The 52499-nt window shown below is 46.2% G+C and carries 48 protein-coding genes and 1 tRNA gene (1 of these 49 running past the window's edge); 25 read left to right on the forward strand and 24 right to left on the reverse strand.

The genetic code is table 11. From position 1 onward, the window contains the following. From QT973_RS09195 to QT973_RS09210, 4 genes are all read right to left on the reverse strand, one after another. On the reverse strand, window positions 1-1275 hold the beginning of the coding sequence (locus tag QT973_RS09195) for a right-handed parallel beta-helix repeat-containing protein (RefSeq protein WP_333391204.1). 1413 nt of this gene lie to the left of the window's left edge; the window shows 1275 of its 2688 coding nt (coding positions 1-1275); it begins with the start codon at window positions 1273-1275; its stop codon lies beyond the left edge, outside the window. 186 nt (window positions 1276-1461) lie between these two features. Continuing rightward, a complete protein-coding gene (locus tag QT973_RS09200; RefSeq protein WP_333055808.1) occupies window positions 1462-2637 on the reverse strand; it encodes an ATP-grasp domain-containing protein in 1176 nt (391 codons plus the stop codon). A 22-nt stretch (window positions 2638-2659) separates the two neighbouring features. Continuing rightward, entirely contained in the window at window positions 2660-3721 is a 1062-nt protein-coding gene (locus QT973_RS09205) for a DMT family transporter (RefSeq protein WP_333391206.1), read from the reverse strand. Window positions 3722-3951: 230 nt separating this feature from the next. Beyond that, window positions 3952-4452: a thioesterase family protein gene (locus QT973_RS09210; RefSeq protein WP_333055810.1), complete on the reverse strand. Its 501-nt coding sequence runs from the start codon at window positions 4450-4452 to the stop codon at window positions 3952-3954. 144 nt (window positions 4453-4596) lie between these two features. Here QT973_RS09210 and QT973_RS09215 point away from each other — a divergent pair, with 144 nt between their 5' ends. Beyond that, window positions 4597-5448, forward strand: coding sequence for a universal stress protein (locus QT973_RS09215; RefSeq protein ID WP_333055811.1), 852 nt, complete (start codon window positions 4597-4599; stop codon window positions 5446-5448). Window positions 5449-5708: 260 nt separating this feature from the next. On the opposite strand, the gene psbM is transcribed toward QT973_RS09215, so the two are convergent. The 9 genes from psbM to QT973_RS09260 all read right to left on the reverse strand — a co-directional run bounded on the left by psbM (window position 5709) and on the right by QT973_RS09260 (window position 12675). Then, window positions 5709-5822, reverse strand: a complete 114-nt coding sequence (gene psbM / locus QT973_RS09220; protein WP_015177760.1) for a photosystem II reaction center protein PsbM — start codon at window positions 5820-5822, stop codon at window positions 5709-5711. 281 nt (window positions 5823-6103) lie between these two features. After that, window positions 6104-6400 (reverse strand): 2Fe-2S iron-sulfur cluster-binding protein, encoded by a 297-nt coding sequence (locus QT973_RS09225; RefSeq protein ID WP_333055813.1) that lies wholly within the window; start codon window positions 6398-6400, stop codon window positions 6104-6106. Window positions 6401-6518: 118 nt separating this feature from the next. Then, window positions 6519-8363, reverse strand: a complete 1845-nt coding sequence (locus QT973_RS09230; protein ID WP_333055814.1) for a TolC family protein — start codon at window positions 8361-8363, stop codon at window positions 6519-6521. A 141-nt stretch (window positions 8364-8504) separates the two neighbouring features. Continuing rightward, window positions 8505-9959, reverse strand: a complete 1455-nt coding sequence (locus QT973_RS09235; protein ID WP_333210792.1) for a DUF512 domain-containing protein — start codon at window positions 9957-9959, stop codon at window positions 8505-8507. A 170-nt stretch (window positions 9960-10129) separates the two neighbouring features. Further along, entirely contained in the window at window positions 10130-10456 is a 327-nt protein-coding gene (locus tag QT973_RS09240) for a hypothetical protein (protein WP_333055816.1), read from the reverse strand. A gap of 16 nt (window positions 10457-10472) precedes the next feature. After that, window positions 10473-10826, reverse strand: coding sequence for a DUF5615 family PIN-like protein (locus tag QT973_RS09245; protein WP_333055817.1), 354 nt, complete (start codon window positions 10824-10826; stop codon window positions 10473-10475). 6 nt (window positions 10827-10832) lie between these two features. Beyond that, window positions 10833-11165 (reverse strand): DUF433 domain-containing protein, encoded by a 333-nt coding sequence (locus QT973_RS09250; protein ID WP_333055818.1) that lies wholly within the window; start codon window positions 11163-11165, stop codon window positions 10833-10835. A gap of 260 nt (window positions 11166-11425) precedes the next feature. Next, the gene (locus tag QT973_RS09255) at window positions 11426-11587 is read right to left on the reverse strand and encodes a hypothetical protein (protein WP_333055819.1); all 162 of its coding nucleotides are present in this window, start codon (window positions 11585-11587) and stop codon (window positions 11426-11428) included. A 185-nt stretch (window positions 11588-11772) separates the two neighbouring features. Next, window positions 11773-12675 (reverse strand): undecaprenyl-diphosphate phosphatase, encoded by a 903-nt coding sequence (locus QT973_RS09260; RefSeq protein ID WP_333263089.1) that lies wholly within the window; start codon window positions 12673-12675, stop codon window positions 11773-11775. A 322-nt stretch (window positions 12676-12997) separates the two neighbouring features. Here QT973_RS09260 and QT973_RS09265 point away from each other — a divergent pair, with 322 nt between their 5' ends. From QT973_RS09265 to QT973_RS09275, 3 genes are all read left to right on the forward strand, one after another. Further along, window positions 12998-13609: a thylakoid membrane photosystem I accumulation factor gene (locus tag QT973_RS09265; protein ID WP_333055821.1), complete on the forward strand. Its 612-nt coding sequence runs from the start codon at window positions 12998-13000 to the stop codon at window positions 13607-13609. A gap of 250 nt (window positions 13610-13859) precedes the next feature. After that, a complete protein-coding gene (locus QT973_RS09270) occupies window positions 13860-14921 on the forward strand; it encodes a mannose-1-phosphate guanylyltransferase (RefSeq protein ID WP_333055822.1) in 1062 nt (353 codons plus the stop codon). A gap of 242 nt (window positions 14922-15163) precedes the next feature. After that, a complete protein-coding gene (locus QT973_RS09275) occupies window positions 15164-16210 on the forward strand; it encodes a site-specific DNA-methyltransferase (RefSeq protein ID WP_333055823.1) in 1047 nt (348 codons plus the stop codon). On the opposite strand, the gene QT973_RS09280 is transcribed toward QT973_RS09275, so the two are convergent. Beyond that, window positions 16174-17211 (reverse strand): BstXI family restriction endonuclease, encoded by a 1038-nt coding sequence (locus tag QT973_RS09280; protein ID WP_333055824.1) that lies wholly within the window; start codon window positions 17209-17211, stop codon window positions 16174-16176. The two genes, QT973_RS09275 and QT973_RS09280, sit on opposite strands and share 37 nt — an antisense overlap. Continuing rightward, window positions 17208-17480, reverse strand: coding sequence for a helix-turn-helix transcriptional regulator (locus tag QT973_RS09285; RefSeq protein WP_333055825.1), 273 nt, complete (start codon window positions 17478-17480; stop codon window positions 17208-17210). The genes QT973_RS09280 and QT973_RS09285 overlap by 4 nt, the downstream gene beginning before the upstream one ends. 285 nt (window positions 17481-17765) lie before the next feature. On the opposite strand from QT973_RS09285, the gene QT973_RS09290 reads away from it, so the two are divergent. Both QT973_RS09290 and uvsE read left to right on the forward strand, forming a co-directional pair. Beyond that, a complete protein-coding gene (locus tag QT973_RS09290) occupies window positions 17766-19418 on the forward strand; it encodes an AarF/ABC1/UbiB kinase family protein (protein WP_333055826.1) in 1653 nt (550 codons plus the stop codon). Window positions 19419-19762: 344 nt separating this feature from the next. Beyond that, window positions 19763-20707 carry a UV DNA damage repair endonuclease UvsE gene (uvsE, locus tag QT973_RS09295; RefSeq protein ID WP_333391207.1) on the forward strand — a complete coding sequence of 315 codons (945 nt, stop codon included), beginning with the start codon at window positions 19763-19765 and terminating at the stop codon, window positions 20705-20707. Window positions 20708-20777: 70 nt separating this feature from the next. Here uvsE and QT973_RS09300 read toward each other — a convergent pair whose 3' ends face one another. After that, window positions 20778-21170, reverse strand: coding sequence for a hypothetical protein (locus QT973_RS09300; RefSeq protein ID WP_333055828.1), 393 nt, complete (start codon window positions 21168-21170; stop codon window positions 20778-20780). Between the two features lie 126 nt (window positions 21171-21296). Here QT973_RS09300 and QT973_RS09305 point away from each other — a divergent pair, with 126 nt between their 5' ends. Together QT973_RS09305 and QT973_RS09310 are read left to right on the forward strand one after the other, a co-directional pair. After that, complete coding sequence (locus QT973_RS09305; protein WP_333055829.1) at window positions 21297-21968, forward strand: SOS response-associated peptidase; 672 nt, start codon at window positions 21297-21299, stop codon at window positions 21966-21968. 149 nt (window positions 21969-22117) lie between these two features. After that, window positions 22118-22504 (forward strand): VOC family protein, encoded by a 387-nt coding sequence (locus tag QT973_RS09310; protein ID WP_333055830.1) that lies wholly within the window; start codon window positions 22118-22120, stop codon window positions 22502-22504. Window positions 22505-22525: 21 nt separating this feature from the next. Here the strand turns inward: QT973_RS09310 and QT973_RS09315 are convergent, their stop codons facing one another. Both QT973_RS09315 and QT973_RS09320 read right to left on the reverse strand, forming a co-directional pair. Continuing rightward, window positions 22526-23713, reverse strand: coding sequence for an RNA-guided endonuclease TnpB family protein (locus QT973_RS09315; protein WP_333055831.1), 1188 nt, complete (start codon window positions 23711-23713; stop codon window positions 22526-22528). Between the two features lie 242 nt (window positions 23714-23955). Further along, window positions 23956-24573: a CP12 domain-containing protein gene (locus QT973_RS09320; protein WP_333055870.1), complete on the reverse strand. Its 618-nt coding sequence runs from the start codon at window positions 24571-24573 to the stop codon at window positions 23956-23958. A gap of 514 nt (window positions 24574-25087) precedes the next feature. On the opposite strand from QT973_RS09320, the gene glpX reads away from it, so the two are divergent. From glpX to QT973_RS09335, 3 genes are all read left to right on the forward strand, one after another. Continuing rightward, window positions 25088-26125 carry a class II fructose-bisphosphatase gene (gene glpX / locus QT973_RS09325; protein WP_333055832.1) on the forward strand — a complete coding sequence of 346 codons (1038 nt, stop codon included), beginning with the start codon at window positions 25088-25090 and terminating at the stop codon, window positions 26123-26125. Between the two features lie 145 nt (window positions 26126-26270). Beyond that, entirely contained in the window at window positions 26271-27563 is a 1293-nt protein-coding gene (locus tag QT973_RS09330) for a glutamyl-tRNA reductase (protein ID WP_333055833.1), read from the forward strand. A gap of 359 nt (window positions 27564-27922) precedes the next feature. Next, entirely contained in the window at window positions 27923-30943 is a 3021-nt protein-coding gene (locus QT973_RS09335) for a UPF0182 family protein (RefSeq protein ID WP_333210802.1), read from the forward strand. A 215-nt stretch (window positions 30944-31158) separates the two neighbouring features. On the opposite strand, the gene QT973_RS09340 is transcribed toward QT973_RS09335, so the two are convergent. The 3 genes from QT973_RS09340 to QT973_RS09350 all read right to left on the reverse strand — a co-directional run bounded on the left by QT973_RS09340 (window position 31159) and on the right by QT973_RS09350 (window position 34863). Next, window positions 31159-31815: a hypothetical protein gene (locus QT973_RS09340; protein ID WP_333055835.1), complete on the reverse strand. Its 657-nt coding sequence runs from the start codon at window positions 31813-31815 to the stop codon at window positions 31159-31161. Between the two features lie 228 nt (window positions 31816-32043). After that, entirely contained in the window at window positions 32044-32994 is a 951-nt protein-coding gene (locus QT973_RS09345) for a PIN domain-containing protein (protein WP_333055836.1), read from the reverse strand. Between the two features lie 240 nt (window positions 32995-33234). Continuing rightward, window positions 33235-34863 (reverse strand): site-2 protease family protein, encoded by a 1629-nt coding sequence (locus tag QT973_RS09350; RefSeq protein WP_333055838.1) that lies wholly within the window; start codon window positions 34861-34863, stop codon window positions 33235-33237. 239 nt (window positions 34864-35102) lie between these two features. Here QT973_RS09350 and QT973_RS09355 point away from each other — a divergent pair, with 239 nt between their 5' ends. The 10 genes from QT973_RS09355 to QT973_RS09400 all read left to right on the forward strand — a co-directional run bounded on the left by QT973_RS09355 (window position 35103) and on the right by QT973_RS09400 (window position 43920). Further along, window positions 35103-35258 (forward strand): hypothetical protein, encoded by a 156-nt coding sequence (locus tag QT973_RS09355; protein ID WP_333055840.1) that lies wholly within the window; start codon window positions 35103-35105, stop codon window positions 35256-35258. A 347-nt stretch (window positions 35259-35605) separates the two neighbouring features. After that, window positions 35606-37039: a hypothetical protein gene (locus QT973_RS09360; RefSeq protein ID WP_333210808.1), complete on the forward strand. Its 1434-nt coding sequence runs from the start codon at window positions 35606-35608 to the stop codon at window positions 37037-37039. A 230-nt stretch (window positions 37040-37269) separates the two neighbouring features. Then, window positions 37270-37962: a hypothetical protein gene (locus tag QT973_RS09365; RefSeq protein ID WP_333272040.1), complete on the forward strand. Its 693-nt coding sequence runs from the start codon at window positions 37270-37272 to the stop codon at window positions 37960-37962. Then, window positions 37959-38468 carry a hypothetical protein gene (locus tag QT973_RS09370; protein WP_333055847.1) on the forward strand — a complete coding sequence of 170 codons (510 nt, stop codon included), beginning with the start codon at window positions 37959-37961 and terminating at the stop codon, window positions 38466-38468. Before QT973_RS09365 ends, QT973_RS09370 begins: the two co-directional genes overlap by 4 nt. Next, window positions 38468-38689: a hypothetical protein gene (locus QT973_RS09375; protein ID WP_333055848.1), complete on the forward strand. Its 222-nt coding sequence runs from the start codon at window positions 38468-38470 to the stop codon at window positions 38687-38689. Before QT973_RS09370 ends, QT973_RS09375 begins: the two co-directional genes overlap by 1 nt. Next, on the forward strand, window positions 38689-38952 hold the full coding sequence (locus QT973_RS09380; RefSeq protein ID WP_333055849.1) for a hypothetical protein: 264 nt from the start codon (window positions 38689-38691) through the stop codon (window positions 38950-38952). The genes QT973_RS09375 and QT973_RS09380 overlap by 1 nt, the downstream gene beginning before the upstream one ends. Further along, window positions 38943-39524, forward strand: a complete 582-nt coding sequence (locus QT973_RS09385; protein ID WP_333055851.1) for a hypothetical protein — start codon at window positions 38943-38945, stop codon at window positions 39522-39524. Before QT973_RS09380 ends, QT973_RS09385 begins: the two co-directional genes overlap by 10 nt. A gap of 610 nt (window positions 39525-40134) precedes the next feature. Continuing rightward, window positions 40135-43149, forward strand: coding sequence for a DUF5906 domain-containing protein (locus tag QT973_RS09390; RefSeq protein ID WP_333055852.1), 3015 nt, complete (start codon window positions 40135-40137; stop codon window positions 43147-43149). Between the two features lie 139 nt (window positions 43150-43288). Beyond that, window positions 43289-43609: a hypothetical protein gene (locus tag QT973_RS09395; RefSeq protein WP_333055853.1), complete on the forward strand. Its 321-nt coding sequence runs from the start codon at window positions 43289-43291 to the stop codon at window positions 43607-43609. 32 nt (window positions 43610-43641) lie between these two features. Continuing rightward, window positions 43642-43920: a flagellar alpha dynein gene (locus tag QT973_RS09400; protein ID WP_333055854.1), complete on the forward strand. Its 279-nt coding sequence runs from the start codon at window positions 43642-43644 to the stop codon at window positions 43918-43920. Between the two features lie 83 nt (window positions 43921-44003). On the opposite strand, the gene QT973_RS09405 is transcribed toward QT973_RS09400, so the two are convergent. After that, window positions 44004-44077, reverse strand: a tRNA-Arg gene (locus QT973_RS09405). A 1344-nt stretch (window positions 44078-45421) separates the two neighbouring features. On the opposite strand from QT973_RS09405, the gene QT973_RS09410 reads away from it, so the two are divergent. The 3 genes from QT973_RS09410 (at window position 45422) to QT973_RS09420 (ending at window position 48854) form a co-directional block, all read left to right on the forward strand. Further along, entirely contained in the window at window positions 45422-46096 is a 675-nt protein-coding gene (locus QT973_RS09410; RefSeq protein ID WP_333055855.1) for an Npun_F0813 family protein, read from the forward strand. Window positions 46097-46654: 558 nt separating this feature from the next. After that, window positions 46655-47725, forward strand: coding sequence for a hypothetical protein (locus QT973_RS09415; RefSeq protein WP_333055856.1), 1071 nt, complete (start codon window positions 46655-46657; stop codon window positions 47723-47725). Between the two features lie 154 nt (window positions 47726-47879). Further along, window positions 47880-48854, forward strand: coding sequence for a hypothetical protein (locus QT973_RS09420; RefSeq protein WP_333233020.1), 975 nt, complete (start codon window positions 47880-47882; stop codon window positions 48852-48854). 14 nt (window positions 48855-48868) lie between these two features. Here the strand turns inward: QT973_RS09420 and QT973_RS09425 are convergent, their stop codons facing one another. Next, window positions 48869-49144, reverse strand: a complete 276-nt coding sequence (locus QT973_RS09425) for a LapA family protein (RefSeq protein ID WP_333055858.1) — start codon at window positions 49142-49144, stop codon at window positions 48869-48871. A 493-nt stretch (window positions 49145-49637) separates the two neighbouring features. Beyond that, the gene (locus tag QT973_RS09430; RefSeq protein ID WP_333264204.1) at window positions 49638-51071 is read right to left on the reverse strand and encodes a phosphoglucomutase/phosphomannomutase family protein; all 1434 of its coding nucleotides are present in this window, start codon (window positions 51069-51071) and stop codon (window positions 49638-49640) included. A gap of 1017 nt (window positions 51072-52088) precedes the next feature. On the opposite strand from QT973_RS09430, the gene QT973_RS09435 reads away from it, so the two are divergent. After that, entirely contained in the window at window positions 52089-52430 is a 342-nt protein-coding gene (locus tag QT973_RS09435) for a hypothetical protein (RefSeq protein WP_333391210.1), read from the forward strand. Window positions 52431-52499 lie beyond the last annotated feature (69 nt).

Raw genomic sequence — 52499 nt, forward strand, 5'->3', positions numbered from 1 at the left:
TTGATTTTGATTCTGGTTTGCTGTCTCGGCTTGACTTTGAATTTCCGAGAGTTGAGAATAAAGTTGCGAGCGTTCGGTGTTAGCAGTTTCTAGCTGAACTTCTAATTCAGAGCGAGTTTGATGCAGGCTATTTAGCTGATTTTCTAAGTCCGATACTTGAGATTGAAGTTGAGTAGGGATCTGGTTTGCTGTCTCGATTTGACTTTGCAATTGGGACAGTTGAGAATAAAGGTGGGAGCGTTCTGTGTTAGCAGTTTCTAATTCAGCTTGCAGTTCTGATAACTGAGACTGGAGTTGCGAGCTATCTTCCTCCTTGCGCTGTATCTGAGACTCCAATTCTGACAACTCAGACAGCAGTCTCTCTCGCTCTACAACAACCATTTCGGATTGAAGTTGTACTTCATGAAGTTGAGAGTTTAACTGCATTTTCTCCAGATTAGCTGCTTCTAACTGTCTTTGCAGTTCTAATAATTCCAATGGAGGTTGCTTTGCTTGTTGGCGAGCGGTTTGCAATTGAGAGTTGAGTGTTTTGCGTTCTTGCTCTGCACTCTCCAATTGAGCTTGTAGCTCTGACAATTCCGAAGTAAATTGCGATCGCTCTGCTTCGACTAATTGCAGTTGCTCTTGCAAACCAGATAGTTGAGACTGAAGTTGCTCGCGCTCTTGAATCGAGCGATCGAACTTAATTTGAGTTTCCGACAACTGGTACTGTACCTGCAATCTGCTTTGGCTAGCCGTTTCCAACTGACTTTCAAATTCCGACAGCAGAGCGTGAAATTGAGAACGTTCTGCATCAACCGCCTCTAACTCTGCTTGCATTTCCAGCAATTGAGCGTTAAGTTGCGATCGCTCCTGATCCGCAACTTCTAACTGCTCTTGAAGTTCTGCCACTTCTGCTAACTGAGACTCAGCTTGTTGAGCATTTTCTAGCTGAAACTGCAAATCAGCAATCAGAGTATCAATTTGCGATCGATCCTGGGCAATTCCTGCCAAAAATTCTTCCATTTCCGACACTTGATTTTTTAACACTTCTTGCTCGCGAGTCACAGTTTCCAACCGACTTTGTAACTGAGACAATTCAGAATTTAGCTGATTTTCATTCTGCACCTTTTGCCGCAATTCCGAAGTTCTGGCATCCAACTGAGCAGCCAAATTCGATATCGCCTCCTGCGAACCCTGCATCCGTACCAAATTGCGTGAATTTCGCTTATTCAAAATTAGCCAGCAGACTAATGCCCCGCCTCCAAATCCTATTAATAAAAGTAATGCTTCCATGTGTTTTATCTAATTAATATAAATTGAGGGATTTTGATTATGACCAAAAAAGGGACATCCACAAATCGCGATCTTACTCAAAGCTATCACAACTTGCCAGCCTGTGTTGACTTTTCTCGACAATTTATATTTCTTTACAAATCCCTTTTGTTTACAGGTAAGGTGCAGCCCGCCCTGCAAGTCCGATTAATGCAGCAAATCCACAATATGAGGAATAATTTCGATATGCTGAGTCAACAAATAATCCAACCTATCCGCCAATAAACTAAAAATTAAATCGTTATAACTCATCCCGTATTCCGCCAAACCTAAAGCTACCAAACTCGTCACATTTTCCCCTGGATGTTTCAGATCCGGTTTGGGATTTGCTTCCAAAACATAAAGCGTTCCATCAGCATCACTGCGGACATCAATCCGCACCAAACTGTTCAAACTAAACTCCCAATAAATTTTTCTAGCTAACTCAATTAACTCTTGTTTGAGTTCAGGTTCCTCACCGCCCATCAACCGTCCTCGATCTGCCGTAATCGCTTTTTTGTCCATAGAAGTAAAGATAAGTTCGTCAGGCTCAAGCACGCGCTCCACCGTCGAAAAAGCAAAAGGTTTTGTATCTTTACCAAAACCGCCTTTAGCATATTTAACATAGCCACAAACCGCCACACAAAATTCTCGTCCCGGCAAATACTTTTCAATTAAAGCAGTATTGTGAGTGGCTCGGTGAACTTCCGAAACCGCCTCAGACAAACCCTCAATTTTGTCTACAAAATGAACGTGCAGCGAAGCGCGACCGGATACTGGTTTAACAACAAACGGCCCTTGATAGTCACCAAAAGCAATGGCAAAACGCTGATGCAAATTAGGATGCAAAATCCCTTGAGAAGGATGCCAAGTAATAAACGGAGCGGTTTGTATTCCGACTGATTGCAGTTCCCGTTTAAAAGCGTGTTTGTTATCTAAAGTTGAACTATTTAAAGGATTGTGACCGACATAAGGCATTCCCAACATTTCCAACAATGCGGGAGTGTGACAAACAGGATTGTATCCCTGGACTCCGCCAGTATTCAGCCACACTAAATGGATATTTTTTTGTTTTAGTTGTTCCGGTAAGTTCATGTCGTCAGGCATGACAAAGACTTGCTGAAAGCCAATTTCTGCTAATGCTGTAGCAATTTCGCGGGCGACGATTTCGTAACTCTTCCAAGCGCGGGGATTGTGAGTTTTGTAAATCACTGAGCCGGGGCGATCGCAGTCCCCGCCGAACACCACAGCAATCCGCAATTTAGCAAACAGCACCTCCAAATATTGACGCAGCAAACTAAAGTCATAATGCCAGCGATTCAGGCTAATTGATGTTGCAACCATTTAAGTTTATTTCCTGTGTGTTTTATTTTTTATCTGCCGAACTGCTAGATTTTGCCAAATATATTCCCGCCAAAACTACGGAGAATGCAAACCAATTAAACAAGCTCAAACTTTCCGCAAACAGCACCCCGGCAATAATCGCAGTAATCACGGGTTCTAGCAGCAGAAAAAGAGCGACAAATCCCGACGACAAACGACCGAGACTGTGGATGAGCAGTCCCTGGCCGAAAGCTTGACAAATCACCGCCAAACCAATTACAGCCAGCCATCCCTGCCAAGAATAAGGGAAAACTCGATCGCCCGCCAGCAGAACCAGTGGCAAAACCAAGATACTACCAATAAAACAGCGCCACATCAATATAGTTGTCGCCGGAAACTTCGTTCGCAAATGTTCTGAAAGTAGCAGATTTCCTGCATAAAACATCGCCGATAAAAGAGCAGCAATGTCGCCGACTAGATTGTCTCCCGCCGTTTGCAAATCGTCCATTCCGATCGCAATTGCGCCGGATAAAGCCACCGCCAGTCCCACCAAAAACCTGTTGTCAAAGCGCCGCCCCAACAGCAGCCATCCCCCCAAAGTAGTAAATAAAGGAGTTAAGTTTCGCAGTACAGTAGAATTAGCGACATTAGTCTGACTCAGTGACCAGGCCCAGAAACCCAAAGAAGCAGAAGAAACCACGCCTACGGCTGTTAACAGCATCACATCCTGCAGAGTGTAGCTCGATCGCTCTTCAACTTTTGCCCCAGACATTCGGCGGCGTGCAGCATCAGCACCATTCCATACTCCAAATACCACAGTTGCTATCCACAAACGGTTAAAAACAGTAGCATTCGGGCTGATTTCCCGTTCGCTAAACCTAATAAAAATCGCCGCCAGCGACACCGCTAGCAGCGCCGCAGACAGCGAAACGATCGCCCAAATTTTGCCTTGACTGTCAGCTAATTCACCGTTTTTTAAACTGTCTGACTTTCCCGAAACAAGAGTTTTGTCTTCAGTTTTTAAGGCAGAGTTTAACTCGGTTTTTTCCAAAATATTGCGCCGAAGTTCAATATTTTGCTCTGGCAATTCCAGTTTTTTTGACATTATTAAAAGTTCCAATGAAGGCAAAAAACAGAAAGCAGAAGGTATAATTATAAATTATACAAATCCTCAAAACTCATGCAACAGTATCGCTCCGGGTGCGTCGCCACCCTTAAATATTAAATAATATCCACAATCTTTGAGCGACGCACCGGTGCATACAGTCTTTCAGTAAACAAACCCACACTCATCATTCTTGCTTTCTGGAGGCGAGAATTGGTATTAACAGCAGCTTAGGTTGAAGGTTTAACAGAAAGCCTTGTCAAAGCCTCCTTTAGCGCCGGCGGCAATTGCCGGATAATCTTGTTCTTGTCGCGATCGACACCCACCAAAGTTACCTGTGCTGTCACATATAACTCCTGAGTCTCAGCCGATCGAATTTCGTAATCCCAAAGCAGCCGCACACCCTCGCTAGCAGCCATCCGCGTTCTGACTGCCACAGATTGACCCATTTGTACAGCCCGGTGGTAGCGCAGCGAAAGTTCCACCACAGGCAATTCCAAACCCTGCGCCACCCAGTCTGCATACTCGATGCCAAGAGATCGCAAACTTTCCACCCTAGCTTCCTCCATCCAAGCAATATAAGTCCCGTGCCAAACCACACCGCTGTAGTCAGTATGGTGAGGGTAAACTCGCACCAAATATTCAAACCAGCCCTCAGAGTCGATCCCGCGGCGATTTTGAATAGCACCAGCCGGTGCGAGTTCAGGTTGAGTTCGATCGTTCTCTAACACTTTACAAATCGTTCCAAAACGCTACATTTCTACAAATCATAAGACAAACTTCAGGCTTATGCTTGACTGTAAGCAACTAGAGTACCAACGCCCTAGTTTAACGTCGCACAAGAAAACTCAACTGTTTTTACCGCCAAAAAAACCATGATAGAAAAAATTTTAGTAGCCGTCGCCGGTCGCGGCTTGTGCGAAGAGATGTTTAATATGTTGATGGACATCCCTTCCTTGCAACAAACCTCTGTCACCGTCTTGCACGTCGTGCCGCCCCAAGTAACCTCCGATGGCATGGCCGAGAAACTGGAAGAAGGAGGCAAGATTTTAGCACAAGCAGTCCAGTCTTTGAAAATAGATCCCAGCAAAGTCAACCCCAGGCTCAAACAGGGAGACCCGAAAACCACAGTTTGCCAAGTCGCAGAAGAAGAACAATCCGACTTAGTAATTATGGGTTCCCGCGGACTCGGACGGCTGCAATCGATTTTGGAAAACTCAGTCAGCCAGTACGTTTTCCAGCTAACATCCCGACCGATGTTGTTAGTAAAAGACGACATCTATGTCAAAAAAATCAAGCGCGTCATGGTGGCGGTAGACAAATCAGAAGCTGCCAAACAGTCATTAGAGCTGGCGCTATCTTTGGTCAAAGAAGTCAGTGGCCCAGAGATAATTTTAGTACACGTCACCAAAGATTTGACGGGAAAATCCAGCACAGATTTAACAACAAGTGCTGAAAAAGACGCTGTATTGGCCCCAGCAGTAGCACTAACCAAACAAATGGGAGTTAGCTACCGCTGCGTGAGTGCTACAGGCAAGCCAGGGGAAGAAATTTGTCGGATTGCAGACGAGTTGAATGCCGACTTGTTAGTAATCGGTTCCCCGGATCGGCGACCCAGCGTTGCCAAAAACTTTGTGGATATCGATCGACTCCTAGGAAATTCGCTATCAGACTACGTGCGAGTTTATGCCAACTGTCCCGTCTTGCTAGCCCGCACAGTCGGCTAGAATCTCATCGTTAACACTTAGGATCGCGAATTAAATAATTTACACTCTTGAAAGTGCGGAGTAGGGGTTGGGCTTATAGCCCGCCCTTTCTGGACGGGCGGGACGCCCATCTCACAAAAACCATCACGCATTGTAAGTTATTTAATTCTCATTCCTTAGCAGCTAACACTCAACAGTTAATAAAAAAAGCGCCTCAGCAAAAAGCTGTTGGCGCTTTTTTTTTGCAAGCAGCTTGCGCCTGACAGAAATAACAGCAGTTGCTAATCTTTTCTACCTTGACGGCTAGCTGTTTGAATGTACAGAATGATTAGAAAAACACTGGGAACCAATACAAACAGAATGGTTGCCACAAACCCTAAATCGTTAACTTCCATGAAGACGCTCGCCTCTATCGGAAAATAGAAAAACACACACAACTAGGATATCACTCAAAGGCAAAAGGCAAACTCGAAGACAGAAGAAGAGCTGACGGACAAGCGTCGAAACCCGCTTTCTGCCTGGATGCCTCCCTACCCAATCTCTTATTTGTCCTAGAAACCAAGTTTCTTTTCCTAGGCGAGCAAAAGGCGTGATTATACAGTGAAATAGGAAAAAAAACACAATTTTTGCATTCTGCATTTTTCTTTCTGTTAATCAACCTTCTGCCTTCTGAGAGTCACGGTTTAGTCTTGACGCTCACCGGGCCATTGACCATAGCTTGACAAGCCAACCGATAGTTTTCGGGCTTTTTCTTGAGCTTGCGGTTCTCAAAGTCAGTGCGGGGCGACAGATTTTCACTGCCCTCGACAATTTCCACAATGCAGGTGCCGCATTGACCGTAGCCCCCGCAATTCATCATCTTTCCCGAAAATGTGTACAAATCGATGCGGTTTTCTAGAGCTTTGAGTCTCAAATTGGCTCCGTCTGCTGCGATGACTTCCTGATTTTCCTTCACAAACTTGATATTGGCCATTGCCGATTCCTTAACGCAGTTGACATGGAACTCTATTACAAAATATTAACTAATGTGTCGGACGTTTAATACAGGATGTCCAATTGATCTGGTAATTAAAGCTCGCCCCAACCCAATCTCAAGGAGCATCCGAGAGGTTATTAGTCGGAAGATTGCTCACAGCCCGCTGGAGAGACGAAAGTCCCAGGTTGTAGGTGACAATTGCCGACAATCGGTTTCTCTCAGCCCTAGTCAAATCAGTTTCCGCCTGAATCACATCCGTCTGAGTACCCACACCAGCTTGAAACCGCAGTCTCGCCAGACGCAAAGCTTCCCTCGACTGCAAAACCCCCGCCTCAGAAGTTTCGATATTCTCAAAACTCGACTCTAAGCCAAAATAAGCTTGTTCCACTTCCCGGCGCACCTGGTTGCGGAGTTGGTCAAATCGACTTTCGGCGATCGCAATATCAGCATCCCGCTGTCTCACCCTCGCGTTCGCCGCGCCCCCGTCGAAGATACTCCAAGTCAGACTCGCCCGGATCGAATAACCATCCGCCCACCCGCGAGTAGCAAACGGGTTGGGGTCGTCAGGGTCTTGTCCCAGCACGTTGTAACTACCCCCAACACTCAGTTGAGGCAAACGCCCCGCCTGAATCGATCGCCTCTGCTGCTTGCTGATATCCCTCTGCACCAACTGCTGTTCCAACTCGGGGCGATTCCTAAAAGCCTGCACGATACTCTCTTCCAAAGACAGCCTCCAAGAGCCCGCTTGCTCTACCGGATCGGCCGCCGTCAAGTTCGCCGACTGGCTGACATTCAAAATCTCAGCCAGACGCCGCTGGGCAACTCGCTGATCGCGACGAGCAACTGACAGTTGTTGCACTTCGTTAGCCAAATTTGCCTGAGCCTGCAATACAGCAAACCGGGTTCCCACCCCTGCCCGTTCCAGGGCTTCGGCATCCCGCAAACTTTGCTGAGCATTTCTGACTGAAGCTTGGCGGATGGCAACTTGTCCGTCCGCGTTTTGCAAGGTGTAGTAAGCCTCAGCAGTGTCGAAGCGGAGTTCCTCGGCTTGGCGTTCCACATCCAATTCCCGAAGGCGCAACTGTTCCTCGGCCGCGCGGATGTTAGCCCGCCGTCTTCCGAACAAATCGATGTCATAGCTCAACTGCAAAGTGTTGTTGAGACTGTTGCTGCCTAAATTTTGCCGGGCTTGCTCGGCGGGCTGCCCGGTTCCGTTAGCCCGAGAGTTGTTGAAGCGCTGCTGAGCCCGGACTCCGAGTTCTCCGCCTGCAGTCACAGAGCGGCTGGCGTCCATTTGAAAATTCAGGTCTGGATAAAGAGCAGCTTGCTGTTCGCGCAAAGCGGCTCTGCTTTGTTCCACTTGCTGTCCGGCGATTTGCAAAACTTGGCTGTTGCGGCGGGCGAGGTCGATCGCCTGCTGCAAGGTAATTGACTCAGTTTGCTCGATCCTGACATCCTCCGGGTTTGTCGGAAACTGCAGGGGATTCGGGTTGGGTTCCAGGGAAGCCGGAGGCTTGGTGTCTAAAATACCCCTCGGAGGGACAGGGGGGAAACTTTCGTTCGGAGTGCCCCGGAGGATGGGTACCGGGGAACTCGGCACAGGAACATTGTTGGGAGGGTTCGGGGAAGGCTGCTGAGTCTGTGTCGGTTCCAACCCTCTTAGAGGCGTTGCACCGGCCTGAGACAGAGTTGATGGGGAAGCCGGAGCAGCCTGTTGAGGCTTTGATGCTTGCTCGCTTCCAGTTGGGGGATTAAGGGCGATCGACTGTTCGGCCTGTGACGCTGATTCTGCAGCTGTGTTCGAGGTCGATCGAACCTTCTGCCCTAATTCGAGCTGATTGAAGCGGGCCAAACTGTCCTGAGATTGAGTCGGAGACTGTGCTGAAGCACTCTGTGGGGCGTTGCCCAAAGTAATTGCAGCGCCCACTCCGACTACGATGATTTGACGAAAAACACGCATAATTTTTTAATTACTCTGCAATCCTAGAGACAATTTTAGAGCAAGATTGAGGTCTCAAATTTCTAGTCTGTAGCCTGAACTCGACGGTTGCAAGTCACAATTACCCTACTCATCTTAACTTTTGAATGTTCGATTCAAAATTTAGAATTTAACTTCAGCATTTGCCAGACCGATCGCCGTCGAGATTAGTTCCTCTACTCCGCTCACCGGCAAAATCCGGGTTTTTAGCGAGCTGGCGAGCTGTTCGAGGGTCATGTCGTCGAGAAAACGCGGTTCCCCCTGTTTTAGCATCACCGACGGCAGCAGAATGCCATCTCCCAAGTCTCGCCCCTGCAAAGCTTCCAGCAAATCTTGCCCGGTGAGCAAACCCGTGACAGTGATAGTTTGTCCCCAGTAGTTGCTGCACAGTGCGGCCATGTTGACGGACAAGCCGGGAATTTGGTTTAGTTGTTGTACGATCGGCTCAAAAGCTTTTTCGACAGCATTCCCCACCACCCAAACTAACTTGCGCGCAGGCTCGACTGGCATCGGTTGCAGCTTCTCAAAAGCCGTTTCAAACTGCTGGATAAACTGGCGGATAGAACCCACACCATTACCAATTTGCGGATAATCTTCGTAATCAGCAGCCGACGGCAAATCTAAACCAGCGATTAAAAACCACTCGTCAGCCAGCCAAATACAGCGAGATTTTGACTTTCCTAACAAGCCATTTAAATCTTCTCCCCCCCTTGCTAAGGGGGGGTTGGGGGGGGTATATTTTGAATTCTTCCTTTTCGGCTTTCCGCCACCTTTTCCTGTACTCAAAAGCCCTTGAATTTTCTGCACTTGCTCGATTACTTCTCGCGCTTTTTGGGCAGTTACTGCGATTAGTTCATCTTCGGCCGGGCGAAAGCGAGTTAAACCCACCGGCACTACAGCCACCGATGCTACAGCCGGAATACTTCCAGTATGAAACTTTGCCAAATCTAACAAAGTGCGTTCTAAATGTTCGCCATCATTAATACCGGGACAAACAACTACTTGAGCGTGAATTTGCAAGCGGCGTTCTTGAAACCATTTGATTTGTTCTAAAATCTTCCCCGCGCGGAGATTTTTTAGCAACCGAATTCGCACTTCCGGTTCCGTAGCGTGTACCGAAACATAGAGAGGAGAAAGCCGCATTTGTTCGATTCTGTCCCACTCTTTTTCAGTCAGATTTGTGAGAGTGAGATAGCTACCGTAAAGAAAACTAAGTCGGTAGTCATCATCTTTGAGATACAAAGTTTCGCGCTTTCCCGGAGGCTGCTGGTCAATAAAGCAAAAAGGACAGCGATTGTTGCACTGAATTAGTCCGTCAAAAAGAGCAGTTTCAAATTCCACTCCCAAGTCTTCGTCATACTCTTTTTCTATTTCTAATTTGTGAGTTTTGCCTTTAGTGTCTAATACTTCTAATTCTAGAAATTCATCGGCGCACAGGAATTGATAGTCAATCAAGTCGCGGGGTTTTTGACCGTTGACGGCGACGATTGAGTCTCCGGGTTCAAATCCCATTTCGGCGCAGATGCTGTCGGGGATAACTTTGGTGATTAGGGCGGGCCGGATTGATATGTCGCTCATGGTTATTAGTTATTAGTTATTTGTTATTTGTTAGCGGAGAATGTTTACAGTTTAACTTGTCTAGGCTGACAGAAGCGATCGGGCGATCGCTTCTGCCAGTCTAGGCGAGTGAATTGTCTTTAACGTCTTTAACAGAATTGACTTGTCGGGTTGCTAAATATACAGCATTATTATATTTTTTCCATAAACAGTTCTGCAATCCGCACCTCAAAAGTTATTCCGGGTAGCTGAGGCTGCCATCCGAGTCGCACCGCTTGCCGTATCCATTGTGTTGCATCACAGGGTGTTACTGGTTTCACTTCGTTAGTACCCCAACATTGAGGATGAGGTCGATCGGTGATGATAACTAACACCGAACCCCGTTTTTGGGCGTGTTCGATCGCAACATGAAGATTTCCGGAGTATTCTTGCGTATAAGTAGCTTGTCTTCGGATTAGCCAGATAAAAGGCTCCCCATCAACAATTATTTTTCTGGCTCCTTTTTTCGGTATTGACATAGTTTGCTTAAACTCGTTAGCGTAAAGGTAAAAATCGCACTTGTCCTTCCCATTCTCCTTCCAGACTGCACTCAGCTATTAGCAAAATTTCCTCGATCGCCAAACCTACAGAAACACGGCGGCTGACTTCAAATAACCCTGGCATCGCAAGACCTGCTTGCATTCGTTCGTAGGCAAAGTTTGTCATAGTTGCTACATCGTGAGTTAGTACCACGCGCCCTTGCTGCGCGGCCCATTCTAAAACAGTTGGGTCGTCTGCTTCGATCAAGCCCATATCTTGAACGCGGACAATATCAACGTCGGGATTTCGCCGCAGAATACCTCGAACAATCTGATTGTTAAAGTTCTCGTCTGCCAATAATCGCAGCATATAACACTACCCTTTTTGGTTGCGTCTGGCTAATAAGCGATCGCGTATTCCAACTGGGTTAAAACGCCTTTCTGCTTCCTGCTGAACTTCTGTGGCAAGACGTTGACGTTCCATCAGATAAGCGTCAACTTCGGATTGGTGTCGCAAGTAGTAGCCGATCGCAAAATAAATATCGGAAAGTTGAAGAGACGGGTACTGTTCCCGGATTTCTTCTGCTGTGCCTCCTTCAAGAAAAGCTGTAATGACTGTATCTAGGGTAATTCGGGTTTGGCTAACCCGGATAACACCGTTTGCATCAGCCACAAGCGGAATTGGTTCAGCCGTAGGAACAAATAGCATTTTAAGATTGATGGCAGTATTAGTTTTCTCTTTTCAGCATAGCAGTCTCCTAGGCTCGATCGCCTTTAGAATCAGAATAACTTCTGGGTTGTGAATTTAGCTTGGCTGTGAGAGGATGTATCAAAAATATGTATTTATGAAACTCAAAATTTTGACGGGGTTCCTGACAGGCTTAGTTGTTTCTGCCAGCACAACAGCGCTCTTTTGTCAACCCAGCCTTGCGCCAAATAATCCCTTTTTTTGCGAGACTATTCCATATATTAGCACTGGGATTCTGAACGGAGAACCTGTTTTAAATCTGATACTATTGTTCCCACAATTCCGGGAGAGATAAAGAAGGACATCGCTACACCAATGCTAGCACCATGAACCAGCATAATTAGCGTTAATTTTTCATTTTGGCGCTCGCTATCTTCAGGCATTCTATATCCTTCACGGCGACGCTCACTTTGAGTTAAAAGCTAACAGCTTGTCAGCTATTAATAAGCTTTTTATGAACGGGCAAGATGCCCGTCCCACAAGAAAATTTACTCTTTGTGGAACAGGCATCTTGCCTGTTCTTGTTTTGTGGAACAGGCATCTTGCCTGTCCTTTTAATTATAACAACCTACGCATTTTTCACTGCCCCACCTGCGATCGCCGTTAAAATGGCCACGCCAAAAGCTAGCCGATACAACACAAATATCCACGTCTTTTGAGTTTGCAGGAACTTCATTAGCCACGCGATCGACAAATAAGAAAACACAAATGATGAAATCGTTCCCACTATCAAAGCTGCAACTCCCGCATCGCTGATTCCTTGTCCCAAATCACCCCTTAATTCCACTAATCCAGCCAGAGTAATTGCCGGAATTCCCAATAAAAAAGAAAACCGCGCGGCGGCGGGTCTTTCCAATCCCATGAACAATCCTGCTGTTAGAGTGGAACCCGATCGCGAACACCCCGGAATCAAGGCGATTGCTTGAGCTAATCCCATCAAAATACCGTCTAAGACAGTTAACTTTTCATAAGTGCGATTGCGCTTGCCAATTTTTTCTGCTATTGCTAACAGTAGCGACATGACGATCGAAGCAATGGCGATACTGGCCAAACTTCTAAGTGGCGAGTTGTCAAAATCTGGAACCAATGCCTTGATTAGCAGCCCAAAAAAGACTATAGGTATTGTTCCCAAAACCAGTGCTACCGCCATTTGAAACTCATGGGATTTGTAGTTGCGCTGCACCAGGGCTTCGACTGCACCAACAGCTATATTTGTCAAGTCTTTCCAGAAATACCAAAGCACTGCGACAATGCTGCCCAACTGAATAACAGCAGTATAAGCAACTCCGGGATCGCCCCATCCCAGGGCGATCGGCACTACCTTCAAATGAGCGCTGCTGCTGATAGGCAAAAACTCTGTTAATCCTTGTACAATTCCTAAAACAAGGGCCTGCGCCAGATTGATTTGAGCCGGCCCGGAAACATCAGCAGCCGGCGTTTGGGCGAGGAGTGCGTCAAGCAAAGCTATCATTAGTTGTAAATTCCCAGTTTTCAGTTTCTAGTTATCACTTGGATTTAACATCTTGCATTATTTTCAGAAGCTACAAGCCCATGCCACCACAAATAAATTTTATTGTGGCGCGGACACTTCCAGCCCGCCCCTAAAAAGCCGATCGCAAATAGTGATCTTGGGCCTGTAGAATCGCCTTGTCGATCGCCACTATCAGCAATTTACGATCGTCGAGCCGAAACTACTTTAACCTACTCAACAACATTTGCCTACATTTTGCTGATAAACTTAGGAAAGTTTTTGCATCTGATTTCGGTTTCCTTACAGCAACTGCCCACAACCTATGATATTTACTGAGAAAAAAAAATCACTTGTTACTGCTGCTTCTGGCATCCGCTGGCTGAGGCGAATCTTGTCAGCCAGTCTTGTAACAGTGGCGATCGCACTTAGCTTCATACTGCTAAGCGGCACGGCCCCAGCCTTGGCAACTCTTACGGACGATCGCTTTGACGGTACAATATTTGCCCTCTACGCCGGCAACGGTTCCCTAGTTCCTCCTAAAGTCAAGATTACAGATTCTTTCAAACGCCATAAACCCGTACTGTTGGTTTTTTACACTGACGACAGCAGCGACTCCAAGCAATACGCGATCGTCGTCTCTCAACTCCAGGAATTTTACGGGCGCGAAGCCGATTTTATGCCCATAACAATTGACTCTTTGCCTCCGCAACCGTCACCCGAAATCACCGAACCAAGCCATTATTACGAAGGTTTCGTACCTCAAACTGTCATCCTAGACCAATCGGGAAAAGTAGTTTTCAATGAAAAAGGACAAATACCATTTGAACAGGTAGATGACGCTTTTCGGAAAGTATTTGACTTGCTGCCTAGAGAAAAATCAATTCCGCTCAAACGCCGTGTTGTGAACGAACTCAATATCGAATTGTCGAAGTAATAGGTAATGGCTAATTCCTAGTGGCTATAGCAATCTTCAATGATTCCTCAACCAGAGTTTTTCGGTCTTATATTGAATAAGGTATGCTGGGGCGCACCTTACATTGATCGTGATACTAATTGGATTGAAAAAGTGACAGGCAGAAGATAGAAGGTAGAATTAAAAATTAAGCTACGGGTAAAGACACGGCATTGCCGTGTCCCTACCAGTATCAAGGCAAAATAGATGTGAACAGTTTAAACTTTAAACAATGAGTAGAACCTTAATTCCTGTGATTCTGGCCGGCGGTAAAGGCGAACGTTTCTGGCCACTAAGTCGCAAACAGCGGCCCAAGCAGTTTTTGAGTCTCGACGGTAGCGGCAAGAGTTTGCTGCAGGCTACTGCGGAAAGACTTTTGGAATTAGGTAACGGTTGGGACGATTTGTGGGTGGTAACGTCGGAAATGTTGGCGGAGGGGGTTCGGGAACAGTTGCCGCTGTTACCGCCGGAGAATTTACTGGCGGAACCGGAGGGCCGGGATACTGCGCCGGCGGTGGCCTGGACTGCTATAGAAACTGCGAAGCGTTACGGTGAGGATGCGGTTGTTGGTTTTTTCCCGGCGGATCACTGGATTGGGGAACCACAGGAGTTTATCAAGACTTTGGAGGCGGCGGCGGAGTTGGCGAAAAATCAGGATGCGATCGCCACTTTGGGAGTCAAGCCGAGTTATGCTTCTACCGGTTACGGCTACATCGAACAAGGCGAGGAAATCGGCAGTTTTGGGGGTTTTCCGGCCTATCGAGTGGCGAGGTTTACGGAAAAGCCCGATCGTACAACTGCGGAAGAATTTGTAGCCAGCGGCAAGTTTAGCTGGAACGGCGGAATTTTTGTATTTCGAGTCGGAACAGTCTTGACAGAACTGCGAAATCATGTACCTGAAATGATGGCAGCTTTGGAAGCAAAAGGGGCGCAGGCGTACTCGGAATTACCCAAAATTAGTATCGATTACGCGCTGATGGAGAAGACGCAAAAGGCTTGTGTTCTGCCCGTAGGCTTTAGCTGGGACGATTTGGGAGATTGGAATGCGATCGGTCGTTTGCTGCAAGGAGATAAGCCGAATTTGGAGTTAGCCAAACACGTCGGAATTGATACGAAAGGTGGCATTTTTTATGCAGCCGATGAGAATGAGGTGATTGTCACCATTGGTTTAGAAGATGTGGTAGTTGTCAGAGATGGCAATGTAACTTTGATTGTAAAAAAGGACAGGACGCAGGAGATTAAACAGGTAATTAAGGTGTTGGGAGAAGATGATAAATTGAAAGATTTATTGTGATAGAAATAGGGCGATTATCAATCGCCCTTTGGAATTACAATAAATCCCGGAAAAAGCGAATTACAAAAAATTATAAAACAGGCTATTTTTCCCGAAGCTGTTAAAGATGTTGAACCGGGCGAGCGTAAAACCCATCATTTAATTGTCTTACAGACTAGACTGAGGTTCGGTTTCCCATATATAATAACTTAAATTATGGAATCGAGCGGTTGAGTACAGAGCGCTATAGAGAAAATAAGCCAATGAACACCTACTTTCAATCCCCTGCGGTCACTCTCTACCAAGGTGACTGCTTAGATGTATTAAAGTCACTGCCTAATAATTGTGTCAATCTAATTCTGACAGACCCCCCCTATCATTCTACTAAAAAAGATAACATTACGGGCGACAAAAGATTTAAAAATGATCCAGAGTACCTTCACTGGTTAGACACTATAGCCGAGCAATGGCAGCGGGTATTAGCTCCCAATGGCTCTCTCTACTGTTTTGCCTCTAATAAAATGGCAGCCAAAATTGAGGTAATGTTAGGTGAAAGATTTAATGTCCTAGCTTCAATTACTTGGACAAAACCCAATGAACCAGGCTATGATGGATGGAAGCAAAAGGCAAAAAAAGAAAGTTTAAGGAGTTGGTATCTTCATTCGGAACGGATTATTTTTGCTGAATCAGCCTCAGCGGAAAACAACAAACAATCAGCTTTTGGTAGCTTGCTCAGAAAAACCCGCGAAGCTGCAGGGATCTCAACTATTCAGCTAACAGAAGCTATTGGTGAGTATGGGAGTGTCAATCACGGTGGTGCAGTATCGAATTGGGAGACCGGCAGAAACATCCCCAGTCCCGAACAATATCAAAAACTGAAATCGGTGTTGTCTAAATTTAGCCCCCAAGTCCCAGAATTACCTGATTATCAAGAAATAATCAGACCTTTTTCTGTAACTGCCGATATACCATACACCGATATTTGGGATTTCCCAACAGTTAGACCTTACCGGGGTAAACACCCAGCAGAAAAGCCATTAGATATGATTACTCATATTATTGAAGCCAGTTCTTATTCGGGTGATATGGTGCTGGATTGCTTTGCAGGTTCAGGTGTTGTTGGACAAGCAGCCCAAATGTTAGGTCGTAAAGCTATGCTGATTGAGATTGAAGAAAGTCTGTGTCACAAAATAACTTTACGGTGTTCTGATATATCACAGCCATTACCAAAGTCTAAAACATCAGAATTTGACTGGAAAAAGGAATTTTTGTTTCAAAACTTATTAAATAATGTGTCTTCGGAAAAATAATTAATTATTTTTCCGTTATTTGTGAGGACTTCTTCCATCCATTTTAATGTGCGTTTAACTCCCCAGTCTCTAGCTGCTGCATTACAGTGATGATGTCCCCATCCCAAATTGTAACGACAGTGATTATATACTCCGGCTTTGAGTTCCTTAACATGAAATAAATTTGCTGTGGTAACTGTCAAATCAGGTACATTTCGACCTTCAGCTTGTTCCACGCGGGACGCCAGCTCTTGAGCTAGGATAGGCTTCAAGCAAAGAGGGCAAACGGTACGCTGTTGGCTATCTATTATCCTGTTTTGCTGAAGTAGCGTAAGATCGCTCAGTCCCATGTCCTGACATTTAGCTTCGATTATTGCCTTGCATTCTTCAGGATTCAGTGTCCCTTCTTCTCGCGCCATATCAATAATTCCCTCGGTTTGCCACACAAGGAAAGATAACTGATATCTAGTAGCTTCTATTTCTGTTTTTGAAGCATACTCATAAATCCTAATTCCTGCCCCTTGACCGCCAGTTTTGCTATCTATGTACCCATGCCTTTCAAGAGAGTCTCCAGGACGGGTAGTATCTGGTACGCGGGCAAGGTATTGACCTCCTAGTGGTGGAATTCGAGAATGGGCGGGATGCCAACCATACTGACTTGGAGGGTAGCGCATCCATTGAGGTCTAGTTTCATAAAATACTAATAAATCTTTTCCTAGCTGTAAGTCTTTTGGTAAATCTAATTTAGAGGTTGGAGGAGTGTCCGAAAAGTATTCCTCTGGATGGGCAAGAACTATGTAACCATTTTCAAATCCTTCGGGTGGTGGGACAACCCCAACTTTCCACGAACTCAGCGGTATTAGGACTGTACTAGATCGGAGGACGCGGTTTTGATAAACAGTATCTTTCTCTGCACCTCTGGTTTGACCTGTCTTTTCAACTTTTCTCGCTATTGCTGCTGGCAGACCAAGTTTATAGCTCAACCGAGTATTTTTAGCTTTAGCATTTTTTTTAGCTGTCACTCTTCTACCTCTATACCATAGTTAGCAAAGAGCTCAGAAATAGATATATCCAGGGCTTTTGTTAGATTGTCAATATTTTCCAAAGATGGATTGCGCTGACCTCTTTCTATGCTCGAAATGTAAGTACGATGAAGTCCTGAAATTTCGGCTAGGTGTTCTTGTGATAGATCGAGTTCTCGCCGACGCCGCCTTATGGCTTTTCCAAAACGCTTTTTGATATCTATTTCACTTTTTTGCTTCAAGGTACAATTATCAAAAAATGTAGACAATAAATCTACAGACTATAAATAAACTTTTATAGACAATAAGTCTACAGATTATAAGTCAATTAATGAATACTATAAGTAACAAAACGGTCTGAAAATGTTTCCGAGACGAGGAAATTCTCAACAGCAATTCTGCTACCCAAAATACGCGCGTGCGAAGCTATCCCGTAGGGAATCGCGCCCCATTCGCACCACCCCCAAGTTATTCCCCAAGACACTGGTCAGCTTGGTCAACAGCGCTATCCTAGTAGTTATATAGCCCTTAAACCCGATCGACCCGGAGGCCCCTTGTTTAGCCTAGTTCAAAACAATTCTCGCAAAGGAGAAATTCTAGAGGTCGTCTTCCGCAACGGTTGGGACTACATGAAAAGCCTCCTAACCGGCCGCAAAACCGACGCACCCAGTCTCCCAACTCCAGCAGTTCTCCGCAATATCCTCGTCGAATTAGGCCCAGTATTTGTCAAATTGGGTCAATTGCTGAGCACCCGTCCTGACCTTTTACCCGCCAGCTACATCGAAACTCTCTCCACGCTACAAGCGGAAGTGCCGCCCGTACCGTGGTCGCAAGTAGAAGCAATCGTCCGCCAGGAACTCACACAATCTCTCGAAAATACCTTCGCCAAATTTAACACCGAAGCCATCGCAGCAGGTTCGATCGCCCAAACCCACAAAGCTACCTTAAAAGACGGCCGCGAAGTCGCCCTCAAAGTTCAGCGCCCCGGTATTGATATTGTCATCGAACAAGACATCGCCGTACTGCGAGGTTTGGCAGAACTTGTCATGCTCACAGACTTCGGTCAACAATACGATATTGTCGCCTTAGCAGAAGAATTTGCGATCGCCCTGCGTGCAGAACTAGACTTCATTCAAGAAGCCAGCTACACAGACGAACTGCGCCGCAATTTATCTAAAAGTAAATGGTTTGACCCCACACAAGTGGTCTTACCAGAAATTAACTGGGAGTTAACTACAAAAAAACTCTTAGTCATGGAGTGGCTGAACGGAGTCCCGATTTTGTTAGGCGATTTGCAAGGAATTCGCCACAAAGGAGATATAAATGCCGAACGCGAAGAAATTACAACGCTACTTTGCCGCGTTTTCTTCCAGCAGTTATATATCGACGGATTCTTTCACGCAGACCCGCATCCCGGCAATTTATTTTATCTCAAAGACGGCCGCATAGCTTTGCTAGACTGCGGCATGGTCGGCAGATTAGACCCGCGCACTCAGCAGAATTTGACAGAAATGTTGCTGGCAATTGTCGATTTAGACGCTCAGCGCTGCGCTCAATTAACTTTGGAAATGGCCGAATTTGCTCAGCCGACAAGTTTAGTTAATCTAGAGAACGATTTGGCTCGAATGCTACGCAAGTATTACAATGTTAGCTTGTCGCAAATGAACTTGTCGGAAATTTTTTATGAGGTGCTGGAAATCACCCGCAAAAATAAAATTCGGCTGCCCAGCAATCTCGGTTTGTATGCAAAAACTCTAGCGAATTTGGAGGGACTGGCGCGCTCTTTTAATCCCCGATTTAATATTGTAGAGCAGGTTAAACCGCTGATGACCGATATGTTTCGGCGTCAGTTATTAGGAGACGATCCGATCCAAGCTCTGCTGAGAACTGCCCTGGATCTGAAAAGCTTATCTTTGCAATCTCCGCGACAGGTGGAAGTGCTTTTAGACCGAGTTACTTCGGAAACTTTGAAGTGGAACTTGACACTAAAAGAACTCGATCCGCTACGCCGCACTCTGGGGGATTCTGCGAACCGACTTTCTTTTAGTATTGTCGTGGGTTCGCTGATTGTGGGGGCGGCAATTATTTCTTCTAACGCACAAACTTCTCAGCTATCTTTTCTGAGCACTGGTTTGTTTGGGGCGGCGAGTTTTTTGGGTTTTTGGTTGATTATTAGCATTCTCAGGTCAGGGCGTTTGCGAAGTTGATTGAAAACGGGAAATGGGGAAAGTCAGGAGATATAGCAATTCTTTCGGGAAACACGAAACTGAGTTTTTTTGTGAAGGAACCGCGAAGACTCTCTTGACGCGAATGTTGAGAAGAGAAGAGAAAAATTTCACAATTTATGCCAGGAGTGCTATGGCATCCTCAACTATTAAGCAACATCTCTGACTTAAGATAGGCGATCGCCCGCAGCCGCTGAGTCTAAGCTAGAAATTATAGTTAGATCGAGTTTTGAGGGAGTAAAGTCTCTCAAAACTTGATAACTAAGGACTTCAGTCCTTATTACAAACCTATTTTGCGATCGAAATAGAGCTAGGTGTTATTTTAAATGAGCAATATTAACCAAGTATTGGAAAAAGACAAATTGCCGGAATTGGGATTAGTCTGTATTACAACATCCAATGAAGTTCGCTTTCGCACAGTCACGCGGAAGCGACTTTTACAGCTTTCGGAAACTGAACAAGAAACGGTATTGCGCGAGCTTTATACAGACAACTTAAAGCGGCTTGACAAAGCGATCGACTTCTGTTCCGTTAATCAGATTAAGCTCTACCGCATGACTTCTGCACTGTTCCCTTTTGCAGATACAGATTTGGGGGAAGCAGTGCTACACTCCATGACTGAAGAATTGCGGACTACGGGCGATCGCGCTCTTTCTTTAGGCATCCGCTTGGTACTCCACCCGGATCAATTTGTCGTCCTCAGTTCCGACAAGGTTTCTGTGGTTGAAAACAGCATTAAAATTCTCGCGACTCATGCTTTAATTTTAGATATGTTGGGACAGCCCCGATCGCCCCTGGCACTGATGAACATTCACGGCGGCAAGAGCGATCGCACTTCGCAGCTCAAGTCTGTCATCCGCGATTTACCCGAATCAATTCGATCGCGCTTAACCTTTGAAAATGACGAATACGCTTACAGTTCCTCGGAAATTTTAGAAGTTTGTCTCGATACCGGCGTACCAATGGTTTTTGACGCCCACCACCACGTCATTCACGAACATTTAGAAACTTACGACGATCCCAGCGTTGCCGAAATGCTCGCAGCCGCCCGCACAACTTGGTCTGTTCCTGAATGGCAATTAGTGCATATATCGAATGGCAGAGAATTTTTTGCCGATCCGCGCCACAGCGATTTAATTACAGAAATGCCTAATTGCTATTATCAAGCTCCTTGGATTGAAGTAGAAGCTAAATTCAAAGAATTAGCTATTGACAAGTTGCGCGCCGAATGGTTGTCGGCGAAGGTTCCACAATTTAGCAATGTCTCTTAGGGTGGGGTTTTACCAACAATAATTGCCTAAAACAAATCATCTCGAAAATTCACCCCCACTTAACGGTAAATCACAAGAACAGGCAAGATGCCTGTTCCACAAAGAATGAATTTTCTTGTGGGGTATCCCGCAAGAACATGCAGGATGCCTGTTTCACAAAGAATGAATTTTCTTGTGGGGTATCCCGCAAGAACAGGCAAGATGCCTGTTTCACAAAGAATGAATTTTCTTGTGGGGTATCCCGCAAGAACAGGCAAGATGCCTGTTCCACAAAGAATGAATTTTCTTGTGGGGTGTCCCGCAAGAACAGGCAAGATGCCTGTTCCACAAAGAATGAATTTTCTTGTGGGGTGGGCGTCTCGCCCGCCCGGTTTAGTCCGACAATCCGACAGGGGTTTTTAACCCCTGTCTCATAGTTAAAGTCCTCTAAAAGAGGACTAAAATAGATAGATATTGAGCTCATATTTCCAGTCGGTTTTAACCGACTTTAGCTTTGAGGCAGGGGTTTCAACCCATGCCGGACTGCCGGATTACCCGACTGTCGAACTGCCGGAATCGGTAAAAACCGCGTTAATACAACTATAAAATTATGTGCGGAAGATTCACTTTAACTACTTCAGGTCAAATCATCGCCGAATTATTCAAACTGTCGGGAGTTCCAGACATCAAACCGCGATACAATATCGCCCCAACTCAATCAGTTGCCACAGTCACAGTTGAACCAGAAAAAATGCAGCGACATTTTCAATTTATGCGCTGGGGTCTGATTCCAAGTTGGGCAAAAGACATGAAAATAGGCAGTCGCATGATTAATGCGCGATCGGAAACTGTAGCCGAAAAACCTGCTTTTCGCAGCGCCATCAAGCACAGGCGATGTTTGATAGTGGCTGACGGTTTCTACGAATGGCAGCAGCAGGGAAAGAACAAACAGCCTTACTATTTTCAAAAGGCAGATGGCGAACCTTTTGCTTTTGCCGGTTTGTGGGAAAATTGGGAATCTCCTGAAAAAGAAAACATTGTATCTTGCAGTATAATTACTACCGCTGCTAACGAAACAGTGCAGCCGCTGCACGATCGAATGCCCGTGATTCTCCCCGACAGCGATTGGGAACAGTGGCTCGATCCTGCTGTTAAAAATGCTCGGGAAGTTTTGCCCTTGTTAAAGCCCTATGCTTCCGAAGCGATGAAAGCAAAGGCCGTAAGTGCGATCGTCAATAGTCCAACTAGAGACAGTCCCGAATGTATTAGCGATCGACAATAAATCATTGCAGCCGACAAAACCGAGATAGTTTGAGTTATGATGTAAAATGATGTTTGAGTTGTAGCTTGGGTTTTCTCAAGATCAGTTTAACTCTGTTGTTATTTGCTCAAACACTTTTAAATCTTAACATCAGTTAGAAGACAAAAAATATGATCGGATATGTTACACTCGGTACCAACGATATTGAAACGGCAGCCAAGTTTTATGATGCTTTGCTGGCTGAAATTGGCGCTCGACGATTCATGGAATTCGACGGATTTATCGCATGGAGCGTTTCTCCAGAGGAACCAGCACTTGCTATTATAAAACCCTATGATGGTAACACAGCAACTGTTGGCAATGGAGTCATGATAGCTCTTCAGGTTGACAGTCCAGAAAAAGTTAACTTAGTTTATAACAAAGCGATCGAACTTGGGGCTAAGGATGAAGGGCCAGCAGGACCAAGAGGCGCGTTACCGGGGTTTTATGCGGGATATTTTCGCGATCTTGATGGGAATAAGCTGAACGTGTTTTGTTTGACATCCACCCCGCCGTAGAACGGCGAGGATTCCCAAACCTCAAGATTTAGGTTTCTGCTTCTGTCCCTTACGGGGTTTCGCACCTGCCTTAACAGATTTACTCTGTTCGGGTCTTACAGTCGCTCCACAGACTGCCACGGCAAGCCCTGCCGCCAAAATATTCTTTGCCGCGTTGATGTCTCGGTCATGGTGTGTCCCGCAATTAGGACAATCCCATTCCCGGATATTCAACGGCATCTTGTCAACGATGTGTCCGCAATTGCCACACCGTTTTGAACTCGGAAACCATCGGTCAATCTTAATTAAAGTACGACCGTACCACTTACACTTGTATTCAAGTTGCCTGACCAATTCGCCCCAACTTGCATCACTTATGGCCAGGGCAAGGTTGGGATTTTTAATCATGTTCTTCACAGCCAAATTCTCGACGGCGATGGTTTGGTTTTCGCGCACCAACCGCGTTGTTAACTTGTGAAGGTTATCTTTTCTTGCATCAGCAATTTCTTGATGTACTTTCGCTACTTTGAGTCGTGCTTTGTAACGGTTGTTTGACCCTTTCTGTTTCCGGCTTAAAGCTTTCTGCGCTCTTCTAAGTTTGCGATATTTTGCCTTGAATCCTTTGGGATTGGCAATCTTTTCACCAGTGCTAAGAGCGAGTAAACTTGTAATGCCCAAGTCAATACCAACTTGACTGCCTGACTGAGGTAATGCTTCAATTTCAACATTCACCAACAGGGAAACTGACCACCTACCAGAGGGTGAAAGCTTCACCGTAATGGTTGATGGTCGGCAACCGACAGGTAGCATCCGGCTCCAACGAATTGGCAACGGGTCGGCACACTTTGCTAAGTAAACTTGTCCATCCTTAAACTTGAAAGCAGATTTGGTAAACTCTGCGCTACCACCATTGCGTTTTTTCTTGAAGTTGGGATATTTCGCCCGCCCATCAAAAAAATTGGTGTAAGCCGTTTGTAAATGTCGCAAGCATTGCTGTAACGGTACGCAGCTAACTTCCGACAGAAAATCTAACTCTTCTGTTTTCTTCCATTCGGTTAGCATTGAAGAGGTTTCAGCATACCCTACCCGTTTTTGGTCTTTGTACCATGCCTCGGTTCTTACGGCTAAGGCACGGTTGTATACTAAACGAGCGCAACCCATTGTCCGTCGCAACAAACTCTCTTGTTCCGGAGTTGGGTAGAATCGATAGCTGAAGGCTTTGAGCGTCATGCTCACAGTCTAACACTTCGATTGTGATATTGTGCTAGACTCAATGTAAAATCTTTGTAAAGCCGTCAAACGAAGGACGGGGTTTCAAACCCAAATTTCTGATGACAGGGCCAAACACTTAAGATTTTTATCTTTCGTGAGGCGAGCCGAAAAAAAGCTATTTCCGATTGTTAGTTATTAGTTATCAATCCATAAATAAGAGTTGATAACTAATAACTAATAGTTAATGACTAATAACTAGATTAACTGTCGTATATCCGCGCTTCAGCAGCCTCTGGATTTTCCTCGCAATACTGGTCAAAAGCCGTTTTTTCCAGCTTCATCGATCGCTGGTGAGAAGCCTCAGCCTGCATTTCTTCTACAATATCCCAGGCTACCGCGCACTCTCTAGAGGTAGCGCCTTTTTCGGCACAGATACTTCTGGCATCCGCGATCGCCTGTTCGATTTCTTCGTCAAATAAAACACTCTTCGGCTTCTCAAGAAAATCGCTTTTTGTCAATATATCCGTGACCGAAATAATGCCCACTAGCTCGTCCTTAATCACCGGCGCCCGGCGGATGCGGGTATTCGCGAACAACCTAGCCACATATTCCACCCCCAAGTCAGGATTGACCGTAATGCAAGGTTTGGTCATAATCTCGAAGACGCGGACTTTTTTCGGGTCTACTCCGTAGGCTGCTACTTTATAGACAATATCCGTTTCTGTCACAATGCCATAGGCATCTTGTTCGTGGCGACGTTCCACAATCAACGCGCGCAAACACAAATCGTTCATCATCGCCACCGCTTCAGCTACCGTTGCTGAACCGCGAATGGTAACAACATCTGTGGTCATAATATCTTGGGCTTTCATCATCATTGTTTTTTGCTTACGGCTCATAAAGTCTACTGCGTCGCGATTTGGGGCTGTCCATTTGATTTGCGATCGTCATTAGGACTTACCCTCACAAACCCGGTTTCTACCAAAATTTTGGGTTTAGTAACGATAAATTCCGGGTTAGCAACCGGGTTTCTGAGAAATCGTGCATCGCAAACTAATCATAAAACCTTTAACGGCACTCGGAATGACAACTTGCCTGAAACAGCCCGTCGCAGCCCCGGAACCTCTGGAGTCCGCGATTTAGCGTTCAGACGGCAGGGCTGTTTCATTCTCTTGTAGGGGCCGTGCTACCCCTACTCCCCGTGCCGGCCCTCTTGGTCGGATCTTTGAGCTTGTTGGACTCAGATTTTCCAGCCCCAGTCTCAAAGAAGCAAAAGTTAACACAAACTAAGCAACTGCTTGCGCTCGCACAGATCCCCGCCTCTGATAAACTTGATGGCTGGGAGTGCAAAAGAGCACAAGGCACGCATCAGCAGTTGGGAGGATCTAGTTCGTGGACAATGTAATCGGTTTAGAGATTATCGAAGTAGTTGAGCAGGCAGCCATCGCTTCCGCTCGCTTGATGGGCAAAGGCGAAAAAGATGAAGCCGACAGAGTGGCTGTAGAAGCCATGCGGGAGCGCATGAACAAAATTCATATGCGCGGCCGCATCGTGATCGGCGAAGGCGAGCGCGATGACGCACCCATGCTTTACATCGGTGAACAAGTAGGTATTTGTACCCGCGAAGATGCCAAAGATGTCTGCAACATAGATGAATTGATCGAAATTGACATCGCTGTTGACCCCTGCGAAGGTACTAACCTGGTTGCTTACGGTCAAAACGGTTCGATGGCAGTTTTGGCAATCTCTGAAAAAGGTGGTTTGTTTGCGGCACCGGATTTCTACATGAACAAATTGGCTGCTCCTGCGGCTGCTAAGAATCATGTAGATATTCGCAAAACGCCCACTCAAAACCTCAAAATTATCTCTGATTGTCTCAGCCGCAGTATTGAAGATTTGGTGGTGGTGGTCATGGATCGCCCCCGACACAAAGATTTAATTAATGAAATTCGGCAAGCGGGTGCAAGAGTTCGGCTGATCAGCGACGGCGACGTTTCGGCAGCGATTTCTTGCGCGTTTTCTGGTTCCAACATCCACGCACTTATGGGTATTGGCGCAGCACCCGAAGGCGTGATTTCTGCAGCGGCAATGCGCTGCTTGGGCGGTCACTTCCAAGGGCAGTTAATTTACGATCCGGCTGTTGTAAAAACTGGTTTGATCGGTGAAAGCAAAGAGAGCAATATCGCCCGCCTGAAAGAGATGGGCATCACAGACCCAGACAAGATTTACAATGCTGAAGAGCTGGCATCTGGAGAAACAGTTCTGTTTGCAGCTTGCGGGATTACTCCCGGAACGCTGATGAATGGAGTTCGCTTCTTTGGCGGCGGCGCTCGCACTGAAAGTTTGGTAATTTCTTCTCAGTCGAAAACGGCTCGATTTGTGGATACAATCCATATGTTTGACCAGCCGAAATCTCTGCAATTGAATTAGTGATTAGTTAGTGGTTAACAGTTAAATGTTAACAATTAACAGTTAACGGTGAACAGTCACCAGTGATTAGCAATTAGCGATAAACTAAGAACTAATAACAGGTGACTGTTAACAACTAAGAAAGAAATAGTGACAAATCACAGATATGAATATTGCAGTCGTAGGTCTCAGCCACAAAACAGCGCCGGTAGAAGTTCGCGAAAAACTGAGCATTCCAGAACAGAAAGTTGAAGCCGCGATCGCCCAATTGCGCGGCTACCCGCACGTTCAAGAGGTTGCCATCCTCAGCACTTGCAACCGCTTAGAGATTTATATTGTTACCCGCGAGTCGGAACCTGGTGTGCGAGAGGTTATTCAGTTCCTTTCCGAATTCAGTAAAGTTCCTTTGCAGTCTTTGCGCCCTCACCTGTTTATTTTGCTGCACGAAGATGCGGTGATGCACTTGATGCGAGTGGCTTCTGGCCTCGACAGTTTGGTGCTCGGAGAAGGACAAATTTTGGCTCAGGTGAAACAAACTCACAAACTCGCCCAGCAGTACAAAGGTGTAGGCAGAATTTTAGAGCGCTTGTTCAAGCAAGCTCTCACAGCAGGGAAACGAGTTCGCACGGAAACTAGCATCGGTACTGGTGCAGTTTCGATTAGTTCGGCGGCGGCAGAATTGGCTCAAATGAAGGGTCAGCATTTAGCAAGCAGCAAAATTGCCATTATCGGTGCTGGCAAAATGTCGCGGCTTTTGGTGCAGCATTTGCTCTCCAAAGGAGCTAGCCATATTTCGATCGTTAACCGCTCTGTGCGGGGCGCCCTGGAGTTGGCCGGTCAGTTTAAAGATGCTCAACTGCACCTGTATCAGCTATCGGAAATGATGCAGGTAATTGCTAGTTCTGACTTGGTTTTTACCAGTACGGCAGCTACCGATCCACTGTTAAATAAAGCTAAATTGGAAGCGGTTTTAGATCCGAATCGCCCTTTGATGTTGGTGGATATTTCTGTGCCGCGCAACATTGACTCGGATGCAAACGAACTCACTAATGTGCGATCGTTTAATGTGGACGACTTGAAAGCAGTGGTAGCTCAAAATCACGAAACCCGTCGCAAAATGGCAATGGAAGCTCAGGGCTTGCTGGAACAGGAAGTAGAGGCTTTTGATCTCTGGTGGCGCAGTCTGGAAACCGTTCCTACTATTAGCTGTTTGCGGGATAAGATAGAATTGATTCGGGAACAAGAGTTAGAAAAAGCTTTATCGCGTCTTGGTTCGGAATTTTCGGAGAAACATCAAGATGTGATTGAATCTTTAACAAGGGGGATTGTGAATAAGATTTTGCACGATCCGATGGTACAGTTACGCGCTCAGCAGGATATTGAGGCGCGGCGGCAAGCGATGCAAACTTTGCAAACACTGTTTAATTTGGATGTGGATGTCAATCAGCAGTACAGCTAGTTTGTCATTGGTCATTAGTCATTAGTCATTAGTCAGTTGACCCGAAAGCAGGAGTCATATTATGCCCGGTCAATTACCATGAATAAAAATGCCTCCAACCCTGGCGGCAAAAGTATCATTCGGGAAGGTAAATTGCTCGAACATGATATAAGTTACAGCATATTCCATGTATATGTAGTACACACTATATTGTAGTAAGTAAGGTGCGTCGCCACCAGTTAATCTGCAAGTTCTATTTAAAAGGTCGCAGATCCGCACCCTACATATTAAAATTACACAACATAAATATAGCGGCTACTGTACTTCATCAACCTGGAATATGCTGTATCATTCAACCAATAACTAATGACTAATAAGTAATGACTAATAGGCGAATTTATCAATTAATTTTAGGGATTGTAGGGCTGTGGCTGGTTCTTGAATTTGCCTCCCGCATGGCTGCAGAAATTCTCTGGTTTCAGGAAGTTGGATATCTTCAGGTTTTTCTGTTAAAGCTGAAAACTCAAGGGTTGCTGGGGACGATCGCAATTGCTGTTTCTTCTGTCTTTTTGCTGGGAAATTTGGCTTTAGCCCGCCGCCTGCAACATCCCGCAGAGGAAATGAAATCGCCGGTTGTGGGGGAGCTATTCGCTTCACTGAGGGCGAACAACGCGGGGAAGAATACCGAGAAGAATTACGAATTACCTGTTGCTAAATCCCAAATAACCTTTTCCTGGCTGCTGTTGGCGGTATTCGGATTGAGTTCGATCGCAACTTTTATAGTAATTCACTGCGGGCTGTTGGCTGCAAACAGCCTCACCTATTTGGGTATAGCTGGCAATTTACCTGCACCGCCGGTGCAGTTAGGAATTGAGTCCATCCAGCAAATAGCCGTGCAGTTATTTTCTCGCTGGTGGCAGTTGGGCTTGCTGCTGGGGACAATGTTAGCTGTGGTAATTAAGCCTGATTTTTGGCTGCGGGCGATCGCCCTTTTTCTCAGTTTGGCGATCGGGCTGATTGTCGCCAGTCGCTGGACAAATGTTTTGCAATATTTTCACCCTATTAATTTTAACACGACCGACCCTCTTTTTCATCAAAATATTAGCTTTTATGTATTTATTTTGCCAATCTTAGATTTGCTAGGATTCGGGCTGACAGTTGTATTTTTGTACAGTTTAGTATCTAGTGCTTTAACATATTTGCTGTCGGGAAATAGCCTGAGTCAAGGGATATTTTTGGGGTTTTCTCGATCCCAGCAGCGGCACTTGTACGGGTTGGGTGCAGCTTCCATGCTAGCCGTTGCATTCCGCTACTGGTTGGGGCGCTACTCATTGCTGTATTCGCGGGGAGACGTTACTTACGGCGCAAATTATGCTGACGTGACAGTGCGACTGCCCTTCTATGGATTTTTGAGTATTGTGGCCGCGACGATCGCACTTTTGATGCTGTGGCAGGTTTACCAATTCAAAATTAAAAATGAAGTCCTAAAAAAAATTATTTTAGCCTGGGTAACTTTAACTTTTGTGGGAGGTTGGCTGCTGCCACAAATTGTGCAGAAACTCATAGTTCAACCCAACGAACTAGCACGAGAACAGCCGTACATTGAGCGCAGTATTGCCTTTACTAAAGAAGCCTTTGATCTCAACAATATCGAAATAAAAACATTCGATCCCGCCGGAAAACTTACTTATGCCGACTTAGAAAAAAATCAACTTACTATTAGCAACATCCGCCTGTGGGACAAGCGACCGCTGCTGCAAACGACCCGACAGTTACAGCAAATTAGACCATATTATACATTTCCTGATGCGGATATCGATCGCTACACAATCAAAAAGGAAAAAGCACAAAAAGGAGATTCGGAAAGTCAACAAGTGTTTCTGGCAGCGCGGGAATTAGATTACACAGCAGTTGCCCCAGATGCTCAAACTTGGGTGAACGAACACCTAGTTTACACTCACGGTTACGGCTTTACTCTTTCTCCCGTAAACAGAGTCGGTGTCGGCGGTTTACCGGATTATTTTGTCAAAGATATTGGAGTGGCAGCCCAGAAAGGAGAGACTGCTTTGGAAGTCACTAGCGATCGAATTCGGGCCAGTATTCCGATCGGCTACCCGCGAATTTACTACGGCGAAATCACCGATACAGACGTGATGACGCCCACAAAAGTCAAAGAATTCGACTATCCCAGCGGCGAAGAAAATGTTTACAATACTTACAGCGGTAGGGGCGGAATTGCGATCGGTTCTATATGGAGGCGCTGGCTGTTTGCTAATTATCTCAAAAATTGGCAAATGGCGCTTACCCGCAATTTTACCCCAGAAACTAAATTGCTGTACCGCCGAAATATTAACAAAAGAGTCCGGGCGATCGCTCCTTTTTTGCGCTACGATTCTGACCCGTATTTAGTAGTAGCCAACGCCAATCTTAGCAATGATGATATAGAAAAAGCCAGGGAGGACAATGGCAACAAAATTAAACCTGCACCCGCCGCTAATGATAAATCTCCCAACTATCTTTACTGGATTATCGATGCCTATACAGCAAGTCCTCGCTATCCGTATTCCGATCCGGGAAATCATGAGTTTAACTACATACGTAACTCTGTAAAAGTAGTAATTGATGCCTACAACGGATCTGTTGACTTCTATGTTGCCTATCCCTCCGATCCGATTATTAACAGTTGGATGGCTATCTTTCCCGGACTCTTCAAACCCCTTGACAAAATGCCTCCGGCTCTCCGCAAACATATCAGATATCCAGTAGATTTGCTGAGCATTCAATCAGAACGCTTGCTAACTTATCATATGGAAGACCCGCAAGTATTTTACAATCGGGAGGATTTGTGGCGAGTTCCCAATGAAATTTATGGCAGCGAACAGCAGCCCGTAGCACCGTATTATTTGATTACGAAACTGCCAACGGAAACAACAGAAGAATTTATTTTGCTGCTGCCATTTACACCAGTAAGCCGCAACAATTTAATTGCTTGGATTGCAGGGCGATCGGATGGTGGCAATTACGGAAAATTGCTGTTGTATCTGTTTCCCAAACAGCGATTAGTTTATGGCCCGGAACAAATAGAAGCTTTAATTAACCAAGATCCTGTTATTTCCGAACAAATATCTCTCTGGAATCGCCAGGGTTCAAAAGCAATTCAAGGAAACTTATTAGTAATTCCTATTGAACAATCTTTACTGTATGTGGAACCTCTTTACTTAGAAGCAGAGCGTAATAGTTTGCCAACTTTAGTCAGAGTTATTGCTGTTTACGAAAACCGCATCGTCATGGCAGAAAATCTTGAATTGGCACTCAAGGCACTTTTTCAGCAACAATCTACCAATAAACCGGCCATTATTCGACCTTTAGAAGGAACAGCGCCAGCTTTAAACAATGAATGATATCAATTTCCGTTGAACTCGTCATGATTGTTGACTGTTGACTGTTGACTGTTGACTAGGGGTCTGAAAACTGAATGGTTGAGTGTTAAGTGTTGACTCTATTTTATTATTCCGAGGCCAGCGAAAACGATATAAATTAGTGCGACTTCTGTTCGCTAGGATCGCGAATTAAATAACTTACAATTTTAATTGTTATTGTGGAAGTTATTTAATTCTCATTCCCTAGCAGCCTTGATATCCTGCCACCAAACATTGACATAGGGCCACATCAATCTCTCGTCTCCTCCAGAATCTAGTTTCACTGTCACCTCATAACGGTCAATATGCGTGAGTTCGCCAGTTTTACCATTCAAATAAAATTGTTTGGGATTGTCGGTGATAATTTCTACCCTTTGATTCAACAGCGGCAGCATCTGGGTAGAAGAACCCTGAAACGGATTTTTGCCTTTGATCGCATAGCCACCAATCAAAGATAAGTACATTAAAGCTAGGAAAAATACCGTCAATAAGCCCACAATTACCAGTGTTTTTTGTTGTGAAAAACTGGTATAAACGCTCCCATATCCTACGATCATAGTTCCCAAAAACAACAAATTTGGCAGGTACAGCCCATCTTCCAAAAACACGCTACCAAAAAACATCAGGACTACCTGAAAACCAAATAATGCCGCCACCCAACTCCAGCCAGTTAGCAACGATGCAGATAGTAGCCAATTCATTGCTAGAGTAAGGGCGATCGCCATTGCTATTGCCCCAAGTGGTGCTGCATAATCGTATTGTCTGAAGGGAAGAAGAACAAAAAATACTAAAGCATACGCAAAACCCGCAAAAGCCAGTGCTAATCCACTAATTATTTGGTTCCCGTTCAGCATGGCGAGGAATTTTTAGAACACTAAAGTGGAGCGTTCATCTTGTGTTGTGATAGTAGCCGTTGAAAATTCCCAGCGGACTAAGGCCAGAAATTCTAACCGTAGGGTGCGCCACGAGCAGCTTACCGCTATATTTAGGGGAGAGAACCGATTTGTTAACCAAGCGTGCTATCCCAGTTTCCCAAGGTGCAAATCAGCCACATCAGAAGGTAGAATTTTCAGCAAACTAGATTATTTAGGGTCGATCGACTTAACAAATTGTTGCACAGGCTGCGGTAGAGCCGGCACAAAAGTCTTTCTAAAACCCCTAACATCGAACACTCGCCACAAAATACCCACCGCTACCGTCAAGAAAAATAAGGCTCCCAAAAAATTGAACACACTAGACAGAAAACCGCTGTCCCTTTTTTTCGGAGGTGTAATATGTTTCATGCGATATACAGCCGGCTCGTAATCTATCGACTCCTCGCGATTGCGCCGTGGCGTTTTGGGCCGGGAACTCGCACTGCGCTTCTCAGTCAAACCCGTTTTATTAGTTTTAGTAAAACTGGTAGACGACTTCAATTCAGAAGCGCCGCGCGTCCCCGTTAACTTGCTAGCAGAAGCCCCCGTTTGGCCCACAGCAGCATCCTGAATTCTGCTGTTAGGGCGCTGAGTCGATTTGCGTTCGGCGAGGGTACGCATCAAAGTTTGCAATTGCTGAGTCGCCGCCGGCGGGCGTTCCCCTTTCCTCGCCCAATTTAACAGCATCGCCCCGGTAATCCCGCAGAGATTCGTAGCGCCTACAGAAGCCAGCCGCTTCAGCAGAGGCTGGCTGTTGGACACAAAAATCACCAATGCGTCCGGGTGTTCTTGAGCCAAACCGTAAACGCACTGAGCCGTCGCCACCACCAGCATTGCTGGCTTGCTTTGATTTTTGATCGAAGGTTCGAGAGCGCGGTGTGTTTCCTGAGCGTCAGTTGCAATCCAACCGCTGTCGGCAAAAAAGCGCATAAACTCTCTAGCTACTTGCTCTTGAGCTTTTTCCACCGCTTGCCCTGTCAGACGATCTATTTCGTCGTACACTACTTCTGGGATATAGCAAGTTCCCACCTTCGTATATTCTTGCCAAACTTGGGTTCGGCCAGTCATTAAAACATCTGCATCAAAAGTTACCAATACAGGAGGAAGTTGATTAGCCATGACTTTATCCTATAGGCTCAGATAAGTTATTTAAACTTAATCGATCAAGTTTAAACAAATTTTGGGTTATAAAAAAATCAACTTTTGGTAGTAGATAAATTGCCCTGGGCGCGGGTATTAATGGGAAATTAGTAGTTAGGAACCCGATCGCCCTTCAGTTCCCAGTTCGATCGCTCAATTCCTATATTCCACTAATTTACCGCAACCCAAGAGCCTATTACCAAAGATGCCCGACTACTGCTAGTTGCCAATTCCCAGACGGCCAGCCAAAGCCGGAGTCAACGGCAACAGCGCAGCAATCATCAAGAACAAAGCTAGCAAACCCAAAGCCGCGCGAGCATCGTCAGGCTCAGTCAGCTCGTTGAGGCTCGGTCGCTCCAGATTCCGCTGTAAAATCAGAATCACGATCGCCCAATACAGAGCCAAAGGATTAACTAAAGAAACGATAGCCAGCACCACAAAAGTCGCCAAAGTAGTGCGACTGGCTATTTTCCGACCGTAGATGGCTTGCACGATTCTACCCCCGTCCAACTGTCCCGCCGGCATCAAATTAATCGCCGTTATTACCAAGCCCAACCAACCGATAACTACCAGCGGGTGAACGTCAACAATCTGCTGCTGCAACGCCGAACCCAAAACCACTTTTGCCAAAGTTCCCACCAAAACCGAGCCCTTGAAAAATTCTGCGGGAATTTGAAACAAACTGCCGGGGTGAGACAGCAGCAAACCCGTTACCAGCATTAGCACAGAAACTATTCCCCCAGCCGCTGACCCGGCAAAAGCGATGTCAAACAAAACTTTACGGTTGGGCAGCAGCGACTCAAAACGGTCGATCGCTCCAAAACAACCTATCTGCAAAGTTGGTATAAAAAACGGCCAACTCAAGCCAACCTTGTACCGATTTGCCAGCACTCTGCGAGCAATTTCCCCAGAGCCTAAAACCGCCCAAATTCCGGCTGCAATTGGCAAAACTTCTAGATATCTAGCCGGCGAGTTAAAGAAATCGAAACCTAGCAGCAAACCGCCTGTCTCTAAGCTAGTAGCAATTGTTGCCAGCAGCAGCACGACTGCTAGGATTTTTTGAGACACGGTTGTTGGCTGCGGGTCGTTGGTGCTGGGCAAGATAATAACTACGGGCTTGTCGTCCTGATTTTCTACTAAAAATAGGCGGTAGCGATCGTTTAATCTTTCTTCCAAACTTGCCGTCAAACGTGAGTGTACTTGTTCTGGGTCTCCTCGGAGATTGCCTTTGAGAATTACCCCATCTTGATAGGGAATCGTTTCTGTGGCAAAGAAAGTATCAATTCCAAAGATACCTTTAATTGCCTTGAGGTCTTCCACCGGAACGGGAATTATTTCTGATTCATTATTCGCAGGCGACGAGGTGACGATCTTAATCGTTTCTGGGCCTGGTGGTCGCTGCGACTCAGGGGCTGAGAAAGCATCGCTTTGGGACTTTACCTCAGCAGCATCCGGCCGCGGCAGCACTGTATCAGATGCAGCCTTACGCAATTGCCGGCCCAGATAAATGTACAATCCCGTGGATGCCACTAGCAGCAACAATACCGCAACTAGATTGAGGTAAATTCCGGCGGCGAACAAACCAAAGAACAGCAGCCAGGGACTCATCAGCGCAACAGACTGCAACCAAGCCAAAATTCCCAGTTTGCCAAAAGGTCTGGCGCGATAAAATCCCCAACCCAGAATTCCCATAGCAACCAATACGAGCGCAATTGTTGCCGTATTTTCCGATGCAACTATAGGCATTCCGGTTGCTTGCGCCAATAGGGGCTTTAATCGGTCGATCGCGCTGCGGTCGAGTAATAGCATTAAATTTTGGGGAACATGAAATAGAGTTGTTGGGAACATATCCAAACCTGTCGGAAACTAGCCTGATTACTAAGGATAACCTCTGAGGGCTACTCGGCCCACAACCTGCTGTTGCTGTTTGAACATCGCAGGAGCTAGGCTATTGACACAATAGACTTTTTATGATATCACATCGGCTATAGCAAACCTATACCCAGAAGGGTAGCAGTGTCGATCGGTCAGAAGCATGAAGATTCGCCCAGTGTGGCAGGTGGGGCTTTTTTAAGGATTTGTTTCGGATGCCAGACGCCGAAAATAAAAACTCAGCTCCGACCGTCGCAGAATTCCCAGAGCCGACTGACTTGCTCAACCAATTGAAAGCGCGGCGTAAAAAATCCAGAGCGGACTTGGCAGACGTGGAGACGTTCTTGGAAATATTGGGTTCGGAGAGTTGACCCGTGTCTGCTGAAAGGATGCCGGGATACCACCTGACCCAGATAGGCAGTGTTTCGCATTTGTTGTGCGAAACAAAATGCGAAAAAAATGCGAAACAAATAAGGTTTGAGCCGCTCTCTCCTTTTCGGGAAAGAACGGCTCAAAGCATTGATGCTATTAGGTTTTATCTACGGGTACGGCAGGACTTGAATCAAAGCCTCGCTCTTGAATTACGAATTTCCGTCGTTCTAGCCATTTTTTGCACCCACTCTGAAAGTCCTGTTTTTGATTTGAGCGAACACTGAGCGACTTGCTGTAGGCTGAGTACATCAGTCGAACTCAGCACTATCAGAGTAGGGAGCGAGAGATGAGCGAAAAATCTAATCCTGTCACTGCAAGTACCACCGCAGACTACCTTATTGGCTACGAGCGGATTCTAGACTACTTCCAACAAGCACAGAAAGAATGCCCCAAGGGCGTAGGGCTAAAAAGAGACAGGAAAGCGAGTGGTGGTTACATAACGTTGCAATTCAAGTTAGGTGACAAGCGGGTCAACAAGACTTGTGGGTGCTACTTGACCATGCAAGGTATCACTGATGCTCTGAGGAAAGCTCATCTAGTTGCTAGCGGTTTACAGTCCTTCTCTAGCGAGAGTCGCTTTTTAGCCTGGTATGATGATGTTATTTTGGATAAAAACGTCATCAAAAATGATTTGATAACGTTTGGTCAGGCGATAACAAAAGTAGAGAAAGAATACTGGGATGGACGCACTAAACGCCGTCAACAACGTGACAGGAGTAGTATTAGTCAGCAACGTACTTGGAGTGCCGTTTACGGTGACTACTATAAGCTGTTGCCACAAGATAGGGTCGTAAACCTAACAGATATTCTGTCCGCAGTTAACGGTAAAAAACAAGGAACCAAGTGCTTTAAAAATTGCTTGTGCGCCATGAAAAAGCTTGCTGAGACTATTGACAGTGCCGACTTATTGGGCAGGCTCAAAGAGATTGACGGTAGACAAACAGAATTTCGTGAAGACCTTCAAACTTTATCGGTTGATGAGTTTTTAAAACTTCGCGAAGTGGTTTTAGATGTTCCCAACAACAAACGATACCATTTGGAATCACGTAGGCGGTGGATGTGGGTATTCTCAATGCAGTTGGTGTATGGCTTTCGAGTTCATGAAGTTTTTGCGATTCAGAATATTGACAAGCCATTTAAGACGAAAGATGGTGTTATTATTCCTGCCTTGAATGAACCGATAAACAAACAAATGATTGCCGTAGTAGGCGATAAGACGTTACTAGATACTACAACTAAGACGGGCTACAGGTTGTGTATACCCATGCTCCCTCCTACTCATCCTGACTTGATGGAATGTTTAGAAATCAAATCAGGCAACTTGCCTGATGTTAGAACATCGTCAAACAATCCAAAGACGATTAGTGGGCTATACAGTGACCGCGCACAAACTATCTTAAGAAGATGGGACAAAGGCTTTACCCAAACCCACGCTTTACGTCACTTAGCGAATCTCAACGGTCAAATGGCGGGGATGTCTCAGGAGACAAGAGCTAAGAGTTTGGGGCATTCAACACAGATGAATGAAGGTACTTATAAAAAACGAGCCAATACTCAGACAACGATTGATTTACTAACTCAGTCCACAACAGAAGCTATTCCATTGGGTAGTGCAATTGGAGTGCTTAAACAGTTAGGAAGTGATGTGAAAAATGTCAAACTGCTAGCTGCTATTTACGGCATTACGCCCGACGAAGTGATGGAGTTGCTTGCCGAATAATTTGAAACAAAACTTTACACTTCCTGTGTTGACAAGGAGGTGGAAGTCTGCAATCGTGAGTAACTAAGGAAGATTGATGCGCGGTTGACGAGCACTTGCAATGCTAGCCAAACCACGACTTCCCCAAACGTTCAGGTACAACGGTTGGAGCCGATAAATTATGACATTTTTAGACGGTTGTCTTTGCGGACGATCGCAACTCTTAATGATTGAGTTGACGGGGTTTTGCCATGACTAAACCTACCGTCAGCTACCGTCGCATTGACCAATTAAGGGCGATCGCCTATGACCGTGGCTTCTCCAATGAAGACGCCAGACAGTTCGGGAAGCTTAGCAAAACTGCTACATGGGAAGCGCTGCTAGAACTGTACCTCGTTGACGGTGAATCACTTGACACAGTGAATGTAGACAGTGTAGACGCAGTGCTAGACATACCACTAGACACAGTTCTAGAAAGTGTAGACACAGTACCTGAACTGCTTGACACAGCGACTGTAGACAGTGTAGACACAGTGTCTGAACTGCTTGACACAGTACCCGAAGCTATACAAACAGTCGCAAGTAGTCGCAAGCAGTTCGACTGTTTGTATACCTTAGCTAGATCACTTGACACAGGTGAAACTGTCGCAAGCAGTCGCAAGCAGTCCGACTGTTTGTATACCTCGGCTAAACCACTAGACACAGTGCTAGACACTGTAGACACCCTAGATTGGACTAACGACGGTTCGTTCCCCGTGTGCGGTTTCACTCGCCAGACTTCCACCAGCTTTTTAGACTGGGTTGACCTTGGGCAACTCATCGCACTCATACTCGCATCGACGGGAGTGTTTGTGCTGGCAATGTCTATGTGGCGTCAAATCAATCCCCTGAATTTATTTCCCTCTCCTGTTCGCATCAACATTCAAATTGGGACAAAACTATGAGCTTACAACTACGCCTTTTTGGCGGCAATTCTGATGCTGGAAAACTCACTGCCAGCAACGACGGCGGACACGCAATCGACAAATCAAAAGTTCTAGCAAGCACCGACGCAAGTGTCATCACACCGCTAAATCCTGGTAACTTTTCCAGCATCCGTAGTGTTCCAGTTGTGCCAGCACCGCGCTACTTCACCAAAGAAGAAGCGGACGCAATGAAGGATTTAGCTAAGGAGAAAACAGACGGCGCAAAACAGTCTAAACGTGCCTATGAAGCGCTGGCAAAAGTTGAAGAAGCCGATGCCAAAGTTCACCGCCATCACCGCAAATATGAAGGTGTTGTGGCTGATAATGAACTGGGTAAAAAACGCTCAGACACTCGACTGGCTAAGCACTTGCACAGCTTGCGCCCTGGTTATGCCCGACTGGGTTTAGGGATTGATAAAGCTGACAGCGATGCCCGCACTCGGATTGATGCAATCAAAGCCAAGCTCACCGGAGGTGCAAGCTAATGGAATATATGTGGATTGCTGGCAACAAAAAAGAAGTGAAAAAATTAGTAGAAGCTTTACGAGCTAACGGATTCACGTTCGAGCTTTCCCACTATGCGGAAATCTCAAATTCCCCTTTTGGTGTTGACCGATATTCCTACACCCTGAAAGATTTCCGTCCCCCCGCCGTAGCGACTCCCCAGCCTCGCCCGTGGGATGCAGTGCTAGGAGGTAAGAAATAATGAAAGCGATGTATCTGGCAAATTACTTCGTTGCCGGATGCGTCGCTTTCTCCCTTCTGGGATGGATAGCGAGTCTGCATCCAATGGCAATGAAAGCGGTTTTATTCTTGTTAACAGCAATAGCGATTGCTTGGGGGCTAAGTTGGTTGCTTGACTACTCCCTGAGTAAATTGCTCAAGGTTTCAGTGGCTGACTTACAGGCTGTTTTAATCGGCGGTTTAGCGATGCTGCTGATTGGTTTGGGGGTATTTCTATGCAGCTAAAACTGTTCGTTTTAAGCGCGTCCTCTGTAGTTCTTTGGCTGACTCCACTAGCAGCACTAGACAAAAAGCTAGACACTCACAAAGCGCTGCAAGGTGTTAGTTTGTGTGCTGCGATTGCTTGTGCAGTATCGGCGGGTAATATCGCCCGCAAACTGTCCGAACAAGGGGAGATTGAGGCAATTAAAGAGCGGGCAATCACTGCCGATGTGGTGGATGAAATCAGCACCAGCGTATACATTTCTCAGAAACAAAGACAACAGGAAGCAGAACAAATTCTGGCAACAAACGAACGAACCGACGAACAAGAGGCAGAACTCGATTCGATAAGAGAATCACTAGAACTGTTACTGAATAAGACTTCTGGCGATTCGGGCGAACTCGCAGTAGTGAATTTATCCACTAGACAGCGCGAACAAATCGAACTGATTCTGCAATGTCACGCGAAGGGCATCACCGGCAAGAATAAAATCCTTAAAGAAGTTTGGGGAGTGTCAGCCGGCAGTAGTCAATCCTACCGGGACGCGAAGGCTGAGTATGAATTCTTGCTCCCATTCGTCAAGGGTGACGAGTAACGTGAGCCGGGAGGGGGCTGGCTTATGGCCTGCCTCTCGACCGCAGAATCTCACCGAAATGCTCCGTAATGTTTCCCAAACCTATTAGGTGTATTTTGCCACTGCGAAACCTATCAGGTTTCGTGACATTTTGCCAAGTTTCTCCGTCAGCCAGTGAACCTCAAGCCGACTACATCTATAATGGGTTCCAATGAATATCCGACAGCTTCTCAAATTCAAGGAAAACAGGCTCGAATGGCGTCGCCATTGGAAAGCTTTTTTTTGCTGGGTTGCTAAGCACTGGGGGTATCGGGTGAGCGCGGTTTACAAAGGGCGGACGAACAAGTGGGTCAGCTTTAATGTTTGCAGGGATTTAAGAAAGCAATTAACGCTCTTGGCTCAACTGTTGAAAGCTTTGACACCCATCTCTAGATTTTGCAATGGCTTAATATCTGTGTCGCGCACTGACAACTTAATCGCACCCCTAGTCAACTAGCGGGGCGGTACCACCTGTTTTAAATTTTCAACAAATTCTAGACACCAAAAAACCGCTGCTATCAATTGGTACCTGACTCGCAACGGTTTTGAGGATTCATCCACATTCAACTCGCCGTAGGGGCGAGCAAAATTTATGTACGACAATTCTACTCCAGATAACGAGCAAACTTCAAGCACCCCCAAAAAGTTTGATATCCGCGAGCATCTCGACAAACTGGAACCAGGTAAAGCCAAAAATTACTATATTTGCCCTGTTTGCGAGGGCCACAGTTTAGGGATTAACTCCAAGAACGGCAAGTACCAGTGCTGGACAAGCGCTTGCTCAACCGCTGATATTCGGGAAGCTATCCGGCCACTGGCTGAATTTTTAGCAGAGTGCAAAGAGGACAAGCCCGCGCCACAGGCACAGAAGCCAAAAACCAGAAAGAAGGAATACCTACCCGTACCAGTTCCGATCGGCGCGAAACTTCTGAGATTACCTGCACCCGGAAAGCCACCTCGCACCGAACAACCCAAATACGTTCCCAAAGGCGTTCCCGACAGTGCCACACAGATTACCTACGCCTACAGCGACACTCAAAAGGTTTTGCGGTTTGATTGGCCCGATGTAAGCAAACCAAAAGGACGTGACAAAACCTGCCGCCAAATTCACATCGACCCCAGTGGTAAGGAAGTCTGGAGCAAGGGTGATGCTCGCTGGCCAGCATATCGGATTGATGAAGTTATCGAACTACTAGAAGCACTACCAGACGGTGAACCCGTTCTCGTTCCGATACTTGAAGGGGAAGACAATGTAGACCGTGCGAGGGGTATCGGCATTGCAGGGCTAACTATGCAAGGTTCCAATTGGAGCCATCCCGAAATTCAGATAATGCTCGAAACTCTGCAAGCGACAGGCAAAAACGTCAGTGTTGCAGTGTTGCGCGATAACGATGACGCAGGTATCAAGAAGGGTCAAGAAGTTTGGCTGGTTGCCCGTCACATCCAGTTCCCTTGTGTGGTTGTTGACCCGCGTGTCATCTACCCAGATATTCCAGATGCGGGAGACATCCGAGAAATCTTGGAAGCCATAGACAGCGAGGAATTCATCCGGCTGGTAGAGGAAGCAGTCAATAACGCTGCAACGGAATTAACTCCTAATATTTCTTTAACTCCTCACCCGCGCACGCGAGAAGAAGTAGTATGCCAGAAGTATGACAGTAGTATAAACGACTACATCCCAGACACAGCGCCGACTGCACTGCAAAACTTCGTACAGAAGGCAGAGGCTGCACTTTACTCAGGCGGTCACTGGAAATCTATTGGAGGTCAGCTTTATCACTATGTCGGCAGTCACTACGAATTGCGATCGGAGTCCGAGGAAAAGCGCCGTATCGGTGACTGGCTCAATACCTACGCGGAAAAGGTAAAGGGTGTTTGGGTTAACAACCGAGCCAAGTCTAGTAACGTCGCTGAGGTTCTCAACTGGGTTGTGAATCGGAATGCGGTTGACCCAAACAAGATAAATCCTGACGGTTTGAACTGCTCTAACGGGGTAGTGAGGATTAATCCTGATGGCTCCCACTCACTTGTGCCACATGACCCTAACCAGGTCTATACCTACGTCGGGAGCAAGTATGACCCTGATGTTGATAGCGCCGATTGCGATCGCCTTTTAGAGTGTCTTGAGCCAGCACAGCGCGAGATATTCCTGCGGACTGCTGCTGCTGCGTTGAATTTGAAGCTGGTACGGTCAAAGTTGACGGGCAAGGGAGTCAAAGGTTTGTTGTGCTACGGCGAGGGGTCTAACGGCAAGGATACGCTGCGAGCTGTGTTGGCCGCTGTCTTTGGGCGGGGGATGACCGGGAAGTCGCTGTCAGATTTCAAGGCTTACGACGGTGGACGTAAATTTGCACTGGCTACCATTGAGGGCGGTGTCTGTAATTGGGCTTCTGAGAATGCTTCAAATGTGAGTCTTGACGCTCTCCAAAGTCTTAAGCAGTTCATCACAGGCGACCCGATCGATATTGAACGCAAGGGTAAGGACAGCTATGAGTACAAGCCGACAGCTATCTTTTTGGCTAACTGCAATAAGCTACCGTCCATCACTGGGGGGACGGCTGCTATTGATGACCGCTACGGCATCTTGAGCTTTAGGAAAACTTACAAGCGTGGCGCTGTCGCGTCTCAGGGTGAGTTAGAAGCTGACCCGCGTTTTAAGGATGACCCAGACTTTATTCTGGAGCGGATTGCGCCGGCGATGCTCAACAAGATGTTGGAGCGGATGCCGCTGTTGTTGGCTGAGGGTATTGACTACAAGGCGACCCGTGAGGCGATGCGGGAAGCTCAAGAGGAAAGTCGGCACTTGTGGCAGTTTGCCCGCGAGGTTGGACTGGAATTTAACCCAGAGGGCAAGGTCTACATTGGAGACCTTTATAAAATCTTGGAGGACTGGTATCTGGAGAATGGGTGGTTGACTATTGACGACTCTGGTAAAAAAACTAAAAAGTCATGGGAAGCTGAATCGCCCTATGACTCACCAGTGAAGAAGTCTCAGGATTTGTATTTGCGCTTGCGGGAATTATTCCCCAAGATTGAGCGGCGCGTTGATACTCAAGAGCGTTACGGTCACAAATTTATTTTTGGCTTGAAACTTGTAAATTCATCGCAAGTATCGCAAGGTTCTTGCATAGAGCCAGTTTCATGGCAAGGTTCATCGCAAGGTGCAAGGCAAGTGACTTGCGATGGCACTTGCGATGAAACCCTTGTACAGAAACAACCTTGCTATCCTTGCGATGAATCTTCACCTTTTACAGAATTTTTGCAATGGTTCTCAAATCAGCCACAAAGCGAGCGCGAGAAAATGGTCAAAATACTCACTCAATCTCCGCAAGCTCAGCCCCCATTAAAACCGGAGTCAGAGCCTGCAGTGACATCAGTACCTGAAGTTATCAGCCCAGAGGACGCAGAAAAAATGCGAGACATTGCACTAATCTGGTGGCCAGAGTACCGTTCTGAACATTTACAAGCCCTGCTTACTCAAATGTTCGGATGGAATACTCCGGGACGGAAATACAGCGCTGCTACTATCACTGACTGGTTGGAGGGAGAAGACGAGTTAGTCCGCGATCGAATTGCTGAACTCATCCGTCTCCAAGGAAAAATTTAGCCACTGCCTGACAACTAACGACTGAATCCCATCCCCCTTAATTGGGGGATTTTCGTGTCTACAAGTTTTGTCTACAAATTGTTGACAGTGTAGACAGTTGTCAGTTAGTGTAGACAAATACTGTATACATGTGTCTACAATGAGTCAAAGTCAAGTCGTATCGTTTAGGGCTTCTGGTCACTTCCTGAACTGGATAGAAGCTCAGAAGCTAGACAGTGAGTCGCTTAGTCAAACTGCACAACGCATTCTCAAGGAAGTCTCAGGCACGTCTACAGCGCTGTCTACTTTGTCTACACCTATAGTGTCTACACTGTCTACGGATTTGTCTACACGAAGTAATGATAGCGTCGCGTCTACAGAAATTGTAGACACTGTAGACAAGGTTGTAGCCGATCGCCTTGACACCGTGATGGAGCGGATGGCCGCCATTGAGGAACGGCTGGGAAAATTGAGTGCCTGAGTGACGGCAACGATGAATCACTCAGGCAGGAATTGAAAGCGGCCAACAAGCAGCTTGCAGAATGGGATAAGGAACTGAATGAGTTACACGAGCGCAACGGCGATTTAGGACTGAAGGTGCAGATGTTGGAGCAAGAACTCAAGGAAGTGCAGCGCGATCGGCAAGCAAATAAAAACTCGGCTCCGACCGTCGCAGAATTTCCAGAGCCGGCCGACCTGCTTAACAAGTTGAAGACCAGACGCAAAAAGTCCGGCGCAAACTTGGCAGATATGGAGGCAGTTTTGGACATACTCAGCTACTTAGAAGAGTAGGACTGAGCTAAAGATGAGCGGAAAACCAGACTCTCGGTAGCTTAGTCAACCTGAAACCCTTGCTACGCAAAAGGATTACCTAACGGGTACGGCAGGACTTGAACCTGCGGCTCGCTGCTTAGAAGGCAGCTACTCTATCCAACTGAGTTACGCACCCAACTCAAAAATCGCTAACAAGATTATTGTATCGGTGCAGTGTGCGATCGAGCAAGTAAATTATTTGATGACTTACGCAGAAACCGCTTTTATCTAGAAAAATATAGCTTGCAGCGCGATGGTTAGGGAAAAAAACCAAGATGATGAGAGTGCCTTTGCCTTCAAGACTGTATCTGACAAAAGCTGGAGGGACTCACCTGCAAACAGCCCAATTGGAAATTTACAATCAAAACTAGGTAGGACTTGATACTCCCCACTGAGGAATCAGGGGGATTGTTGAATAAGACCACAAAGGGACTTTCAAAGGCGTTATCAATGCGCCTCTACCCACTCAGCATGGACGAATCCAAGCTTTGCGTATACTTTTGGCTTTTTTCGGCTTTCGGAGTCCATCACTTATGCCAGATAGGTACGCTCCACATTTTGATATTTTTTGTCAGTTAAATAGGCTGACTGCTCAAATGCAGTAGTGGCTTACTGTGCCGGAATCTCACCGAAACTAAAATGTTTCAACACGTAGATGGTTATTCTTAATCGCTGCACTTATCATATCATTGCGACTCAAGTTGCGATCATTCCACGGCGACGGTCGTCGCAGCCGCTTTCCTCCCCATGTCGGTAGCCCGGGGCTTCTCCCTCGTTTTTTGGTGAACTCGGGTAAAGTATTTAGAGGTCGAGTTGAAACCCCAATATTTGGTCGATCGCATATCTCCCCAAATTAAGACGGAACTCAGACAGCAAAAGAGTCACAGGTGCTTTTTCCCAGATGTCTATTGGTTATGTTAACATCCCGTAGTGGCAAAGCCTAAAACGCTGACCACATTACCGAAAAACCAGAGATCGTCCCCTGATTTGAGGTATGAGTTGAGCCAGAATGACTAATTTGCTGATATTGAGTTATGTTGGCTAACATTCTGCTCGACTTGATATTTGATAAAAATGTGGTAGAACTAGGATTGAAAGACTCAGGTGAAAATCCCTGATGGTACGGAGCCTCTATATAAGCTTCCTCTACGGCATCAAAGCAAAACAGTCAATCGCCTGCTCGGCACGAGCGCGAAAATCAAGCGTTGCCAGTACAGCAGTCGTAAATTGTGCGCGGGGGATTTTCCTTCGTGCATTGATTTATACGCCAAGGCTGAGAGACAATCTCAGCTTAGATAATTGTTAGCATTTGTTAGCAAAAAAGTATCGGAACGCTTGAGGAGAGCACCATCTCTGGGTGATCGGGAGCAATCCTGCTAATTTAAGTGGACTCGCTGAATCAAGAATCCCTTCGCCTTTAGGCATCGGGAGTGTCAAAAGCACAGCACCTCGGCCATGACAGGAGTCAAATCGCAGTGTCATGTTTATTCTGAAACGGCAGGATGTTGAAATAACCAATTTTCAACACCCAAAACGGGATCAACAAATTCCCATTCTCAATTATCAGGGGCAGACTTTTCGCCTGATCAGCGCCTTCAACGGCAAGCAAGCAGAAGACGCCAGAGCCTTGTGGCGGGACTTAACCGACAACCGAGGCAAAGCCTGTGTTCTGCTAGAAGAGCCGGATAGATATAGCGTCTGGGGAAAAGTCCGTTTAGATCAGCTTGCCGGTGAAGAACCGGCAGGGAATGAAGCAGCCAAAGCACCACTGTTCGCGCAGGCTTGTCTGCTGCTCCTCCAAGCGGTTTACTTCGATGTAGAAGACCTCTTAGGCGCAAGGCAAGCCACATCGTTTCAGAAAGATATCGCCAAGGTATTTCAGCAGGGAAACTTCCCCCAGGCAGACTCCCCTGATGCGATAAAAAACTGGCTAACCGTTAGTCCCTTGCAAAATCACAAGGTGCCTCCTTGGCAAGAGCAGCATCTCAAGACCTTATTGCAAGAACTCCACCGCTTGGGCAAATCATATTTTGGCAATACGGACTTCGCGGAGGGAGTGAGCGATGTGCTGCAAGATATGCCAGCACCGGATCGGACTCAGTTTCTAGATTGGCTGAAACAATCAGCCCTCAACAAGTTGTGGATCGCAGGATAGAAAATCTGTGACAATTGCTCAGACAATTGGGTCGAGATAATGGATCTTAGATAATTGCACTGTAGGGGGTACGCGATATACAGGTTGGATGGCCAACTTGTATTGACCAACCAAATTGTTGATTCGGTTTGGATGCCACCTATGGTCTGGCAATTTAACTAAGTTTCGATCGCATTCCCCACCTAGAATCATTGATATGAGTAGGGGAATGGGAAAGCAAAAAAACAGATACCTCAACCTTTGAGGGTATAATTTCAGAGATAGATTTGGTACTGTAAAAACCTTAAGGGTGGAGACATCTACCGTATGTCTATCATTATATTTCCGGGTACAAGATCGACTAACAACTAATTTATTGAATTAGTAAATAGATATTATTCTTGCTTAGTCTTTCTATAGTGTACGAGGGCAAAAGCCCCGACGACACACTGAGGACGCCAGTTATCCCGGAAGCGTCTGATCGAGGTTTTTTAAGGTTTTTGGCGAAAGAATCCTCATCTCCAATCAAAGATTGAGATGGGGTGCGTTCAACCGCTAGTTAGGTCTCGTGGAATCCCTATGAGTAGCACTTCAGAAAAGTCATCTACATCTTCATCTTTACTGTCAGCTCAGACCCTAGTGATTGTGGGCATTGTCTGGGCTGTCATGGCGCTGCTGTTCTTTTTGCTGTTCAGCGTCCCCCTCTCAGCAGAAGAGGGTTTACCTCTGTGGTACTCGATCGGCACTTATATTTTTGAATGCGGAGCATACTTGGGAGCGGCTTTAGTCTGTTTTAGAAACTGGCAAAGCCCGCACATGGTCAGCGGGCGCAACGTCTGGCTGGGCATTGGTCTGGGGATGCTGTTCTATTTTATCGGCGGTGTGCTATTTGGCATTTGGGAACTGTATTTCGAGGCCGACCCGGACGTGTCCCCCGCAGATGCCTTTTATCTGGGCAGCTATGTGGTACTGATTGGGGGCATGGTGATCGCTGTGACTTCCAAACGGCTGAATCTAGAAATTTGGCAGTGGGCTTTGTTAGCGGGAATTGCAGCCTTCGGGATTGCTGTAGCTATCTGGGTTGCTGCACCTGAGTCTTGGAGGCTACAGCTAGGAATGTCTCCAGCAGCCACCCAGGAAGTAGTGACAGGCTCTGCGCCAGCGCCAGGAGCAAAAGGGGCTGGTTTAGAAAATTCGTCCAACTCAATGGTAAAAGGAACAGCCGCGACTGCTGCTAAATCCGCACCCGAAGAAGAAGAAGAAGAAGAAGAAGCAGCAGAACAAAGTAAAACTCCCGCATGGGTAATAGCACTTGACAAGCAACTGTCGCCTTACGCCTATGCAATCAATTTGTTTTACATCGTTGGAGACGTTTTTCTGCTGATTATTGCTACTGCATTGCTGCTGGCGTTTTGGGGAGGACGTTTTTCTCAATCTTGGAGAATGATTGCGGCTGCAACTTTTTCGCTTTACATCGCAGATATGTACTTTAAATGGCGGGATACTCAGGCTGAGGGTAGTTATCAAAGCGGAAGTTTGCTGGAAGTCTTTTTTGTTTTCAGCGCCATCCTGTTCGGAATTGGAGCTATCTTGGAACATGACATCTCAACCCGTTCTCGCCAGAGCAGGCGCAGTCGTCGCGCAGCCTAGCGATTTGAGATTGGGGTTGCTTTGGCAAGCGATGGGGACGCGAAAGCTTTTTTGCCATTGTCAGCATCTCTGAGCTTGAAATCGAAAAGGAAAAATCACAGTTCGCTGACTGCTCGCCTGCGTCTTTTCACGTCTTTTTGCTGGAAAACTTGGCATGACGCCTACAAAACTCTCCGATTCAGACAAACGCGAACTCATCAGGCTGTACCGACAGTCCAACGAGAATACTATCACTCTGGCAAAGCGCTACGGAGTGAGCAGTTCGACTGTGAGGCGCATCATTCAGGGGGCTTTGTCGGAGCCGGAATACGAATTTCTAGTGCAGCAAAAACAAAAGCGTTTGTCCGATCATCGCACAAGTGTTTCTGAACCGACAGAGGCGACTACTGAGTCATCGGCAGATGGCGAAATCGATCCTGTAGCTGTTCCCCTGTCGGAGTCAGCCCCCCTCCAGCAGTCAGCCTCAAATTCGAGACCGACGATCAGAAAGCGTTCTGAATCAGTCCCTGAACCAGTTGCAGAATTGGATGTTTCTGATGTGCCAGATGTCCCAGCAGCCAATTTTGCCGATCGAAGCCACCGCGCTGTTGTGACTGGTGAACTAAAGGCAATGCTGCCAGCAGAAGGGCTGCTGGCAGGTGAAGACTTTAGCGATTTCGAGGATGAGGATGATGAGGATGATGAAGACGATTTAGATGACGACTTCGACGAAGATGTAGAGGATGAGGACTCTCTGTCTGAAGGCAGTCTCCTGGGTTCATTATCGTCGGGGGAGTCGCTCCTCTTCGAGGGCTTCGCTAACGAGCTTCGGGGTACAGGACTAATTCAAGTTTTGCCTTTAAGCGAAGCATCTTTGCCCAAAATTTGTTATTTGGTGGTCGATCGGGCGGCAGAGTTAATCACCAGGCCTCTAAAAGCTTTTGGCGAACTGGGTCAAATTCCGGCAGCGGAAATTCGCGAGAAAACCCTGGCAGTGTTTGACAATCACCGAGTGGCCCGCCGATTTGCTACTCGCAATCAAAGGGTTTTCAAGATTCCTGACAGCAGTATTCTGCAAAAAGCAGCGCCTTATTTGCGAGCTAAGGGAATTACTCGGTTGCTGATTGACGGTCAGGTATATTCCCTGTAAGGGATCAAATATATTTAATATTGTACGGTGTCAGATTCTTCTGGAGTGGCCGGAAATTTAGGACGCGAGTTTTGGGAATCTGAAAGGTTCCACAGCGGTTGCAGTAGCGCACCTCCGATCAGTCCTGCACTCAGGCTCATTGCCAATACTACTCCTACGGGCATTTGTATCGATTGAAAAAAGATAAAGTTTAAGGATACTGGGGCGGCATTTTGCACTGAAATAATGCCGATCGCGCTGACTAAAATTGCTACTAAAAAACTAATGGCGAGCAGAGGAATTGTTTTCATAAACCGGTTGACAGGCTAGTAATTTAACTTGTATAATTGTTTTATAATCGGAATATGTGTGAAAATTTTATTTTTGCAAACACCCCATTATTTAATAATATACAATTTTATCTGGATAAAAGTCAAGTAGATTCGGAAAAAATTTAGGAATTTTTTAAATTAATTAAAAATTAAAAATAAATAGATAAATTTACAAATCCCCAACTTTAACAAATCCCAGTGTATTGCAAATATATACAGCGGATTCCAGGTTTATAAAGTACACCCCAGAAACCGGGTTTCTTCTGGATTTCTCGCCAGAAACCGGTTTTATTCAAGAAACCCGGTTTCTCTGTACTTCACTTACCTGGAAAGTGCTGTAACTGGCCCAGCAGTATCGATGATTAATGTTCAGAGGCTTTGCCAGAGTTATCAAAAATAGGTAAGGTGCGCTTCGGCGCACCTCACAATCCCAAGCACTAGGGGAAAAACCCCCGTTGGAATAGGTAGAAAGTTAAACAGGTTCTAACTGGGCAATTACCTTTTCCATGTGTTGGGCAACTTGGCTTTCTTTTTCCACAGAATTGGTTTCCATGTAAACGCGCATCAAGGGTTCAGTTCCCGAAGGCCGCAGCAGTACCCAGCCACCGTCTTCAAGATAAAGTTTAATCCCGTCTTTGCGGCCGATTTCCTTAACGCGGATACCTGCTACTTCTGTGGGGGGATTCTTGGTAAAAGAGTCCAAAACGGCTGCTTTGTGGGCTTCTTCTAGGTGCAAGTCCAAACGTTTGTTGTACAGGGGGCCGTTGGCTTCTTTAATGGCTTCTTCGACTAGCTGAGAAAGCGGTTTGCCTTCATAGGCGATCGCCTCAGCAACTAGCATATCAGCCAAAATCCCGTCTTTTTCGGGAATGTGACCCAAAACGCTCAAACCGCCAGACTCTTCGCCACCGATGAGCACCGCAGTTTCGCGCATTTTTTCGCCGATGTATTTAAAACCGACTGCGGTTTCGTAGATTGTTAAACCGTACTTGGCGGCTAAATTGTCCAGTAAATGAGTAGTTGCGACTGTACGGACGATCGCCCCAGTCAAGCCTTTATTCTTAACCAAGTGACGCGCCAGCAGCAACAGCACGGTGTTTGGAGTCAAGACATTTCCCAACTCGTCAACAATACCAAAGCGATCGCTGTCGCCATCGGTAGCCAAACCCAAATCCGCCGAATCCTTCTTAACAGCTTCCACCAACTCGACTAACTGTTCCCCCTTGGGTTCGGGCATTCCGCCCCCAAACAGCACGTCGCGGTAGGTATGAAAACTTTCGACATCGCAGCCGCAGTGTTCCAAAACGCCGTCGAGATAGCCGCGAGAAGTCGAGTAGAGAGCGTCGTACTTCACCTTCAACTTAGCAGAGCGAATCCGCTCCACATCGATCAAAGTATAAAGAAACTTCAGATATTCGGGTTTCGGGTCAAAACTGGAGATTTTATCGTTGTGGCTGCCTTTAGCTGGGGCATCAGAAGCACCAGCAATATTTGCCACAATTGTATCAGTAATTTCCGGGGTAGCCGGGCCCGCGTAGTCGGGGATGTATTTGATGCCGCAGTAAGGTGCGGGATTGTGCGAAGCCGTGAACATCAGGGCCCCTGCGGAGTTGAGATGCTTGGCGCTGTAGGCGATGACTGGTGTGGGGCAATCTCGATCGACCACTTTCACTGTCCATCCCAAATCTGCCAATACTTCCGCCGAAGTGCGGGCGAACTCGTCTGCCAGAAAGCGGGTATCGTAGGAGACTAGAACTGGGCGGTCTTTGGTGTAAGCGGTTTCTAGGTAACTGGCGATCGCCCGGGTGACTTTTCGCACGTTGGCAAAAGTAAAGTCATGGGCAATCAGTCCTCGCCACCCATCGGTTCCGAACTTAATTTCTGTTGAATTGCTGCTAGCGCTCATTTTATCCACTTCCTCTCGTCCTACTAATCCTACCCGAAGCCATAGCCTTAAAGACGTACTGGCCGTGCTGTTTGTGAGGATCGATCGCCCGTGGGGCCCGCATCAACCTAATCCTCTCGTTGTCGGGACAGGCTTGGGCCTCCGACAGAGGACTCGAACCCGCCGGATTTGGCAAAATGCGCGGGCTACCGGGCGAGTCACTCGCTAATTCTGGTTTTGAAGGGTAGGTGGTCGATCGAATGGACGACGATCAATTGCGGGCGATTCCCTACGGGATAGCTTCGCTTCACGGGGAAGCTAAGGATCGCGAATTAAATAATTTACACTCTTGAAAGTGGGTTGGGCACTCTTAGCCCGTCCAGAAAGGGCGGGCTAAGAGTGCCCATCCCACAAGAACCATCACGCATTCTAAGTTATTTAATTCTCATTCCTAAACAACGGATCACAAAAAACTGCCCTGGCAATGGCATTAACTAAATGCACATAAATCTGATTCTCATCTCAAATTTAATTTTTTATTTAGAAAAGCCGATTGTTAAAATTGTCAGGGTTTCATAACAATCGTCAGGCTCACAATACATTTCTAATTCAGCTATAGAAATAAATTAACCAAAGTCACCCTTAGAGCGTGCTGTAGCTTAGCTTGTTTAATAGATTAGGGCGATCGACCAAAGCGCTCCAAAACCAACATCAAGTATTTCAAGCAGCAGTTTTTTTGAGGTAGACTTGACTTTAATTATCCGATTTTAAGACAAATTAAATTTATTTGCAGCCCTCTTTATAGGTCAAAAAAATCACTTAGTATCGCGATCACAGGGTGATGGTGATCGATCACACAATAAATAACGTTATTAACGTGCAACTTATAAAAGATGCAGGCAGTCGAGCCAAATGGCTTATAGCTTTAAGCGTAATGGCTGATGACGGTCAGCGTACAAATGCAGAAAATTGTAGTTAACAACGTTAAAAATTAGGGGAATCGATCGGGTGCGACTTAATAAAAAAACGAGGTTTATCATGACGGGTATTTCACAAATATCTTCAAAATCTTTACCAGCAGCCGACCAATTTCAACAGGGCGCAAGTCAGGCGTCCCAATGTATTACCGAACTGGACATTGACCAACTCCCAAAAGCTAAATGTGTCAGCGTTTCTTCCTTCGCAGTTAGCTGGGCAAAAAAATATTACAGTACAGTGGCGACAAGAGAGAACCAAGCGCCACGCCAAATTCTCCCAAGCCTAGATTTAACTAATTTTGAGGGCAATAGAGCCCCCATAGTTGACAAATTGACAGATACCCTGAAATTAGCCAGCGAGATAGCTTGGAGTAGAGTAGAAGCTCTTTTAGAGACAGGGTAAACGCATCTAAATTAAGTTGACAGAAAATCATATTTGTGCATGATTTGTTTTTTATAAAACAATTCTTAA

Origin of the sequence: Microcoleus sp. Z1_A1 (genome assembly GCF_036700305.1) — a bacterium.
Lineage (GTDB): Bacteria > Cyanobacteriota > Cyanobacteriia > Cyanobacteriales > Microcoleaceae > Microcoleus.

Bases quoted from the DNA above. Each gene is read 5' to 3' on its own strand.
- QT973_RS09380 (WP_333055849.1), top strand. From the start codon at position 38,689: ATGAAAGCGATGTATCTGGCAAATTACTTCGTTGCCGGATGCGTCGCT.
- QT973_RS09350 (WP_333055838.1), bottom strand. From the start codon at position 34,863: ATGTTCCCAACAACTCTATTTCATGTTCCCCAAAATTTAATGCTATTA.
- QT973_RS09415 (WP_333055856.1), top strand. From the start codon at position 46,655: ATGAGTAGCACTTCAGAAAAGTCATCTACATCTTCATCTTTACTGTCA.
- QT973_RS09215 (WP_333055811.1), top strand. From the start codon at position 4,597: ATGATAGAAAAAATTTTAGTAGCCGTCGCCGGTCGCGGCTTGTGCGAA.
- QT973_RS09235 (WP_333210792.1), bottom strand. From the start codon at position 9,959: ATGAGCGACATATCAATCCGGCCCGCCCTAATCACCAAAGTTATCCCC.
- QT973_RS09365 (WP_333272040.1), top strand. From the start codon at position 37,270: ATGACTAAACCTACCGTCAGCTACCGTCGCATTGACCAATTAAGGGCG.
- QT973_RS09395 (WP_333055853.1), top strand. From the start codon at position 43,289: ATGAGTCAAAGTCAAGTCGTATCGTTTAGGGCTTCTGGTCACTTCCTG.
- QT973_RS09360 (WP_333210808.1), top strand. From the start codon at position 35,606: ATGAGCGAAAAATCTAATCCTGTCACTGCAAGTACCACCGCAGACTAC.
- QT973_RS09320 (WP_333055870.1), bottom strand. From the start codon at position 24,573: ATGATGATGAAAGCCCAAGATATTATGACCACAGATGTTGTTACCATT.
- QT973_RS09340 (WP_333055835.1), bottom strand. From the start codon at position 31,815: ATGCTGAACGGGAACCAAATAATTAGTGGATTAGCACTGGCTTTTGCG.
- QT973_RS09260 (WP_333263089.1), bottom strand. From the start codon at position 12,675: ATGATAGCTTTGCTTGACGCACTCCTCGCCCAAACGCCGGCTGCTGAT.
- uvsE (WP_333391207.1), top strand. From the start codon at position 19,763: ATGAGCAATATTAACCAAGTATTGGAAAAAGACAAATTGCCGGAATTG.
- QT973_RS09265 (WP_333055821.1), top strand. From the start codon at position 12,998: ATGATATTTACTGAGAAAAAAAAATCACTTGTTACTGCTGCTTCTGGC.
- QT973_RS09245 (WP_333055817.1), bottom strand. From the start codon at position 10,826: ATGCTGCGATTATTGGCAGACGAGAACTTTAACAATCAGATTGTTCGA.
- QT973_RS09390 (WP_333055852.1), top strand. From the start codon at position 40,135: ATGTACGACAATTCTACTCCAGATAACGAGCAAACTTCAAGCACCCCC.
- QT973_RS09430 (WP_333264204.1), bottom strand. From the start codon at position 51,071: ATGAGCGCTAGCAGCAATTCAACAGAAATTAAGTTCGGAACCGATGGG.
- QT973_RS09230 (WP_333055814.1), bottom strand. From the start codon at position 8,363: ATGCGTGTTTTTCGTCAAATCATCGTAGTCGGAGTGGGCGCTGCAATT.
- QT973_RS09200 (WP_333055808.1), bottom strand. From the start codon at position 2,637: ATGGTTGCAACATCAATTAGCCTGAATCGCTGGCATTATGACTTTAGT.
- QT973_RS09270 (WP_333055822.1), top strand. From the start codon at position 13,860: ATGAGTAGAACCTTAATTCCTGTGATTCTGGCCGGCGGTAAAGGCGAA.
- QT973_RS09205 (WP_333391206.1), bottom strand. From the start codon at position 3,721: ATGTCAAAAAAACTGGAATTGCCAGAGCAAAATATTGAACTTCGGCGC.
- QT973_RS09225 (WP_333055813.1), bottom strand. From the start codon at position 6,400: ATGGCCAATATCAAGTTTGTGAAGGAAAATCAGGAAGTCATCGCAGCA.
- QT973_RS09330 (WP_333055833.1), top strand. From the start codon at position 26,271: ATGAATATTGCAGTCGTAGGTCTCAGCCACAAAACAGCGCCGGTAGAA.
- QT973_RS09255 (WP_333055819.1), bottom strand. From the start codon at position 11,587: ATGCCTGAAGATAGCGAGCGCCAAAATGAAAAATTAACGCTAATTATG.
- QT973_RS09240 (WP_333055816.1), bottom strand. From the start codon at position 10,456: ATGTCAATACCGAAAAAAGGAGCCAGAAAAATAATTGTTGATGGGGAG.
- QT973_RS09345 (WP_333055836.1), bottom strand. From the start codon at position 32,994: ATGGCTAATCAACTTCCTCCTGTATTGGTAACTTTTGATGCAGATGTT.
- QT973_RS09410 (WP_333055855.1), top strand. From the start codon at position 45,422: ATGTTTATTCTGAAACGGCAGGATGTTGAAATAACCAATTTTCAACAC.
- QT973_RS09335 (WP_333210802.1), top strand. From the start codon at position 27,923: ATGACTAATAGGCGAATTTATCAATTAATTTTAGGGATTGTAGGGCTG.
- QT973_RS09375 (WP_333055848.1), top strand. From the start codon at position 38,468: ATGGAATATATGTGGATTGCTGGCAACAAAAAAGAAGTGAAAAAATTA.
- QT973_RS09355 (WP_333055840.1), top strand. From the start codon at position 35,103: ATGCCAGACGCCGAAAATAAAAACTCAGCTCCGACCGTCGCAGAATTC.
- QT973_RS09300 (WP_333055828.1), bottom strand. From the start codon at position 21,170: ATGAGCTCAATATCTATCTATTTTAGTCCTCTTTTAGAGGACTTTAAC.
- QT973_RS09275 (WP_333055823.1), top strand. From the start codon at position 15,164: ATGAACACCTACTTTCAATCCCCTGCGGTCACTCTCTACCAAGGTGAC.
- QT973_RS09425 (WP_333055858.1), bottom strand. From the start codon at position 49,144: ATGAAAACAATTCCTCTGCTCGCCATTAGTTTTTTAGTAGCAATTTTA.
- QT973_RS09370 (WP_333055847.1), top strand. From the start codon at position 37,959: ATGAGCTTACAACTACGCCTTTTTGGCGGCAATTCTGATGCTGGAAAA.
- QT973_RS09315 (WP_333055831.1), bottom strand. From the start codon at position 23,713: ATGACGCTCAAAGCCTTCAGCTATCGATTCTACCCAACTCCGGAACAA.
- QT973_RS09385 (WP_333055851.1), top strand. From the start codon at position 38,943: ATGCAGCTAAAACTGTTCGTTTTAAGCGCGTCCTCTGTAGTTCTTTGG.
- QT973_RS09310 (WP_333055830.1), top strand. From the start codon at position 22,118: ATGATCGGATATGTTACACTCGGTACCAACGATATTGAAACGGCAGCC.
- QT973_RS09250 (WP_333055818.1), bottom strand. From the start codon at position 11,165: ATGCTATTTGTTCCTACGGCTGAACCAATTCCGCTTGTGGCTGATGCA.
- QT973_RS09435 (WP_333391210.1), top strand. From the start codon at position 52,089: ATGACGGGTATTTCACAAATATCTTCAAAATCTTTACCAGCAGCCGAC.
- psbM (WP_015177760.1), bottom strand. From the start codon at position 5,822: ATGGAAGTTAACGATTTAGGGTTTGTGGCAACCATTCTGTTTGTATTG.
- QT973_RS09420 (WP_333233020.1), top strand. From the start codon at position 47,880: ATGACGCCTACAAAACTCTCCGATTCAGACAAACGCGAACTCATCAGG.
- QT973_RS09305 (WP_333055829.1), top strand. From the start codon at position 21,297: ATGTGCGGAAGATTCACTTTAACTACTTCAGGTCAAATCATCGCCGAA.